45 protein-coding genes and 2 pseudogenes (1 of these 47 only partly in view) are annotated in these 57,671 nt (G+C 70.8%); 18 read left to right on the top strand and 29 right to left on the bottom strand.

From position 1 onward, the window contains the following. Positions 1–1,003, top strand: the 3' portion of a protein-coding gene (locus tag ACZ63F_RS06155; protein WP_469709133.1) for an MFS transporter. It extends 194 nt beyond the left edge of the window; only the last 1,003 of its 1,197 coding nucleotides appear in the window; its start codon lies beyond the left edge, outside the window; the stop codon is at positions 1,001–1,003. Between the two features lie 350 nt (positions 1,004–1,353). Beyond that, positions 1,354–2,796, top strand: a complete 1,443-nt coding sequence (locus ACZ63F_RS06150) for a glutamate decarboxylase (RefSeq protein WP_469709131.1) — start codon at positions 1,354–1,356, stop codon at positions 2,794–2,796. Between the two features lie 38 nt (positions 2,797–2,834). Here ACZ63F_RS06150 and ACZ63F_RS06145 read toward each other — a convergent pair whose 3' ends face one another. From ACZ63F_RS06145 to ACZ63F_RS06135, 3 genes are all read right to left on the bottom strand, one after another. Then, the gene (locus ACZ63F_RS06145; protein WP_469709130.1) at positions 2,835–4,265 is read right to left on the bottom strand and encodes an MFS transporter; all 1,431 of its coding nucleotides are present in this window, start codon (positions 4,263–4,265) and stop codon (positions 2,835–2,837) included. A 158-nt stretch (positions 4,266–4,423) separates the two neighbouring features. Then, positions 4,424–5,257, bottom strand: a complete 834-nt coding sequence (locus ACZ63F_RS06140; RefSeq protein ID WP_469709129.1) for a hypothetical protein — start codon at positions 5,255–5,257, stop codon at positions 4,424–4,426. Between the two features lie 196 nt (positions 5,258–5,453). Further along, complete coding sequence (locus ACZ63F_RS06135) at positions 5,454–6,155, bottom strand: hypothetical protein (protein WP_469709127.1); 702 nt, start codon at positions 6,153–6,155, stop codon at positions 5,454–5,456. A gap of 320 nt (positions 6,156–6,475) precedes the next feature. On the opposite strand from ACZ63F_RS06135, the gene ACZ63F_RS06130 reads away from it, so the two are divergent. After that, positions 6,476–7,903, top strand: a complete 1,428-nt coding sequence (locus tag ACZ63F_RS06130; protein WP_469709125.1) for a ricin-type beta-trefoil lectin domain protein — start codon at positions 6,476–6,478, stop codon at positions 7,901–7,903. 211 nt (positions 7,904–8,114) lie between these two features. Here the strand turns inward: ACZ63F_RS06130 and ACZ63F_RS06125 are convergent, their stop codons facing one another. The 7 genes from ACZ63F_RS06125 to ACZ63F_RS06095 all read right to left on the bottom strand — a co-directional run bounded on the left by ACZ63F_RS06125 (position 8,115) and on the right by ACZ63F_RS06095 (position 16,251). Then, the gene (locus tag ACZ63F_RS06125; protein WP_469709123.1) at positions 8,115–8,660 is read right to left on the bottom strand and encodes a DUF6882 domain-containing protein; all 546 of its coding nucleotides are present in this window, start codon (positions 8,658–8,660) and stop codon (positions 8,115–8,117) included. 55 nt (positions 8,661–8,715) lie between these two features. Beyond that, positions 8,716–9,441: a transporter substrate-binding domain-containing protein gene (locus ACZ63F_RS06120; protein WP_469709122.1), complete on the bottom strand. Its 726-nt coding sequence runs from the start codon at positions 9,439–9,441 to the stop codon at positions 8,716–8,718. A 182-nt stretch (positions 9,442–9,623) separates the two neighbouring features. After that, positions 9,624–10,571, bottom strand: coding sequence for an ROK family protein (locus ACZ63F_RS06115; protein ID WP_469709347.1), 948 nt, complete (start codon positions 10,569–10,571; stop codon positions 9,624–9,626). A gap of 41 nt (positions 10,572–10,612) precedes the next feature. After that, entirely contained in the window at positions 10,613–12,427 is a 1,815-nt protein-coding gene (locus ACZ63F_RS06110; protein WP_469709121.1) for a dipeptide ABC transporter ATP-binding protein, read from the bottom strand. Next, positions 12,424–13,323: an ABC transporter permease gene (locus ACZ63F_RS06105; RefSeq protein ID WP_457735958.1), complete on the bottom strand. Its 900-nt coding sequence runs from the start codon at positions 13,321–13,323 to the stop codon at positions 12,424–12,426. Before ACZ63F_RS06105 ends, ACZ63F_RS06110 begins: the two co-directional genes overlap by 4 nt. Beyond that, positions 13,320–14,279, bottom strand: coding sequence for an ABC transporter permease (locus tag ACZ63F_RS06100; RefSeq protein ID WP_469709119.1), 960 nt, complete (start codon positions 14,277–14,279; stop codon positions 13,320–13,322). Before ACZ63F_RS06100 ends, ACZ63F_RS06105 begins: the two co-directional genes overlap by 4 nt. Positions 14,280–14,436: 157 nt before the next feature. Beyond that, positions 14,437–16,251 carry a peptide ABC transporter substrate-binding protein gene (locus ACZ63F_RS06095; RefSeq protein ID WP_469709117.1) on the bottom strand — a complete coding sequence of 605 codons (1,815 nt, stop codon included), beginning with the start codon at positions 16,249–16,251 and terminating at the stop codon, positions 14,437–14,439. A gap of 318 nt (positions 16,252–16,569) precedes the next feature. Between ACZ63F_RS06095 and ACZ63F_RS06090 the strand changes: the two genes are divergently transcribed. From ACZ63F_RS06090 to ACZ63F_RS06075, 4 genes and pseudogenes are all read left to right on the top strand, one after another. Beyond that, the gene (locus tag ACZ63F_RS06090) at positions 16,570–17,811 is read left to right on the top strand and encodes an ROK family transcriptional regulator (protein ID WP_469709115.1); all 1,242 of its coding nucleotides are present in this window, start codon (positions 16,570–16,572) and stop codon (positions 17,809–17,811) included. A 62-nt stretch (positions 17,812–17,873) separates the two neighbouring features. Further along, complete coding sequence (locus ACZ63F_RS06085; protein WP_469709113.1) at positions 17,874–19,397, top strand: M81 family metallopeptidase; 1,524 nt, start codon at positions 17,874–17,876, stop codon at positions 19,395–19,397. Then, positions 19,394–20,173 carry a copper homeostasis protein CutC gene (locus tag ACZ63F_RS06080; RefSeq protein ID WP_469709111.1) on the top strand — a complete coding sequence of 260 codons (780 nt, stop codon included), beginning with the start codon at positions 19,394–19,396 and terminating at the stop codon, positions 20,171–20,173. The genes ACZ63F_RS06085 and ACZ63F_RS06080 overlap by 4 nt, the downstream gene beginning before the upstream one ends. 129 nt (positions 20,174–20,302) lie before the next feature. Further along, positions 20,303–20,578 (top strand): annotated as a pseudogene (locus tag ACZ63F_RS06075) (TopoII/MutL transducer domain-containing protein); the annotation flags it as partial. Positions 20,579–20,673: 95 nt separating this feature from the next. Here ACZ63F_RS06075 and ACZ63F_RS06070 read toward each other — a convergent pair. After that, a complete protein-coding gene (locus ACZ63F_RS06070; RefSeq protein ID WP_469709109.1) occupies positions 20,674–22,746 on the bottom strand; it encodes a glycosyl hydrolase family 28-related protein in 2,073 nt (690 codons plus the stop codon). 597 nt (positions 22,747–23,343) lie between these two features. Here ACZ63F_RS06070 and ACZ63F_RS06065 point away from each other — a divergent pair. Then, positions 23,344–23,505, top strand: coding sequence for a hypothetical protein (locus ACZ63F_RS06065; protein ID WP_352357353.1), 162 nt, complete (start codon positions 23,344–23,346; stop codon positions 23,503–23,505). 113 nt (positions 23,506–23,618) lie between these two features. Here the strand turns inward: ACZ63F_RS06065 and ACZ63F_RS06060 are convergent, their stop codons facing one another. Together ACZ63F_RS06060 and ACZ63F_RS06055 are read right to left on the bottom strand one after the other, a co-directional pair. Beyond that, a complete protein-coding gene (locus tag ACZ63F_RS06060) occupies positions 23,619–24,689 on the bottom strand; it encodes an MBL fold metallo-hydrolase (RefSeq protein WP_469709107.1) in 1,071 nt (356 codons plus the stop codon). Between the two features lie 111 nt (positions 24,690–24,800). Continuing rightward, complete coding sequence (locus tag ACZ63F_RS06055; protein WP_469709104.1) at positions 24,801–25,331, bottom strand: carbonic anhydrase; 531 nt, start codon at positions 25,329–25,331, stop codon at positions 24,801–24,803. 270 nt (positions 25,332–25,601) lie between these two features. Between ACZ63F_RS06055 and ACZ63F_RS06050 the strand changes: the two genes are divergently transcribed. After that, a complete protein-coding gene (locus tag ACZ63F_RS06050; protein ID WP_469709103.1) occupies positions 25,602–26,132 on the top strand; it encodes a hypothetical protein in 531 nt (176 codons plus the stop codon). Positions 26,133–26,180: 48 nt separating this feature from the next. Here the strand turns inward: ACZ63F_RS06050 and ACZ63F_RS06045 are convergent, their stop codons facing one another. Together ACZ63F_RS06045 and ACZ63F_RS06040 are read right to left on the bottom strand one after the other, a co-directional pair. After that, positions 26,181–26,621: a VOC family protein gene (locus ACZ63F_RS06045; RefSeq protein WP_469709101.1), complete on the bottom strand. Its 441-nt coding sequence runs from the start codon at positions 26,619–26,621 to the stop codon at positions 26,181–26,183. Between the two features lie 188 nt (positions 26,622–26,809). Then, positions 26,810–26,996: pseudogene (locus tag ACZ63F_RS06040) on the bottom strand (hypothetical protein); the annotation flags it as partial. Positions 26,997–27,325: 329 nt separating this feature from the next. Here ACZ63F_RS06040 and ACZ63F_RS06035 point away from each other — a divergent pair. Continuing rightward, positions 27,326–28,225, top strand: coding sequence for an NAD-dependent protein deacetylase (locus ACZ63F_RS06035; protein ID WP_469709099.1), 900 nt, complete (start codon positions 27,326–27,328; stop codon positions 28,223–28,225). A gap of 123 nt (positions 28,226–28,348) precedes the next feature. After that, the gene (locus ACZ63F_RS06030; protein ID WP_469709098.1) at positions 28,349–29,704 is read left to right on the top strand and encodes a mycothione reductase; all 1,356 of its coding nucleotides are present in this window, start codon (positions 28,349–28,351) and stop codon (positions 29,702–29,704) included. A gap of 74 nt (positions 29,705–29,778) precedes the next feature. On the opposite strand, the gene ACZ63F_RS06025 is transcribed toward ACZ63F_RS06030, so the two are convergent. Continuing rightward, positions 29,779–30,798 carry an alcohol dehydrogenase catalytic domain-containing protein gene (locus ACZ63F_RS06025; RefSeq protein ID WP_469709096.1) on the bottom strand — a complete coding sequence of 340 codons (1,020 nt, stop codon included), beginning with the start codon at positions 30,796–30,798 and terminating at the stop codon, positions 29,779–29,781. A gap of 183 nt (positions 30,799–30,981) precedes the next feature. Between ACZ63F_RS06025 and ACZ63F_RS06020 the strand changes: the two genes are divergently transcribed. Next, positions 30,982–31,554 carry a TetR/AcrR family transcriptional regulator gene (locus ACZ63F_RS06020; RefSeq protein WP_469709094.1) on the top strand — a complete coding sequence of 191 codons (573 nt, stop codon included), beginning with the start codon at positions 30,982–30,984 and terminating at the stop codon, positions 31,552–31,554. A 92-nt stretch (positions 31,555–31,646) separates the two neighbouring features. On the opposite strand, the gene ACZ63F_RS06015 is transcribed toward ACZ63F_RS06020, so the two are convergent. Further along, complete coding sequence (locus ACZ63F_RS06015) at positions 31,647–31,904, bottom strand: hypothetical protein (protein WP_469709091.1); 258 nt, start codon at positions 31,902–31,904, stop codon at positions 31,647–31,649. Between the two features lie 581 nt (positions 31,905–32,485). Between ACZ63F_RS06015 and ACZ63F_RS06010 the strand changes: the two genes are divergently transcribed. Then, positions 32,486–33,241 carry a hypothetical protein gene (locus ACZ63F_RS06010; RefSeq protein ID WP_469709089.1) on the top strand — a complete coding sequence of 252 codons (756 nt, stop codon included), beginning with the start codon at positions 32,486–32,488 and terminating at the stop codon, positions 33,239–33,241. After that, positions 33,217–34,500 (top strand): epoxide hydrolase family protein, encoded by a 1,284-nt coding sequence (locus ACZ63F_RS06005; protein ID WP_469709344.1) that lies wholly within the window; start codon positions 33,217–33,219, stop codon positions 34,498–34,500. The genes ACZ63F_RS06010 and ACZ63F_RS06005 overlap by 25 nt, the downstream gene beginning before the upstream one ends. Here ACZ63F_RS06005 and ACZ63F_RS06000 read toward each other — a convergent pair. Both ACZ63F_RS06000 and ACZ63F_RS05995 read right to left on the bottom strand, forming a co-directional pair. Then, positions 34,436–35,401, bottom strand: coding sequence for an ISL3 family transposase (locus ACZ63F_RS06000; RefSeq protein ID WP_469709087.1), 966 nt, complete (start codon positions 35,399–35,401; stop codon positions 34,436–34,438). The genes ACZ63F_RS06005 and ACZ63F_RS06000 overlap by 65 nt on opposite strands. After that, complete coding sequence (locus ACZ63F_RS05995; RefSeq protein ID WP_469709085.1) at positions 35,335–35,697, bottom strand: transposase family protein; 363 nt, start codon at positions 35,695–35,697, stop codon at positions 35,335–35,337. The genes ACZ63F_RS06000 and ACZ63F_RS05995 overlap by 67 nt, the downstream gene beginning before the upstream one ends. 30 nt (positions 35,698–35,727) lie before the next feature. Here ACZ63F_RS05995 and ACZ63F_RS05990 point away from each other — a divergent pair, with 30 nt between their 5' ends. After that, complete coding sequence (locus ACZ63F_RS05990; protein WP_469709083.1) at positions 35,728–36,336, top strand: YdeI/OmpD-associated family protein; 609 nt, start codon at positions 35,728–35,730, stop codon at positions 36,334–36,336. 564 nt (positions 36,337–36,900) lie between these two features. Here the strand turns inward: ACZ63F_RS05990 and ACZ63F_RS05985 are convergent. From ACZ63F_RS05985 to ACZ63F_RS05970, 4 genes are all read right to left on the bottom strand, one after another. After that, positions 36,901–37,767 carry a carbohydrate ABC transporter permease gene (locus ACZ63F_RS05985; protein ID WP_469709081.1) on the bottom strand — a complete coding sequence of 289 codons (867 nt, stop codon included), beginning with the start codon at positions 37,765–37,767 and terminating at the stop codon, positions 36,901–36,903. Positions 37,768–37,778: 11 nt separating this feature from the next. Further along, the gene (locus tag ACZ63F_RS05980) at positions 37,779–38,726 is read right to left on the bottom strand and encodes a carbohydrate ABC transporter permease (RefSeq protein ID WP_469709079.1); all 948 of its coding nucleotides are present in this window, start codon (positions 38,724–38,726) and stop codon (positions 37,779–37,781) included. A 12-nt stretch (positions 38,727–38,738) separates the two neighbouring features. After that, on the bottom strand, positions 38,739–40,082 hold the full coding sequence (locus ACZ63F_RS05975; RefSeq protein ID WP_469709077.1) for an extracellular solute-binding protein: 1,344 nt from the start codon (positions 40,080–40,082) through the stop codon (positions 38,739–38,741). Between the two features lie 120 nt (positions 40,083–40,202). Continuing rightward, positions 40,203–41,267 carry a LacI family DNA-binding transcriptional regulator gene (locus tag ACZ63F_RS05970; protein ID WP_469709075.1) on the bottom strand — a complete coding sequence of 355 codons (1,065 nt, stop codon included), beginning with the start codon at positions 41,265–41,267 and terminating at the stop codon, positions 40,203–40,205. A gap of 216 nt (positions 41,268–41,483) precedes the next feature. On the opposite strand from ACZ63F_RS05970, the gene ACZ63F_RS05965 reads away from it, so the two are divergent. Next, positions 41,484–43,343: a glycoside hydrolase family 2 protein gene (locus ACZ63F_RS05965; protein ID WP_469709073.1), complete on the top strand. Its 1,860-nt coding sequence runs from the start codon at positions 41,484–41,486 to the stop codon at positions 43,341–43,343. Positions 43,344–43,412: 69 nt separating this feature from the next. Here ACZ63F_RS05965 and ACZ63F_RS05960 read toward each other — a convergent pair whose 3' ends face one another. The 6 genes from ACZ63F_RS05960 to ACZ63F_RS05935 all read right to left on the bottom strand — a co-directional run bounded on the left by ACZ63F_RS05960 (position 43,413) and on the right by ACZ63F_RS05935 (position 52,453). Then, on the bottom strand, positions 43,413–46,640 hold the full coding sequence (locus tag ACZ63F_RS05960) for a TIM-barrel domain-containing protein (RefSeq protein WP_469709343.1): 3,228 nt from the start codon (positions 46,638–46,640) through the stop codon (positions 43,413–43,415). Positions 46,641–46,696: 56 nt separating this feature from the next. Beyond that, a complete protein-coding gene (locus ACZ63F_RS05955; RefSeq protein WP_469709071.1) occupies positions 46,697–47,728 on the bottom strand; it encodes an ABC transporter permease in 1,032 nt (343 codons plus the stop codon). Further along, entirely contained in the window at positions 47,725–48,687 is a 963-nt protein-coding gene (locus ACZ63F_RS05950) for an ABC transporter permease (RefSeq protein ID WP_469709069.1), read from the bottom strand. The genes ACZ63F_RS05955 and ACZ63F_RS05950 overlap by 4 nt, the downstream gene beginning before the upstream one ends. Next, a complete protein-coding gene (locus ACZ63F_RS05945) occupies positions 48,680–50,197 on the bottom strand; it encodes a sugar ABC transporter ATP-binding protein (RefSeq protein ID WP_469709067.1) in 1,518 nt (505 codons plus the stop codon). The genes ACZ63F_RS05950 and ACZ63F_RS05945 overlap by 8 nt, the downstream gene beginning before the upstream one ends. Before the next feature lies 1 nt (position 50,198). Further along, entirely contained in the window at positions 50,199–51,296 is a 1,098-nt protein-coding gene (locus ACZ63F_RS05940; RefSeq protein ID WP_469709065.1) for an ABC transporter substrate-binding protein, read from the bottom strand. 143 nt (positions 51,297–51,439) lie between these two features. Continuing rightward, a complete protein-coding gene (locus ACZ63F_RS05935) occupies positions 51,440–52,453 on the bottom strand; it encodes a LacI family DNA-binding transcriptional regulator (protein ID WP_469709062.1) in 1,014 nt (337 codons plus the stop codon). A gap of 156 nt (positions 52,454–52,609) precedes the next feature. Between ACZ63F_RS05935 and ACZ63F_RS05930 the strand changes: the two genes are divergently transcribed. Both ACZ63F_RS05930 and ACZ63F_RS05925 read left to right on the top strand, forming a co-directional pair. Continuing rightward, positions 52,610–55,225 carry a PA14 domain-containing protein gene (locus ACZ63F_RS05930; RefSeq protein ID WP_469709060.1) on the top strand — a complete coding sequence of 872 codons (2,616 nt, stop codon included), beginning with the start codon at positions 52,610–52,612 and terminating at the stop codon, positions 55,223–55,225. 260 nt (positions 55,226–55,485) lie between these two features. Next, positions 55,486–57,671 (top strand): beta-L-arabinofuranosidase domain-containing protein (locus ACZ63F_RS05925; RefSeq protein ID WP_469709058.1); only part of this gene is annotated, 2,186 nt, incomplete at its 3' end.

Raw genomic sequence — 57,671 nt, 5'->3', positions numbered from 1 at the left:
CGTGGCCCGCTGGGGTGCCCGGCTCGTCATCCTGGCCGGCACGTCGGTCGTCGCCGCCGGTGCCGTGGTGGTCGGGGCGGGGGCCGCCGCCGGATCGGGGCCCTGTGTCGCGCTGGGCCTCGGGCTGTTCGGTCTCGGCATGGGCGGCGGCGAGGTGGCCCTCAACGTCGAGGGCGCCGAGGTGGAGCGGCTGCTGGGCCGCTCCACGCTGCCCGCCATGCACGGCTTCTTCAGTCTGGGCACCGTACTCGGGGCGGTCGCCGGGATGTGCCTGACGGCGGTCGGCTTCCCGGTCCTGGTCCATCTGCTCGTCGTGGCCGCGGTGGTGCTGGGCGCGCTCGCCCTGGTCATCCGGCGGGTCCCGGCCGAGGTGGGCCGGGAGGCCTCCGCCGGACGCCGTGCGACGCGCGCGCCGCGCCCCGCGGTGTGGAGGGACCCCGCGCTGCTGCTCATCGGCTGTGTCATCCTCGCGCTCGCCATGGCCGAGGGCACCGCCAACGACTGGCTGCCGCTGGTCATGGTGGACGGTCACGGCTTCGACGCCGCGCTGGGCTCGGCGGTGTACGCGGTCTTCGCGGCCGCGATGACCGTGGGGCGCTTCGCGGGCGGACGGTTCGTCGACCGGTTCGGGCGGGCGGCGGCGCTGTGCGGGAGCGCGCTCGTCGGGGCCGCCGGACTGGCCCTCGTGATCTTCGTCGACAACCAGGCGGTCGCGGCTGCCGCCGCCGTCCTGTGGGGCCTCGGGGCGTCGCTCGGGTTCCCCGTCGCGCTCTCCGCGGCGGGCGACTCCGGTCCCGGCTCCGCCGCCCGCGTCGCGCTCGCGGCGACCGTCGGCTACGTCGCCTTCCTGGTGGGGCCGCCCTCCCTCGGCTACCTCGGTGAGCACTTCGGGCTGCGGCACGCCCTGATCCTGGTGCTCGTCCTGGTGGTCGCGGCCGCCTTCGCCACACCGGCAGCCCGTGCGCGCCGGGAAGTGGGCGAGCCGGAACCGGCGGGTACCTGAGAACGGGGCCCGCCGGTCGGTCGGACGGACAGGCACCCCGGGTGGGCCGGACGCGAAGGCATCCCGCCCCGAGGTGGGTGACGGCTCGCGGCTGTCCTGGTGGGGTTTCGGGGCCGCCGCCTCGGCGGCACGCGCCGCGCTTGCGGAGAGAGTGGCGTCCCGGACCCCGTATCTCACCCCCTTGGGCCGACCCCGGCCACCGTCCGCCCGTATACGCAAGGGAAAATTCAGTTCATCGGTCCGCAAACCGGTCGCTGGATCGGTGTAATCGGCACAGATGCCGCACCGCTCGGCGATCTAGCGTCGGAAGTGCACGGGGGCCACACGGACCAGAAAGCACCGAGGCGCACATGCCCATCCCGGATACCGACGTCATCTCCGCGACCGACTTCCGCACCGACACAGAGACCGACACCCGCATCCACACCCTCGTACCGCCCGCCGCCGCCCAGCTCCCCGGGCCCGCCGACGAACTGCCGGCCGCGGCGTCCCCGCCGGACCTCGTGCTGCAGCAGGTGCGCGACGAACTCGCGCTCGACGGCAGCGCGCAGCGCAACCTGGCCACCTTCGTGACCACCTGGATGGAACCGCAGGCACGGCAACTGATGGCCGAGACCGCGGAGAAGAACCTCGCGGACCGCGCCGAGTACCCGCAGATCACCGCCATGGAAGAACGCTGTGTGCGGATGCTCGCCCGGCTGTGGCACGCTCCGCACCCGGAACAGGTCCGGGGCTGCTCCACCACCGGCTCCAGTGAGGCGGCGATGCTGGGCGGTCTCGCGCTCAAGCGCCGCTGGCAGCAGCGCCGGCGCGCGCAGGGGAAGGACACCGCCCGGCCCAACGTGGTGATGGGTGCGAACGTCCAGGTGTGCTGGAAGAAGTTCGCCAACTACTTCGAGGTCGAGCCGCGTTACGTCCCGATGGAGCCCGGCCGCTACCACCTCACGCCGGACACCCTCACCGCCTACTGCGACGACAACACCATCGGCGTCGTCACCGTCCTCGGCTCCACCTACGACGGGTCCTACGAGCCCGTCGCCGACATCTGCATGGCCCTGGACGGCTACCAGGCCGCGACCGGCACCGACATCCCCGTACACGTCGACGGCGCCTCCGGCGCGATGGTGGCCCCGTTCCTCGACCCGGGTCTGATGTGGGACTTCCAGCTCGAACGCGTGGCGTCCATCAACACCTCGGGGCACAAGTACGGGCACGTCTTCCCCGGTCTCGGCTGGGCCCTCTGGCGCGACGCCGAGGCTCTCCCGGACGACCTGGTCTTCGAGGTGGACTACCTCGGCGGCCGCTCCCCCAGCTTCACCCTCAACTTCTCCCGCCCGGGCGCCCACGTCGTCGCGCAGTACTACAGCTTCCTGCGCTACGGCTTCGAGGGGCTGCGCCGCCTCGCGGCCGAGAACCGTACGACGGCCCGGGCCCTCGCGACGCGCATCCGGGCCGTCGGCCCCTACGAGATGGTCACCGACGGATCCGAACTCCCGGCGCTCGCCTTCCGTCTCGCGCACGGCACCCACGGCTTCACCGTCTTCGACGTCTCGCGCGCCATGCACGCACGCGGCTGGCAGCTGCCCGCCTACGCCTTCCCCGCTCCCTGCCAGGACGTCTCCGTCCTGCGCCTCGTCGTCCGTACCGGGTTCACCGCCGAGCTCGCGGGCACGTTCATCGCGGACCTGACGGAGGTCACGCGGCAGCTCCGTCTCCGCCGGTCCATGCCCGCACCGGCCGTGAAGCCCCTCGCCGTGGCGGCAGAGCCGGCGCACGCCAACACCTCCGCGTAGGCCCGGGACTTCCGCGCCTACGGCTCCGCACGGCGTTCTCAAGCAGTCATGGGTTTCTTCGGCACCGCCGGTACACACAACCAGGCCAGGCCCGCGGCGGTCAGGTAGGCCAGCGCGCCGACGGCCATGCTGACGCGCAGGCCCGTGGTGTAGTCGGTGGCGGTGGCCAGCAGACTGCCGCCGAGCGCGACGCCGGTGGCGCTGCCGATCTGGCGGGTGGTGTTGAACAGGGCGGAGGCGGCGCCCGCGTAGGCGGCGGGCGCGGCCCCCATCACCGTGGCGGTCGTGCCGGTGAGGGCGAAGGAGGTGCCGAATCCCGCGGCCATCATCGGGGCGACGAGCACCGGGTAGGCGGGGTCGGCGCCCGCGGCGGCCCACCCGGCCAGTCCGAGGGCGGCCAGGAGCATGCCGGAGATCACCAGTGGGCGGTCTCCGGTACGGCGGGCCAGGCGACCGGACAGGACGGAGGCGAACATGGTCATCGCCACCGCCGGGAACAGCGCCACCCCGGTGCCCAGGGCGCTGAAGTGGCGCTGGTGCTGGAATTCGAGGCTGGCGGTGAACACCATGCCGTAGAAGCCGAAGTTGAACAGCAGGCCGATGACGGCTCCCCCGCTCATCGCCCGGGAGCGCAACAGGCTCGGTGGCAGGACGGGCGAGCGGGCGAGTCGCTCGCGCACCGCGAACGCCGCGGCGGCCAGGACGGCCAGGCCGAGCCCCGCGAGTACGGCCGGGTCGGACCAGCCCCGGCGTCCGGCCTCGTTGAGCGCGGCGGTCAGCAGGGCGGCCGTCGCCATCACCGCGCACTGCGCCGGCCAGTCCAGGGCCCGGTCGGCGCGGCGGAGCGAGCGTGTCACGTGCCGCAGCGTCAGTACCAAGCAGGCCGCTCCGACGGGCAGGTTGACGAGGAACACCCAGCGCCAGCCGAGGGTGGAGACGAGCAGCCCGCCCAGCAGCGGACCGGCGGCGGCCGCGATGCCCGCCATCGAACCCCACAGTCCGAAGGCCCGGGAGCGTGCGGCCGTCCCCGGGTAGGCCTGTTGGAGCAGGGCCAGCGAGCCGGGCACGATCAGGGCCGCGCCGAGCCCCTCAACCAGCCGGGCCGCGACCAGGAGGGGGGCGCTCGTCGCCAGCGCGCACGCGGCCGAGGCGAGCGTGAACACCGCTACGCCCACGCAGAAGACCCGCCGGTTGCCCAGCCGGTCCCCCAAGGCGCCGCCGGTGAGCAGGAGTCCGGCGAAGACCAGGGTGTATCCGTCGGTGATCCACTGGATGCCGGTGAGCGAGGCCGACAGTTCCCGGCCGATCACCGGCACGGCGACGTTGATGGCCGTCACGTCCAGGATCACCATGAAGTACCCGGCGCACACCGCGAGCAGCGGAGCCCAGGACCGGTGCCCGGGCTCCGGAGCCTTGTCCGGAGAAGCCTTCGCCCCACCCTCACCGGCCGACGACTCCGAGAACGCCACGGCCCCAACTCCATTTCATCGACCGAGACACGACAGCGAAAGCCACAATAAGGGACATACCGGGGTTCAGGAGATCGCGCGGACGCCCATGGTCACGCGCCGTCGCCGAGGCGGACTCAAGGACATGCGGCCACGCCGGTCTCGCCGACGGTCCGAGTTCAGTCAGCAGCCGCTCGGGCCGAGCGGAGTTGGGCACGCAGGGCAGGCAGTCGAGCGCAGTCTTCCGCTTCAGCCAGGCCCTCCCCCAGGGCCAGGAACGACAGGAGTTGCACCGGCCGACGGGCCGTGGCCGCCGCCTCCAGTTTGTGGTGGCCGTCGAGGAGGAAGTGCGTCAGGCCCCAGTGCCGGTAATGGTCGGTCGGCATGCCGACGGCGGGTTCGCACACGTCCAGGGTGGAGACCGCCACGGCGGTCGGGACCGTTCCCTGCCCCATGGATTCGACGTACGCCTCGACACGCGACCTCTCGTTCCAGGTCGGGGGAACCATGGGCACGACGAACTCGTAGAGATGAGCGGACGCGTCGACCGCGGTCTCGAAGGTCCGGTAGTACGGCGTGCGCGGATGCTCCGGTAGACCCCAGAACTGATCCAGACCCCACGTGGCAACCTGCTCGCCGCTGAAATAGTCGCCTTCCTGGCCAGGGACGACCAGACGAGGTTCCACGCGCAGGAGCAGTGGAAGGTATGCGCCCCGTGGGAGCAGTCTTCCGAAGGCGTCGCTCAGGCCTTCGTCATCCGGATAGGCCAGGGTTCCGGTGAGCTGGTCCCGCACACGTTCCAACGACAGCTTCTGGGTCGCGGTCTCCAGTCGGCGGAACAGCAAAGGGCATGTTCCGCACCAGAAGCTGAGCTCGAAGGCGGGCTCCGCATCGACCACGAGCAGCCTGCGCCCTGGGCCGCCGCCGCTCCCTGCCTGCTCCGCCTCGAAGCGCAGCCGCGCCTCGGGGGCGGGGACACCGAGCACCTGCCGCTCGCCGTATGTGATCAACACGAAACCGACCGTACGGGGTTCCGTGGACCGACACCACCGGCTTTGGAGCGTACGCAGGGCCTGGGCCCGGCGGGAGATTGCCACCAAGAGGTAGGGCGGGGGCGGCCTGCTGAGTGGTCTCGGTGTCGGCGTACGCGCGGGGCCGGTGCCCGGGAGATGTGGCATCGCCGACGGTGCGCGGCCCGCCTCCTGTCATCTACTCCGGAACTAGGACGGTGAGCCACTCCGCTTCGCGTGGCCGGTACCCGTAGCGGTTCCACAGGCCTGAGACGATCGCCGGGACGTGGCCGGCGCCGTAGACGACGGCCACCCGGATCGGCTCGGCGCCGCGTTCGGTGTAGATCTCTCCGAGTGCGTCGAGCAACCGCTGGTCACGCCGGTCGGTCATCGCGTGCTCGACCGGGTTGTCGGCCATCATCTCCGCTCGGTGTGTCGACGGCAGGTCCTCGACGACCTGGTCCTCGTCGAGGAAGGCGCGGGGGCCGCGCACCGCGAACACCAGGCCCATCACCGGGGCCGCGAGCATGAGCAGGAGGTACATCCACCGGGGCAGTGTCTTCAGGTCGGCGACCGCTTCGCCCGCGGTCACATCGGGGTTGACCACCGGCACGCCTTCGGGAAGCACCCGTGCGTCGCTCTGCTCCTGCAGGCCGTTGCGCCGCCGGCGCGGGGCGAACCGGTAGGCCAGCGTGAGGGCGGTCACCCCGGCCGATCTCCCCCGGATTCCCTCGACGACTATGAGATCGCATTCCCTGAGCCGGAGGCGGACCTGGGAGTAGAACGTCGGCGATGCCACATGCAGCATCGGGAAGATCACGAATTCGAGCGGCGTCTGCGTCCGTCTCATGGTGATCACAGCAGACCGGACGGCATACCCGGTCACCTCGATGATCTGCATGGTCCCCTCCTGCACGCGCTCCCGGGTTCGCCGCACGCCCGCTGCAGGACACGAGGCCGCCGGGGTCCGTGGTTCCCGGCCGGGGAGAGGCGCCGGCCGTCGGTGGCGGCCTTCCGGCCGCAGGGGAGACGACCGCCCGAACTGCCGCCGGTGCACGGGGTATTGACGCACAGCTGGTCTAGTCCATACCGTCTTCAACCACCGATGGTTCAGCAGTGAAGTCATCGTTCAAGTGTGTGAACCCCTCCTGCCCTCAGCTCTCGAGGCTCCACCACGACACCACCTCTTTCACTTGTTGCGTCCATGACAGGAGTCGTCCCGTGAACAGATCCGCTGCCAGAGCCCTCACGGCCGTTCCCGCGCTCCTCGCGACGGCTGCCACCGTCCTCGTCGCCGCCGGCGGTTCCGCCAGCGCCGCGACCAATCCCGGCCCCGGCTTCCCCGCCCATTACGCCGCGCCGTACGTCGAGACGTGGAACTCGCCCTCGGCCATGACCAACGCCCGCAACGCCACCGGCCTGAAGTACTTCACTCTCGCCTTCGTCATCGACGGCGGCGGCTGCAACGCCATGTTCAACGGCGACACGCCCGTCACCGACGCCGGCTGGACCTCGGCGATCAACTCCCTGCGCGCCGCGGGCGGCGACGTCATCGCCTCCTTCGGCGGTGCCAGCGGCACCGAGGAGGCCCAGGCCTGTACCACCGTGGCCTCGCTCAAGGCCCAGTACAAGAAGGTCATCGACACCCTCGACCTCACTCGGGTCGACTTCGACATCGAGGGCAGCGCGATCGCCGACACCGCCGCCAACGACCGCCGGAACAAGGCCCTCGCCCAGCTCCAGCAGGAGTACGCCGCCGCCGGGCGAAAGCTGGACGTCCAGTACACCCTGCCGTCCATGCCGAACGGTCTCGACGGCAACGGCACGAACCTGCTGTCGAACGCCAAGAGCAACGGGCTCACGGTCAATCTCGTCAACATCATGACGATGGACTACTACGACGGCACCCGCGACATGGGCAAGGCGGCCACCGACGCCGCCACCGCCCTGCGCAGCCAGCTCGGCTCCATCTGGCCGGAGAAGTCCGACGCCCAGCTGTGGGCGATGGAGGGCAACACCCCGATGATCGGGGTCAACGACGACACCAGCGAGATCTTCACCACCGGCAACGCCACCACGCTCGCCGGCTTCGCCAAGTCCAAGGGCATCCAGGAACTCGCCTTCTGGGCCCTCGGCCGCGACAAGGCGTGCGCCACCAACGGCCAGCTCTCCGACTCCTGCAGCGGCACCCCGCAGAGCGCCTGGCAGTTCTCCAGCACCTTCAACACCGTGACCGGCGGTACGACCACCCCGCCGCCCACCGGCTCCACCGGCCAGATCACCGGCCTCGGCGGCAAGTGCGTGGACGTCGCGGGGGCGAACAGCGCCAACGGCACCGCCGTTCAGATGTATGACTGCAACGGCACCGCGGCCCAGCAGTGGACCGTCGGGTCCGACAACACCGTCCGCAGTCTCGGCAAGTGCATGGATCTCACCGCCGCCGGCACCGCCAACGGCACGAAGGTCCAGTTGTACGACTGCAACGGCACCGGTGCTCAGGTCTGGCAGCAGGGCAGCGGCGACACCCTGGTGAACCCCGCGTCGGGCAAGTGCCTCGATGTCACGGACAAGTCGACGGCCAACGGAGCCCGGCTGCAGATCTGGACCTGCGCCGGCGGCACCAACCAGCAGTTCCACCTGCCGGCCTGACACCGCAGAACGCCCGCCGCGGCCCGGAGGAAACGGGCAGCGGTTGTGGCGCATCTCGGCTCGGTGCGCCAGGCGCTCGGCGCCCTCGGGGCGCTGACGCGTACCCAAGCGCCCCCGGAATCCCGCCGACAAGGGCGGGCCGGCTGCCTCACAGGGCGGCCGACCGCACGAGGGGCGGTGTCCGGCCAGGGACCGGAGCGCCGGCCCGACGCTAGTCGACGTTGATGTTGAAGGTGGAGACGCTGCCGTCCGCGCTCGTCAGGGTGACAGGCCCGAAGGTGATGACGACGTAGGAGGAGTTGCCGCCGGGACCCCTGTAGTAACCGGTCGCCCCGGTGATCCGGAAAGCCAGGGCGGCAAGCGTCGAAGCCATCTGCTCGTCGGCGTCGATCTTGGGTTGAGCCAGCCCGGGATGCCCGTTGGCCTCCGCCCAGTCGCAGAAGCTGCGGGAGTCGCGGCTCATGTCGGGAAGGAGGCTCGGGTTGGCCCAGGCCCACAGCCATGAACCCGCTCCTGGAGCGAAGCTGCCGAGGATCTGAGCCGACGCTGTCGCGGTCTTGTCGGGGAAGGTCCAGGTGATGATGCCGCTCGTCTGGTCCAGGTCCCAGCGGTCCGCCGAGCCCAGGCCCCAGGACATGTGAGCCCGACCCACCTGCTCGATCATGTCTTCGCCCTGCAGCAGAAGCACGCTCAGGTCGGCCCCCTCCCCCGCCTGACCCGCACTGTCCGCCTTGTTGGACCGCTTGAACATTCCCATGCCCGCGGAGTCTGCCAGACACCTCCGACGGGTCGACGATGACCCCGCGGCGACGCTACGCCGGCGGCGCAACGAGCGTGCGGGACTGGTGCGAGCGGCCGAGGGCGTCGGCCACGAACCCCTCCGCCTTCAGTTCCTCGACCACCGTGCGCAGGAAACGTACGGTCTCAGGAGCGGACTTCCGGGGAACCCCGACGGCCTGTCGGATCTCCATGAAGCGGTCCTCGATCAGCCGGACCTGATCCGCGTGTTCTGCGACGAAAGCAGACATCGGCTGCCGGACGCCCGCTGCGGCCTCCAGCCCCTGCGCCAGGAAGACGTCCACGCCCTCGTCTCCCCGTACCAGGGTTGCGCGCTGAAGAGTACGGCTCAGATACAGGTCGTACGCGGAGCCCTGTTTGACGCCGACGCGGACGCCCGGCCGGTCGACGTCGGCGGCGGACCGGAGATCCGATTCCACGGGCACCGCGTACACGCCCTCGATCACCACGTACGGGGAGGTGAAGGCGACCTCTGCCTCCCGAGCCGGTTCGACAGCGAGGAAGCAGAGATCCGCTCGGCCCGAAGTCATGGCTGCGAACGACTTTCGCGCGGCGTCGAAGCAGACGAGTTCCACCGGCACTGCCAGACGCCGGCCGATCTCACGGGCGATGTCCACCGTGACGCCGGCGGGACGTGCCGGGGTGCCCTGCGCGAGGACGGGGTTGCCCAGGTTGATCGAAACCCTCAACACACCTGTCGGAGCGAGGTCTTCCACAACGTTTGCAGCAACGGTCCCCATGGGGGTGGAGTATAGGACGGCCGCAGGCGCCTGGCGCAGCTGCCTCGGCCGTCGTCCGTGCCTCGTCGGGCACCGTCCGCCGGGCCCGGACGAGTTGTCCGGGCAGCTCGTCCTCCCAGCCGGTCGCCGGGTCCGGGCGGACCTCGACGAGCGAACGGCTCCCTGATCCGTTCGCTCCCTCGCTACGCCGTGGTCGCCGCCGGATTCGTGGCCAGTTCGCCTCGTACGCGGGCGGCGGCACCGACCGGGACGGCGTCGGAGGCCAGCGCGGCCCGGACCAGGCGCACGGGGTGACCGCTGACCGGCGGGTCGGCGGCGAGCGCGGACTGGATGAACGGTTCCAGCAGGGGCCAGGCCCGGCTGACGCCGCCCCCGACGACCGCCGTCGTGATGTCGGCGACGCCCGCCGTGATCACGATCGCGCGGGCGATGCCCGCCCCGGCGGCGCGGTACACCGCGCGGGCGTCCTCGTCTCCGCCCGCCGCCGCCTCGGCCACCTCGCGCGCGGTGCGCCGCAGGCCGGTGCGGTCGGCGTAGCGGGCCGCGATGGAGCGGCCGGAGGCCAGCGTCTCCAGGTGCCCGCGGCCGCCGCACGAGCAGGGCAGGTCTCCGAAGCCGGGGATGTGCCCGATCTCGCCGGCCGCGCCGTGCGGGCCGGCGTACAGGGCGCCGTTGGTCCACAGGGCGCCGCCGACGCCGGTCCCCAGGGTCATGCCGAGCACGTCGGACTCGCCGTGCACCGCCCCGCGGTGCACCTCTCCGTACAGGAAGGCGTTGACGTCGTTGTCCAGGTAGGCGGGCACACCGAGGGCTTCCTCGACGGCGGCGGTGACGGTGAAGCCCGCCCAGCCCTGGAAGGAGTCGCTGGCGACCAGAATGCGGCCGCCGGCGGAGTCCACCACCCCGGCCGCGCCGATGCCCACGCCCACCAGACGGCCCGGCGTACGGGCCAGCAGCGGGGCGAGGGTGTCGAGCGCGGCGCCGATCATGGCCTCGCCGCCCTCCCGCGCCGGGGTGGCCGTCTCCGCCCGGTCGAGGACCGTCAGGTCGTCCGAGCAGAGCACCACCTGGGTGGTGGTGCCGCCGATGTCGATACCGGCGAACAGCGGCCGGAGGGAGGGGGTGTGCATCGCGAGGTCCTGCGGGGTGTGGGGGGAGCGAAGGGGTCCGGTCACGCCTGGGCCTCCGTACGGCCGGCCGCGAGGGCGGCCAGCCGCTCGGCCCTGCGGCCCCGCTGCACCACCGGGTCGGGTACCGGCACGGCGGCCAGCAGCCGGCGGGTGTAGTCGGTCTCCGGATGCAGCAGGGTCGTCCCGGTGGAGCCCTGCTCCTCGATCCGGCCGGCGCGCATCACGACGACGTACTGGGCGAAGTGCTGCACGACGGCGAGGTCGTGGGAGACGAACAGGCAGGCGAAGCCCAGTTCTCGCTGGAGTTCGGTGATCACTTCCAGGACCGCTTCCTGCACGCTCACGTCGAGCGCGCTGGTGGGTTCGTCCGCGACCAGCAGCCGGGGTTCGAGCACCAGGGCGCGGGCCAGGCTGACCCGCTGGCGCTGTCCGCCGGAGAGTTCGCGGGGTGCGCGGCGGGCGACCTCGCGGGGCAGCCGTACCTGGTCGAGGACGTCGGCGATCCTGGCCTGGCGGTCCTTGGCGGTGAGGTCGCGGCGGTGGATCCGCAGCGGCTCGGCGATGCACTCGCCGATGGTCATGCGGGCGTCGAGGGAGGCCACCGGGTCCTGGAGGACGACACCGATGCCGGCCCGCAGCGTGCGACGGGCCCGGGCGCGGGTGCGGCCCAGGTCGGTGCCGAACAGGGAGACGGTTCCGGAGGTGGGCGTGACCAGGCCGAGCGCGACCCGGGCGGCGGTCGACTTGCCCGAGCCGGACTCGCCGACAAGGCCGAGGGTCTGTCCCTGGCCGACCCGGAGGGACACCCCGTCGAGGGCGCGCACGGCGGTCTTGCCGCGGCCGAACACCACGCTGATGTCACGCAGTTCGACGACGGGTTCGCCGGACTCGGTGGATGTGTCCGCCGGTTGGGCTTCCGGACCGCGCACGGCGACCGGCTCGGACACCGGGTGGGCGCCCGGCTCGGACACCGGGTGGGCGCCCGGCTCGGACACCGGGTGGGCGCCCGTCCCGGCTCCCGGCTCCGCGACCGACAGCCGCGGCACGGCGGCCAGCAGGCGCCGGGTGTAGTCGTGGGTGGGCCGCAGCAGGACGTCCTCGACCGCCCCGGTCTCCACGATCTCCCCCCGGTACATGACGGCGACCCGGTCCGCGAAGTCCGCGACGACGCCCATGTTGTGGGTGACGAGCAGCACGCCGGTGCCGGTCTCGGCGGCGAGCCGGCGCAGCAGGTCGAGGATCTCGGCCTGCACGGTCACGTCGAGGGCGGTGGTCGGCTCGTCCGCGATGAGCAGTCTGGGTTCGTTGGCGATGGCCATGGCGATGACGACGCGCTGACGCTGTCCGCCGGAGAGCTGGAACGGGTAGGCGCGGGCCCGCCGCTCCGGCTCCGGGATGCCGACCCGGCGCAGCAGGTCGACGGCTTCGGCGGCCGCGTCCTTGGCGCTCACCTCGCGGTGGTTGCGGATCACTTCGGCGATCTGCTTCCCGATGCGGGTGAGCGGGTCGAGCGCGGTGGCCGGCTCCTGGAACACCATGGAGGCGGTCTTGCCGCGCAGTGCGGCGAGGCCGTTCTCCGGGGCGCCGACGATCTGGGTGCCGGCGACGACGGCGCTGCCGGTGGCACGGGCGTTCCCGGTGAGCAGGCCCATCGCGGCGAGCGCGACGGTCGACTTGCCGGAGCCGGACTCGCCGACGAGGGCGAGTGTCTCGCCCGGCCGGACCTGGAGGGACACGTGCTGGACCGCGGGCACGTCGCCGGTCTCGGTGGTGAAGACGACGCCCAGGCCGTCGAGTTCGAGGATCGGCTCGGCCGCCGCGGTGCGGGCGGTGGAGCCGTCGGTGGTGGCGGTCATCCGCGTCCCCTCACGTCGAAAGCGTCGCGGAGTCCGTCCCCGATCGCGTTGAACGCCCACACCACCAGGATGATGGCCAGGCCGGGCGGCAGGATCAGCCACCAGTAGCCGGAGTAGGCGGCGGTGAGGCCGGCGGAGAGCATGCCGCCCCAGTCGGTCTGCGGTGGCCGTACTCCCATGCCCAGGTAGGAGACGTAGGCGACCAGCAGGATGGCGTCGGCGACCTGGAAGGTGGCGGCGACGATGACGGTGGACACCGAGTTGGGCAGGATGTGCCGCAGGATCGCCCGGGCGTGCGTGCCGCCGATGGCGCGCAGGGTCAGGACGTAGTCCCGGTTCTTCAGGGTCAGGGTCTCGGCCCGGACCAGCCGGGAGGGCACCAGCCAGGACACCAGGCCGAGGATGAGGACGAGTCCGCCGAGACCCGGTGTGGTGATGGCGGAGACCACCAGCAGGATGAACAGGGCGGGGATCGCGATGCCGGCGTCGACGATCCGCATCATCAGGGCGTCGATCCAGCCGCCCGCGTAGCCTGCGGCGGCGCCCCACAGTGTGCCGATGCAGGTGGCCAGCACGCCCGCGGCGAGGCCGACGATCAGCGAGACCTTGCCGCCGTACATGAGCCGGCCCAGCTCGTCGTGGCCGACGGCGTCGGTGCCGAGCCAGTGGGCTCCGCTGGGGGCGAGGTTGACCTGTTCGAGCACGGTGTGGGTCTGGTCGGTGGAGTACACCAGCGGGCCGACGAAGCAGAACAGGAAGAAGAGGACCACGACGGCGAGTCCGACGACGGCCAGTCTGTTGCGCAGGAAGCGGCGGACGGCCAGGCGGGTGCCGGTGGCCTCGCGCGGGGCGGCGGCCTTCGTCGGGACCGCGTCCGGCTGGATGACGGCGCTCATGCCCGGCCTGCCTTCACTCGGGGGTCGATGATCCGCTGGACGATGTCGGCGAGCAGCGTGCCGGTGACGGTGGCGACGGCGATCACCAGGACGCAGCCCAGCAGGACCGGGTAGTCGGAGGACTGTGCCGCCGTCCAGAACAGCAGCCCCATGCCGGGGTAGTTGAACAGCTGCTCGACGACGAGCGCGCCGCCGAAGAGCACGGGGATGTAGTAGCCGAGCATGGCCACCACGGGGGTCAGCGAGTTGCGGAACACGTGCCGCGCGAGGATGGCGCGGGGGCGGGAGCCACCCGCCCTGGCGGTGCGGACGTAGTCCTCGGAGAGGTTCTCCAGGGTGGCCGCCCGCATGTAGCGGCTGAACACGGCGATCATGGAGGCGGCGCCCGCGAACACCGGCAGGACCAGTCCCTGCGGGTCGGAGAACACCTGCCCCACGGTCTCCCCCTGCGGGGCCTGCGAGGGGAACCACGCCAGCTCCTGGCTGAAGACCAGCACCAGGATCAGCCCGAGGAAGTACACGGGCGTGGAGTAGGCGATGAAGCTGAGCGTGGTGATGACGTAGTCCGTGGCCTTGTTGCGGCGCACGGCCTGCCACATGCCCAGCGGGATCGCGAGGACGAGGCCCACGAGAGCCGACAGCAGGGTCAGCACCAGGGTCTTGGGCAGCCGTTCGCCGATGAGCTGGGAGACCGGCTCGTTGAGGGTGTAGGAGGTCCCGAGGTCACCGTGCAGCAGCCTGCCGAGGTAGTGGAAGTACTGCACGGGCAGGGACTTGTCGAGGCCCTGTTCGTGGTTGAAGCTCGCGATCTGCTGGGCGGTGGCCTGGGGGCCGAGGATCCCGCGCGCGGGGCCTCCGGGGAGCGCGTGCAGCAGGCCGAAGACGACGACGGTCACGATGACGATCACCGCGACGGCCTGGAGGACGCGTCTGGTCAGGTACGAGGAAGTGCTCATGTGTTTTCCGGTCGCTTCGTCTCTGTGGCGCGCGGGGGCGTCACCTGGACAGGGGCGGCACCGCGACGTGGACGGCGGTGCGGCGCGGGTGCGCGCGGGCTTCGGGGGGCCGGCCGTGGGGCCGGCCGCCGTCGGCCCGCGCGGGCACCGTCCGGGCCTACTTGGTCCACTTCCACATGGCGGGGTGGAAGTTGGCGAGCGAGTCCTGGGCGAAGCCGCCGAGGCCGTCGCGGACCACGGAGATCTGGTAGTCGGGCTCCGGCAGCCAGATCACGGGGAGGTCCTTGGCGAGGGCGGCGCTGTAGTTCTGCACCGCCACGTCGGAGGAGGACGTGGTGGTCTGGGTGATCAGCTTGTCGACGGCGGGGTTGGAGTAGCTGCCGAAGTTGGAGCCGCCGCCGGTGGCGAAGAGCGAGTCACCGCTCGGGTAGGCGGGGAAGTACCAGCTGCCCGCGGTGCCGAAGAAGGACAGCTGCCACGAGCAGCTCGACTCGCCGGGCTTGCACTGGCCGGCCTGCGACAGCACGGAGTTGACCGGGGCGGTCCTGATGCCGAACTTGATGCCGGTCTTCGCGAACGACGACTGGAGCGCGCTCATCATGTTGTCGGTCACGGTCGAGCCGGACTGGGACAGCACCTGCATCTCGAACTTGGTGCCCTTGTCGACGCCCGTGCCGCACTGGTGCGCACCGGTGCCGGGGGCGTTGCACACCATGGTGCCGCCCTGCTCGGTCCAGCCGTGGTCGGTGAGCAGCTTCCTGGCCTTGGTGGTGTCGAAGGGGTACGGGTTGTTCTTCTGGTCGGCCGAGACGAAGGACGACTCCTGGCCCTGCGGGATCGGACCGTAGGTGGAGACGGCACTGCCGTTGAAGACCACCTTGGAGAGGGTGGCCTGGTCGACCGACATCTGGATGGCCTGGCGGGCGTACAGCTGCTTGAACACCGCCCCCATGGCGGGGTTGTTGAAGTTGTACGGCATGTAGGTGATCGCCCAGCCGCTCCACGGCTTCACCGAGTAGCCCTTGGCCTTGAAGGCGGCCTCCTGGTTCAGGTCGGAGGCGTTGATGTAGCCGTAGTCGACGGTGCCGGCGCGGAGCGCGTTCTCCTCGGCCTCGGTGGTGGTGAACGGCAGCAGGTTGACGTTCTTGATGTTGGCCTTGCCGCCGCCGTCGTACTTGGCGTTGGCGGTGAGTTCGACCCGGCCCGCGGTGGAGAACGACTTGATGGTGTACGGGCCGCTGACCGTCTTCCACAGCGGGTCGGTCGCGTAGCCGGATATCTTCTTGGCGGCGTTGTTGAGGTACGTCCAGACCTGCTTGGCGCCGGCGGCGGTGCGGTCGAGGTCGGAGACTGCGCCCGCGTCGCTGGTCTTGTCCCAGGCGTGCTGCGGGATCGTGCGGATCATGCTCAGCTCGTTGGCGAGCATCCACTGCTGGTTGTAGGCCTTGTCGAAGGTGATCGTGAAGTGCGTGTCGTCGACCGTCTTGAAGGACGTCCAGTTGTCCGGGGCCTTGCCCGGGCTGTAGCTGGCCCAGTCGGCCTTGTCCGCCTTGACGAGGTTGAACCAGAACTCGACGTCGCGCGAGGTGATCGGCTTGCCGTCGCTCCAGTGGCGCTGCCCGAGGGTGATCGTCACGCTCCTGCCGTCGGCGGCGAACTGCGCGTCGGTGGCCAGCGAGTTGTCCTTGTTCCAGCCGACCTTGCCGGTGGAGCCGTCGTACGCGATCAGCGGCTCCCAGACGGCCTGGGAGATGGAGGAGTTGTTGGTGTTGAGGTGCGCGGCGGTGCCGATCGGGAGGATCCAGTTCGGCGTGAAGTTCGCCGGGAGCGCGTAGTTGACGGTGTCCGACGACGCCGGGCCTGACGACGAGGTGCCGCCGCCGGAACAGCCGGTGACCAGCGTGCCGGTGAGGACGGCGGCACCCGCGACGAGGGCCCAGCGGCGGCCGGCGGCCGTGGGAGCAAGGAACATGGCTCTCCTCAGAGTGGAAGGACCCGCAAACGTCATGGGAGGACCCAAACCGGCGCCGCGGGGTCGGCGCTGCGTATGGCGACAGTCAACGACGGACGTGTCGAACAAACAAACAAGAATGAATAACAACTAAGTTACTGCGATTTCGAAAAAAGGCAGAACCCGCTATCGCGGGTGCAACTGGCGTTGCATTTATGGTGTTTTGCGGGCCTTCACGGTCCATCAGTGCTCGCGATCGTCTTCATGGAACCGTTCCCCATGTGCCGGATCGGGCGTACTGTCTCCGGCACACCCATTACTGCGGAAGTTACTTCGTACATGACCGAAATAAGTGCACGGGACCGCAAGAGCAACAAGGGCGTGAATCCGAAGGGCGCCGCCCTCGCCACCCGGGTCCTCGAACTCGTCGCGTCGGGGCAGGCGTCGTCCCGCGCCGAACTCGCGCAGCTCCTCGGCACGGCTCCCTCCACCATCTCGCTCACGGTGGCCGAGCTGGTCGAGCGCGGGCTCATCGCGGAGGAGGGCACCCAGTCCTCGACCGGGGGCCGCCCCCGCAGGATGCTCAGGGCCGGCAGCGCCGACGAGTACGCCGTGGCCGCGGACGTCGGCGGCCGGCATGCCCGGATCGGTGTCGTGCTGCCGGGCAACGGCGTCCGCGACGTCGCCAACGTGCCCTTCGAGATCGCGGACGGTCCCGAGGTGGCGCTGCCGAGGCTCGCCGAGCACCTGGAGTCCCTCGCCCAGCAGCGGGGGCGCGACCGGCTCCGGGGCGTCGGGCTCTCCCTGCCCGGACCGGTGGACGTGGCCGCCGGCGCCGTCGTCCTGCCGTCCCGGATGCCCGGCTGGAACCGCTTCCCGGTGGCCGCCTGGCTCGAGGAGCGCTTCGGCGTCCCGGCCGTCGTGGACAACGACGCCAACTGCATGGCGGTCGGCGAGCAGAGCGTCCGGCCCGCCGAGCACCGCCGGACGATCACGGTGAAGATCGGTACCGCGATCGGCGCCGGCGTCATCATCGACGGGAACCTCTACCGGGGCGCGACCGGGGCGGCCGGCGACATCACCCACATCCGTATCGAGGGCGGCGCCGACATCCCCTGCTCCTGCGGCAACACCGGCTGCCTGGAGACGGTTGCGTCCGGCGCCGCGCTCGTCCGCATCCTGCACGAACGCGGGGTGGCCGTGGCCAGCACCGAGGACGTGGTCCAGCTCGCCACCGACGCAGACCCGGAGGCCACCCGCGCCGTCCGCCGGGCCGGCGACCACCTCGGCCGGGTGCTCGCCGCCAACGTCAACTTCTTCAACCCGGACGCCGTCTACCTCGGCGGCATCCTCTCCACCCTGGAGCCGTTCGTCGCCGCGGTGCGCAGCCAGCTCTACGAGAGCTGCCACCCGCTGGCCACCGAGCACCTCACCATCGAGCGGGCCAGCCTCGGCGCCGACGCCGGCCTCGTCGGCGTCGGGTTGTTCGCCCTCCAGCGCGCCCTGGCCCGCGCCCTGGGCGACGCCGGCGGCGACGCCACGAACCGGTTCCACACCGTCGCGGCCCCGAGGAAGGGCTGACACCGCGCAGAGACGTCCACCCCGCAGCACCGCCCACTCCGCACCACCCCGTACGAGGAGCCATGACGCACACCCGCACCGCCGTCGCCCGTCCCGTCATCGCCATAGCCGGCCTCGGCATCGAGTCCTCGACCTTCTCCCCCGCCCGCACCGAGGCACCCGCCTTCCATCCCGCGCGCGGCGCCGAGGTGTTCGACCGGTATCCCTTCCTCGCCTCGGGCCAGGAGCTGCGCGAGGCCGCCGAATGGCACGGCGCGCTGGTCGGCAAGTCACTGCCGGGCGGCACCGTCACCGCCGCCGCCTGGACGGCGCTCACCGACGAACTGATCGAACGCCTCGCCGCACTCCCCCGGCTGGACGGCCTCTGGTACGACATCCACGGCGCCATGACCGTCGAGGGGATCGACGACGCCGAGGCCGTGCTGCTGGAGCGCATCCGTGCCGTCGTCGGCCCGGACGTGACCGTCTCCACCTCGATGGACCTGCACGGCAACGTCTCCCGTGAACTCGCCCACCGCAGCGACCTGATCACCTGCTACCGGACGGCCCCGCACGAGGACCACCTGGAGACCAAGGAACGCGCCGTGCGCAACCTGGTCGACCTTCTCGTCTCCGGCGGTCCCCGCCCGGTCAAGGCGTGGGTGCCGGTCCCCGTACTGCTGGCCGGCGAGCAGACCTCCACCCGGATCGAACCCGCGAGGAGCGTGTACGCGGCGGTCGACGAGGTCGAGGCCACCGCGGGGGTGACGGACGCGGCGATCTGGGTGGGCTACGCGTGGGCGGACGAGCCCCGCAACCGTGCGGTGGTGGTCGTCACCGGCGACGACACGGCCGCGGTCACCGCCGGCGCCGAGCGGCTTGCCCGCGGCTTCTGGGACGCCCGCGACGAGTTCGGCTTCGTCGCCCCGACCGGCACCTACGACGAACTCCTCGACGAGGCCCTCGCCTCCGACCGGCGGCCGTACTTCATCAGCGACACCGGCGACAACCCGACGGCGGGCGGCGCCGGTGACGTCACGTGGGGGCTGACCCGGCTGCTGGAGCGGCCCGAGTTCCAGAAGGAGGACGGGCCGACCGTCATCTACGCCTCGGTGCCCGGGCCCGCCGCGATCGAGGCCGCCGTCGCCGCGGGCGTCGGGGCCACGGTCACCGTCACCGCCGGTGCCGAGGTCGACGCCCGGCACGCGGGCCCCGTCACCCTGACCGGGGTGGTGCACGCGATACGGCACGGCGACCGGGACGCCGAGACCGAGGTCGTCGTCCGGGTCGGCAGCGTGCACGCGATCCTCACCAGGCTGCGCAAGCCGTACCACCACGAGCACGACTTCACCGACCTCGGCCTCGACCCGCGCTCCGCCGACATCGTGATCGTCAAGATCGGCTATCTGGAGCCCGAGCTGTTCGACATGTCGGTCGGCTGGAAGATGGCCCTCACCCCCGGCGGTGTCGACCAGGATCTGCTGCGCCTCGGCCACCGCCGCATCCGCCGCCCGATGTTCCCCTTCGACCGCGACATGCCGGCGCCGGACCTGACGGCCCGGATCATCCCGGCCTCCGACCAGCCGCTCACCGGGGACGACGAGTGAACGCGCCCACCGTGCCCGCACTGGAGATCGCCGTCACCTCACCGGCCGGCGCCCGCGTCGCCCTGGACCACGGAGCCGATCGCGTCGAACTCTGCACCGGTCTGGAACTGGGCGGTCTGACCCCGTCGGCCGCCCTGGTCGAGGCGGTCGCCGCCGTGGGCCTGCCGGTCCAGGTACTGGTCCGGTGCCGGCCGGGCGACTTCGTCTACGACGCCGAGGAGATCGCGCTGATGGCCGCCGAGGTGCGGTCCGTGATCGCCTCCGGCGCCTCGGGTGTGGTCGTGGGCGCGCTCGCCGCCGACGGCACCCTCGACACCGAGGCCGTCACCCGCCTCGCCCGGGCGGCCCAGTGCGCGGGCCGTCGCGTCGAGGTGACGCTGCACCGCGCGGTCGACGTGTCCGTGGACCCCGTCGCCACGGCGGCGCTGCTGCCCGCGCTGGGGCTCACCCGGGTGCTCAGCTCGGGCGGCGCCGCGGCCGCCGGACAGGGGCTGGAGCGCCTGGCCGCCATGGTCGAGGCTGCACCCGGTGTGCAGGTGATGGCGGGCGGCGGCGTACGGCCGTCGGACATACCGGCGTTGACGTCCGCCGGGGTGGCCGCCGTCCACCTGTCGGCGAAGCGCCGAGCGGAGCCCTCGCGCGAAGTCGCGTGGGTTCCGCTCGGCGCCTCCGGTTCGGCGGCCGACCAGGACACGCACTTCGTCACCGACCCTGCGGTGGTCGCCGAGGCCAGGAGGATGCTGGCGACCCGGACGACGGTCTGCCCGTCCCGGTGAACGGCGGTCCGCCCCCCACCGCGGTGAGCGGCCCACAGCGCTCCGGCGGAAAGTGCGCCGGTCCGTCGACGGCGACCACGTCCACGCCGACGGACCGGTTGCCCAGGCCGGCGTGGAGGACGTGGACCCGTGTCCAGCCGGCACGGCCGAAGGTACGGAGGCCCGGACGGTGGAGGTGGCACGACGTCGACGAGCGCACCCGGAGGGCACATCCGCAGATTCGCCGACAACTCGCCCACCCCGCAGGACGGCACCCATGTCGCCGGCTTCCTCGACGGGGTGGCGGCGGCGGTCGACACCTTCGCGCGGGAGCGGCGGCTGCCGACGCCAGGAGGTCCCCATGTCGGCCCCGACCGGATCGGCGCACACCTGACGGCGGTGGTCTCGGTGAGACTCGACCGTCCCGAGTCCGAGGGCAGCCACCCACAGCACGCTGGGCCTCCCACCGGTGGAGGCGGCCCGTCGTCCCGTGACGGCCTGGCTACGTCATCCGTCGCGCCTCACCAAGGTGCCGGGGCCGGTGGCGGGACCACCGTGGGCCGGTCGTCGCAGGTGATGGTGTTCGGCAGTTCCCAGGATGCCAGCCAGGGGCCGGTCGTGCCGCCGCCGTCGTTGCCGCCGAGGTCGTTCACCGTGAACTCGGAGCCGAAGACGGGGAAGTTGAAGGAACCGCAGTTGTTGATGCCGACCGCGCCGACGTTGCGGGCGTCCACGTTCTCGAAGGTCGCCGATCCCGCGGAGCGGGCGCTGAGCACGGAGGTGCCGGTGCCGTCCACGCGGATGTCCTGGAAGCGGACGCCCCGGATCGCGTACTTGTCCTTCACCGGGAAGTCGGAGACCAGCATGATCGCGTTGTAGGTGTTGTCGAGGAAGTGGTCGCCGGTGACCCGGATGTCGGCGTCGATGTCCCCTTCCAGGGCGTAGAACCAGATGGCTCCCAGGCCGATCTTCCAGTTGAGCTCGAACGGCCCCGAGCGGACGGTGGTGTTGTCCGAGATCTTCAGATAGCCGGTGAACGGCTCCGCGCCGAACCGGGAGCCGACCTGGATGGCGCTGCCCTCTCTGATCGGGTCGGCTATGAGGTTGCCGGTGACCGTGTTGTCCGTGCCGCCGTACAGGGCGATGCCGTTGGCGAGGACCGGGGTCTGCACGGTGTTGTGGGCGAAGACGTCGCGTGCGTCGCCCGTCTTCTCCGACCACATGGCCAGACCGTCGTCTCCGGTGTTGCGGACGAAGGTGTCCGAGACATTCGAATCCGTCACGCCGGTATGGAAGTTGAGGCCGTCGGCGATCTGGTCGGCGATCTGCGTGCGGGTGACCCGCAGACGGGTCATCGGGCCGTCGAACCACATGCCGACCTTGGTGTGGTGGAGGTAGAGGCCGTCGATCGTCGAGTCGCTGAGCGCGCCGCCGATGGCGTTGACCTGGTCGGTGTCGATGCGTTCGCGTACGTCGCCCTCGACGGCGAGGCCCGACAGGTGGACGTCGTGGCTGCCGCCGTCCGCGGCGTCCCTGCCGTAGAAGCCCACCCCGGTGTGGACCGAGCCGTCGGGGGCGGGGGTGTCGAGGGTGACCTGGTGGCCCTTGACGATCGTGTACCAGCTGCCGGCCCCGACGATCGTCACGTCGTCCACGACGATGTGACGGTTCACCTGGTACGTGCCCGGCGGCAGGTACACCTTGAGGTGCCGCTTCTTCGCGTAGGCGACGGCCCGGTCGAAGGCGTCGCCCGCGTCACGCCGGCCGGTGGGGTCGGCTCCGAAGGCGACGACGTTCGCGGCATGTGTCTCCACGTGGGGCGCGCGGACGAGTTGTGTGTCGAGCAGGTCGATGACGGTCCAGGCGGCAGTACTGTTCCTGGGCGCGGTGAGGCGGATGGTGTCGCCGGCCGCGAACCGCTTGCCGAGCAGCAGCCTCTGCTCGTCGTAGAAGTGGCTCGGCCGGAACGGCTTGTCGATGGTGGGCGCCGGGGTGGTGGCGGCGGGCACACAACCGCATTCGGTGATCCACCAGTCGGGGTGCAGCAGGTCGCCCTGGGGGTCGTTGCTGAACGGGTACTGGTTGTAGAGCCAGGAGTACTGCGAGGTGAGGGTCATCGTGGTGCGGTGGCGGCCGTCCACGGCGACGTCGAGGGGTGCGGTGATGCCGCCGCCTCCGGGAGCGTCGGGGATGCTGTACCGCACGGTGAGGGCGTTGGCCGCGTGGGGCAGGGTGAACTCGACGTACTGGCCCGGCTTCAGACGCACCGCCGTGCGGCCGGACGCCTCCGAGGGCAGTGTGTAGGCGGTGCGGTCGGGGCCGATGACGGTGCCGTCCGTCGCCGCGTTCTCCGCCTCCTGTTCGTCGAAGTCCACCGCGGCGCCGCGCCCCGCGACGAGGGCGGGGTCGAGTCCTGCCCGGGTGATCACCGGGGAGCCCGCACCGCCGGCGTGTCCCGACGCCGCCGGGGCCGGAGCGCCGAGGCCGAGCACGAGTCCGGCGGTGACCGCGGTCAGCGCCACCAGGGTCCGAACCGGTCTTCGCGCACGGCCTCTCAGCCGCTCCGAAGCCACGTGCTGGGTGTACCGCGCCATCGGGTTCTCGTTTCTCTAGGAGCTCTCTAGGAGCGGAGGTCACCGAGGGCAGCTCGGTGCGCGGCGAGCACGACGGGAACGGGCCGTGCCGCTGCGTACCGGGACATTAGGGCGCGACAAGACAGCCGGACAAGACAACGGACACTTCTTTCCATGCCCAAGTGGGATTCCTGCAAGAATTTGTCGATTCCTTGCAACGTCCAGGGGTCGCTGGTCACTGTTTCCCCCCGTCGGCAACAAAAGCAGCAGGTGGCCCCGGGACCATTGCTCATCACCCTGTGACCTGCGATGATCCAGCCACGATCCGTGATCATGGGGGGAAGACGAAGCATGGGACGCTTGAGACCGGGCAGTCACAGCATCGCGCCCCGCCGGAGTGTGAGACGACCGCGCGTCGCACTCCTGGCGGCATTGGGCATCACTGCCATCTTCGTTACGGGGTGCGGTAGTTCGAGTGACGATGAAGGACTCCCGGTGCGGTTGGTCAACGACTCGGCCTGGGACACTCACGTATTCGGCTGTACGTCATGCGGAAAGCACGGTCTCGGGGTCGTGGCGGGCAGCTACGGCGGGTGGACCGAAGAACGCGCATGGCCCGTGACGTACAAGGTGGTCGTCCGAGGAGCGGAATCGGTCTGCCCGGTCATCGACCCCAAGCCCGCCAAGGCGGCCGGCGAAGTCGGCACCCGGGACATCATCTACGTGGTGGACAAGACGGGGAAGTGTGTCGCAGGCCCCGCCAGCTTGGACGATCTCTGACGTTGGCATGTGCGGGGTCGGCCGTCTCGGTGTGCGCACGTCTCACGGTTCTCCGCAGGGTCGAGAGCCCGTCTCCGCAGAGACGGGAGCCGGTGGCGCCGCTGGACTGGGGATCAGGCGGCGCCCGCCTGTGGGGCGTTGAGAGTGTAGGTGGTGCCGACGCTGGTCTGCACCCATGCGTCGGGAAGGGCCGCCGCGAGGGTGTGCTGGGCGCGCCACCCGGTGCAGTGGCCGGGGACGATCAGCTCGGGTGCGAGTTCGGTGAGCGCTGCCACCGTCGGGCCGATGACCGGCTCGAAGGCGGGCCCGCTCAGGTGAAAGCCGCCGATGAGGGCCAGCAGTCTGCCGACGCCGGTCAGCCTCATGGCGTGCCGGACGATGTTGACCACTCCGGCGTGGCCGCACCCGGTGACGACGACAAGTCCCCGGCCGCGCACGTTGATGACGAGTGCCTGGTCGTCGATGACCAGGGGGTCGTGCCGCCAGCCGCTTCCGTCCCAGGCCTGGTGGGCCCGCGGCATGCCGCGCTCGAACTCGGTGACGCGGTCCACCTCGCCGGTGATCAGGACGCCGCCGGCCAGCAGCGACGGCTGCCGTCGCTCGATGACCTCGAACCCCTCGCGCTCCAGGGCACCGCGTGACAGCGTGGGCATCTCCAGGCGTTCGCCTGTGGGCAGTTCGAGGCGGCGGCGGGTCCAGACCGCGGGATGGAGGGTCAGCGGCAGACCGGAGCGCCCGCGCAACCGGGCCAGGCCGTCGAAGCCGCCCGCGTGGTCGAAGTGCCCGTGGCTGAGCACGACGCCCTGCAGGCCGCCGACATCGATGCCGAGTCGTTCGGCGTTCACCGCCAGCGCGTCCGGGGACGCGCCGGTGTCGAACAGCAGCGTGCTGCTCGCGTTCCCGCTGCGGACGGTGACCAGGGCGGAGAAGCCGTGCTCGGCTCGCAGCCCCGCGACCGCCCCGCCGCCGGCGAACTGCGGCGCGGCGGTCCGCCCGGTACCGACCGGCGCCCGGGTGACGCCTTCGGCAGAGGCCAGCAGGGCGTCGAAGGTGTTGTCGACCATCGTCGTGACCGTGACCTCGTCGACTTCCGGCAGCGTCACCGGGTCGACAGCCGGTCCCTCCGCGACGCGAGGCGCCGACCAGGCCGCCTCGGCCGCCGGGTGCCCGTGATCGTCACACATGCCGGAAAGCGCCTCCTCACCGGTACGACCGGCCGGGGCAGCAGATCCCGGTACCGGCCACAGGCCCTCGGCGATCGCGCCGACCTGAGCGGCCGCGCGCACCGCGCGGTGTCATACTTCCACTCGCACGGGCGGGACGACGACATCGACGAGCCCGGTCACCACGTCGTACACGAGCCCCGAGACGAAGACGCCGGCCGGAAGCTTCCGTTCGAGGATGTCGACGTCGACGCGGACGGCGGCGAACGGGTCGGTGACCGCCTTGGTGTCCAGGTCTCCGGCCGGAACCTCGAAGTAGTCGGCCAGCAGGTCGGGGAACGCGGCCAGGTCGGTGATCCCGCAGTCGGTGTGGTGCAGGACCGCGTAGTGGACACCGCCCGGGCGAGGGCCGTGTGTGCGGGCCTGGACGACCTTCGAGAGCATCCCCAGCGTCCGGAGCGTCGAGGGCGTGACCCGTCCTCCGACGTTGCGGATCACCGCTGCCTCGCCGATCTCGAGACCGAGCACGTCGGACGGGTCGACACGGGGATCGACGCATCCGATGACCGTCAGACCGCCGCTGGGCATGAGCCCCAGGCCGGCGAAGGATCCGCCGTCGGCGAACCCGGCATTGCGCCGGACCAGCTCATCCGTGTCGATCACTGTGACGACACCCCTCTGCACTACGAGCCCGAACCCCGGCGATGGCGACGGCACCGCCACACACCAACCACCCTGGACCGCCCCCGCCCCGCACGCCACCCGCCCGGGCGGTACCGGCGATCCGGTCGGTCCGGGCGCCGCGGCCGTGCGTTCCTGGGGTGCGGGCGAAGGTGACCGGTGGGATTCTGTACTTCCTGGAAGGCAGGGGGCGGCAGCGCGAACCCAGGCAAGCACCGGCAGTTGCCCGAGGTGGTCGAAGTGAAGGGCATCATGACAGCAAGACGTCGACGACGACGGCCTCTCACGCCGCTGGACGCCGTCGTCGACGGCGTCCTCGCGGGCGTCACCGGGACGGTGTGCATGGACGCCACGCGCTATCTGCGGTATCGCCGCGCAGGAGGCACCGCCAGCCCCAAGGACTGGGAGTTCGCGCCGGTCGAGAACTGGGAAGAGGCACCGGATCCGGGCAAGGTGGCGAAGCGGCTGCTGGAGGGGTTCACCCAGCACGAGGTCCCTGACCGGTGGGCGTGGCTCCTGAGCACCGCGATGCACTGGTTCTACGGCTCGGCCTGGGGTGCGCTGTACGGGATCGCCGCCGGGTCGGTCCGGCGCCCGAATCCGTTGCTCGGCCTTCCCTTCGGCGCGGCTGTTTGTGCCAGTGCGTATCTGGTCCTGCCGCAGGCCGGGCTCTACCAGCAGGTCTGGACATACAGCCCCAGGACATTGGCCGACGACCTGAGCGCCCACCTCGTGTTCGGGCTGGGAGCCGGCACCTGCTTCTGGCTCATCAGCAGACACTGATGAACGGCCGGTGAAGCAGGCCGCCTTGCACGGGCCGGTTCCTCCGTCTCAGCGCAGCTGCTCGGCCAGTCCGACGATGATGCCCTCCGGGCCGCGGAGGTAGCAGAGCAGGACGCTGTCCTCGAACCGGGCGATCTCGCCGACCAGTTCGGCACCGTGCGGACGCAGCCGGGCGACGGTGTCCTCGATGTCGTCGACGGCGAACATGACGCGGTGCGTGCCCAGAATGTTGTGCGGCCGGTTGCGCGGCCCTGCGCTGATCGCCGCGGGGCTGCGGTACTTCGCCAGTTCGAGCCGGCCGTGACCGTCCGGGGTCCGGACCATCGCGATGTCACAGCGGACGCCGTCGAGTCCGGTGCACTGGTCGGCGAAGCGGCCCTCGACCTCCGCCCTGCCCTCCAGCTCCATGCCGAGCTCCACGAAGAACGCGATGGCGGCGTCCATGTCCTCGACGACGATGCCGACGTTGTCCATCCGCTGAATCGCCATGCTGGTCTCTCCCTCTCCGCATGCGGCCGGTGGCAGCCGCCGTCATCCCTGGGACGGAGCCGGCGACACGTTCTCGACATCCGCGGACCGCCGGAGCTCCGGTCTCCACCGGACAGCAGGACAGCAGATCCCGGGCGGCTGGAGGAAATCGGCCCGGGGCCCCCGCGTGAGGTTGTCGAAGACGGCGTGTCGGCGCCCGCGTCCGGGGCGGGCCGTCCCGGCCGGCCAGGACGGCCCGCCGCCTCGGGGGCCCGCCGGCAGCAGGGCGTCGAGGGCGCGTCGGAACACGTCCGCGGTCAGACCGGCCGGGACCTGCACCGGCGGTCCTTGGGAGGCGACCAGCAGGTGGGCGAGCGCGTGGCCGGCCGCGGCCTCGCCCGGCTGGTTCGTGCCGGCCGCGGGGGGGCCGAGCGGTGACGGCTCTGCATGTGACGTCTCCGCCGCTCGGGGCGGGCGCTGGTGCTGCCCGCGTCCTGGGCGCCCCCACGTCACGGTACGGGCCCGGCTTGCCGCCGGAGAGAACCTGGACGGCCTGGACCAGGCCGGCTGAAGCCCGCCGAAGGCCGGGCTGCGCGGGAGCTGAGCCGTCGCCCGCTGGCATTGTTCCGATGCCGCGGCGGTCCGCAGGACGGCCTGGGGGCCTGCCCCGCCGGATTCCGGGCCGGAGCGGGCCGTCGGCGCCGCCGACTCCGTACCCTGGCGGCATGCGCATGCGCCCCACCCTGAGCTGGACCCCTGCCGCGGATCTGCCGCCGGGCACCACCGACCTGGAACCGGTCGTCCAGGCGCTGAGCACCGGCGGTGTGCTGGTGCTGAGCGGCGCGGGGCTCTCCACGGAGTCAGGCATCCCGGACTACCGGGGCAAGGGCGGGAGCCTGACGCGGCACACCCCGATGACCTACCAGGACTTCACCGGTAGCGCCCACGCGCGGCGCCGCTACTGGGCGCGCAGCCACCTCGGCTGGCGCACCTTCGGCCGCGCCGTCCCCAACGCCGGGCACCGGGCCGTGTCCGCCTTCGCACGGCACGCCCGTGTCTCGGGGGTGATCACCCAGAACGTGGACGGCCTGCACCAGGCCGCCGGCAGCGAGGGTGTGGTGGAACTCCACGGCAGCCTGGACCGGGTCGTCTGCCTCTCCTGCGGCGTCTTCAGCCCGCGCGGCGAACTCGCCCGGCGGCTGGAGGCCGAGAACCCGGGCTTCGACCCGGTGGCCGCCGGGATCAACCCGGACGGTGACGCCGACCTCACCGACGCGCAGGTCGGGGATTTCCGTGTCGTGCCCTGCGCCCGCTGCGGCGGCGTCCTCAAACCGGACGTGGTGTTCTTCGGCGAGGCGGTCCCGCCGCAGCGTGTCGAGCACTGCCGGGGGCTGGTCCGTGACGCGTCCTCGCTGCTGGTCCTGGGCTCCTCGCTGACGGTGATGTCCGGGCTCCGGTTCGTCCGCCAGGCGCACCAGGAGGGGAAGCCGGTGCTGATCGTCAACCAGGACCCCACCCGGGGCGACCCGCTCGCCCGCACCCGGGTCGCGCTCCCCCTCGGGCCGGCCCTGACCGCCGTGGCCCACAGGTTGGGCATCCCCGTGGACGGCGGGTCCGCGGGCTGACACGGCGCCCGGGTCCGGCGGTGGTGGAAAGCGGCGCATGCGAACAGAATTGTGATCCGTAGGACCGTCTTCTCACAGCCGCGCACCGCAAGGCCGGTGTCCCGCCGACGGAGGGTGGAAGACATGCGGCACTACGACCTCGTCATCCTGGGGGCGGGCAGCGGCAACATGCTGCTGACCGAGGAGTTCGAGCATCTGCGGATCGCCATCGTCGAGCCGGACCGTTTCGGCGGCACGTGCCTGAACCGGGGGTGCATTCCGAGCAAGATGTTCGTCGTCGCCGCGGACGCCGCCGAGGGAGCGCGGGAGGCGCGGCGCCTCGGTGTCCACGCGAGTGTCTCGCCCGTCGACTGGAAGTCCGTCCGGGACCGCGTGTTCGACCGCATCGACCCGCTGCACCAGAGCGCCGTGGACTACCGCAGGAGCCAGGGCGTCGACGTGTTCACTGAGGCGGCCCGCTTCGTGGCCCCGAAGGTGCTCGAGGTCGGGGCGGAGCGGATCACCGCCGAGACCTTCGTCGTCGCCGTCGGGTCACGGCCGGTGGTGCCGGACATCCCGGGGCTGGACACCGTGCCCTTCCACACCTCGGACACGATCATGCGGATCGACGACCTGCCCGGCTCCATGCTGGTGCTCGGCGGCGGGTTCATCGCGGCCGAGTTCGGCCACGTGTTCGCTTCGTTCGGCGTGGCCGTCACCATCGTGCAGCGCGGGCCGCGCCTGCTCATGGGGGAGGACGAACAGGTGTCGCGCCGCTTCACCGAACTCGCCGCGCAGCGGCACCGTGTGCTGCTCGGCTCCGAGGCCGTCTCCTTCGCACCGAAGGGAGACGGTGTCGTGGCGCGGGTGGCGGGTCCGGACGGTGAGCACGCAGTGGAGGCCGACATGCTGCTGGTGGCCGTCGGCCGCAGGCCCAACACCGACCGGCTGCGGGCCGTCGACGGCGGGCTGGAGCTGGACGAGCACGGCCACGTCGTCAGCGACGGCGCCTACCGCACGTCCGTGCCCGGGGTGTGGGCACTCGGCGACGCGGTGAACCACTTCCAGCTCAAGCACGTGGCGAACGCCGAATCGCGGGTGGTGCGGCACAACATCCTCCATCCGCAGGAGGTGCGGACGCTGCCGAACGCGGTGGCGCCGCACGCGGTGTTCACCCACCCGCAGATCGCCGGTGTCGGCCTCACGGAGCAGGAGGCGCGGCGGCGCGGCATCGACTGCCTGGTGAGTGTCCGCGACTACGCCGACACCGCCTACGGCTGGGCCCTCGAGGACACCACCAGTTTCGTGAAGCTCCTCGCGAACCCCGCCGACCGCCTGCTCCTGGGCGCGCACATCATCGGGCCCCAGGCCGCCACCCTCATCCAGCCCCTGATCCAGGCCATGTCCCTGGGACTGACGGTGGACCGGATCGGGCACGACGTGCTGTACATCCACCCGGCCCTGACGGAGGCCGTCGAGCAGGCCCTGCTCGAGCTGTAGTCGGGCGCGGCGGGCGGTGCCGGCGCGGCCGATCAGGCGGTGACGATCAGGCGGTGACGATCAGATGGTGCCGATCAGGCGTTGACCTCGAGGACGACGCGGAAGCGTGCCTTGCCGGAGAGCATGTGCTCGTAGGCGTCCATGGCCCGCTCGAAGGGCATCCTCTCGATGGCGGGGCGGATGCCGTGGGCCAGGCTGAAGCCGAGGTTGTCCTCGTTCTCGATCGACGAGCCGGTCAGGCTGCCGACGATGCTCCGGGTACCGAAGATCAGGTCGGCGGTGGACACCGACAGCGGGTCGGGGGCGGCACCCACGACGACGAGCTTCCCGCCCGGCGCCAGACCGCGCAGCAGCGGGGTCATGGACGCGCCGCTCGACGCGGTGGCGACGACGAGCGAGGCGCCGCCCAGGCCGGCCAGTGCCTCCCCGGGGTCGGTCTCCGAGCTGTCGATGTACTCGTGAGCGCCCAGCTCACGGGCGAGTGGCTCCTTTTCCTTGCCGCGGGCGACTGCGGCGACCCGGTGACCGAGGCTGCGCGCGTACTGGAGGGCGAGGTGTCCCAGCCCGCCGATGCCCTGCACGGCCACCAGGCTGCCTGCCCTGACGGAGTCCTGCTGGAGGGCGGAGAAGGTGGTCAGACCGGCGCACAGCAGCGGGGCGGCCTCGGCCGCGGACATGCCGTCGGGGATGCGGACCAGACCGCTGGCGCGTGCGTAGGTCACCTCGGCGTAGCCGCCGTCGACGTTCGTGCCGGTCTGCCCCTGGTCGAGGCAGTTGACGAAGTCGCCCCGGCGGCACGGCTCGCACTCCCCGCAGTGCCCGTTCAGGAAGCCGACGCCGACGCGGTCGCCGGGGTGCCAGGCGGTGACGCCCGGCCCTACGGCGTCGATGACGCCCACGATCTCGTGGCCGGGCACGATCGGACTCGACGGGTCGGCGCGCAGGCCCTCCACGGCGAGGACGTCGGAGTGGCAGACCCCGCAGGTCTCCACCCGGAGGCGGACGTGTCCGGGCGCCGGATCGACCTGCTCGCGCTCGACCAGCCGCAGGTTGTGGACTCCGGTGGCCTCGAAGGCTCGGTAGGTGGTGGACATGGAGGCTCCTTGGTACCGCCCGCCGGAGGGGGTCCGGCGGGGCTCGGTGTGGGCGATGCCCTTTCAATATGACCGGTCGTCTTAGACGGCGTCAAGCCGCACCGCCCAAGGGTGCACGGCTGCCGCGTTCGGGGATTGACAGCAACCAAGACGACCGGACATATTGATAGGGAGGTGATCCGAATGGCACGTGCGTCCAAGCGCGAGGAGATCGCGCAGGCGGCACTGGAGCAGTTCCGCACCCGGGGGTTCAACGCCACCGGCATCAGCGACATCACCTCGGCCGCCGGCGCCCCGAAGGGTTCTTTCTACAACCACTTCGCGAGCAAGGAGGCCAGCGCCCTGGAGGCGCTGGACCGCTATGCCGCCGGCCTGCGCTTCGACATGCTCGACACGGCCGGGCGCCCCCCGCTGGAACGCCTCAGGGCGCACTTCGAGTTCATGGGCTCCGACACCCTGGACAGCGGTTTCGTCCGCGGCTGCCTGGTCGGCAACTTCGGCGCCGAGGTCGCCGACCACTCCGAGGAGATACGCTCGGCGGTCCAGCGCGGCTTCCGGCAGTGGGCCTCGCACATCGAGCGCGTCCTCACCGAAGCCCAGGAGTCGGGCGCGGTGAGCGCCTCGCTCGACGTGCCGGCGACGGCGCTGTTCATCCTCAGCGCATGGGAGGGCGCCCTGATCGCGGCCCGCGCCGACAAGTCGTCCGCCCCCGTCGACGCGTTCTTCCACATGGTCTTCGACGTCGTGCTGCGCTGAGCCCGCCCGTCACGGGGGAACCGCCCTGCGAGTAGCGCTCCGATGCCGTGCCGTGGTGGGGCGCTACTCGTCGTGGCTTTCTCGCTTCCCTCCTACGGCTGCGGGCGACTGCTCCAGATGACGCTGCGGTCCTCGCTTTCGAGATCGGATGCGACCGGGTCTTCTCCGCCGCGCTCAGCGGTGACGCTTCGGCACAGCACGAACCCCGATCCGCTTCCGGACCGGAGGACGACGGGCAGATGGAGCTCACTGCGCGACGGGGTGATTCCGGAGAATCCGAGAATCTCCTCGGCTTCGGTGCTGCTCGCGGCGCGGAGTTCGATCGACTTGTACTGCTGGACCAGCTGCATGGCGCTCACCCCTTCGAAACGCAGGTCCAGGCATACGGTGTCCACGCTGTCGGGAACGGCTCGAAGAAGCAGCTGGGAATGACCGACACCGTATCGCCAGACCCTGAAGGTCCGATCGGATCTGAACATCACAGCCGAACTCACGGCCGCGATCGGGCCGCTATTTGAAGGGGTTGGCATCTACGTCACCTCCCTTGTACCAGGTGATCCTGTCCCACGCTTCCGGAGACTGACTGATCTTGCAGAGCTCCCAGTTCGTCAGTTTCGCGAAGCCGCTCGGATCGACCGCCTTCCCCGCGCGGGCCGTGGCAACGGGGTCCCTGATTCCGTCCAAGTTGAACGAGATCTTCGTCGTGGATTCCGAAGAAAGGTACGCCTCGAACTTCTTGTACCACGGGCCATTGCCGGGCCAGTCGTGCTAGGTCAACGCCGCTCGACGTGCCCGAAATCGCCGCCGGTGGCGGCTCCGCGCTGCGGCAGTGGCGTCTCCCCGACCCCCCGTTGGTCCGTGAGGCGTCGGAGGACGACTACATCCCGTTGATCACGACGGCGCCCTCGCCGTACACACCGAATCGCGGCTGGTGCGGCACAACATCCTCCATCCGCAGCACGTGCGGACGCTGCCGAACGCGGTGGCACCGCACGCGGTGTTCACCCACCCGCAGATCGCCGGTGTCGGCCTCACGGAGCAGGAGGCGCGGCGGCGCGGCATCGACTGCCTGGTGAGTGTCCGCGACTACGCCGACACCGCCTACGGCTGGGCCCTCGAGGACACCACCAGTTTCGTGAAGCTCCTCGCGAACCCCGCCGACCGCCTGCTCCTGGGCGCGCACATCATCGGGCCCCAGGCCGCCACCCTCATCCAGCCCGGCGTACTCGCCGAAGCCCGGGAGTCCGGCGCGGTGAGCGCCTTGCTCGACGTGCCGGCGACCGCGCTGTTCATCCTCAGCGCCGGGGGGCGCCCTGATCGCGGCCCGCGCCGACAAGTCGTCCGCCCCCGTCGACGCGTTCTTCCACATGGTCTTCGACGTCGTGCTGCGCCGAGCCGCGCTGATCACCGGAGCTGCGCCGAAACGACGCATGCTGTCACTCTCGCGAGTTGCACGGTCACACACGGACAGATAGCGTTACTTGCAGTGAAGTACCGCGATCTGCGGTTCTCGACATGCGCGCACTCCCTCTCCGTGCCGACGAGTCGACTTATTGAAGCCACACTCCCTCCGCACAATCCGCGACTGCGGACCCACCCAGGAATTCTTCAGGGAGATCCACCGTGCCCGAGTTTCCTCGTTCGTACTCCCGCAGGAATTTCATGGCCGCGTCGGCGACCGCGGTGACCACCGCGACAGGGGCTTTGGGTCTCCGGGCCTGGCGCGATTCCGGAGAACCTGAATCGCCGAGTGAGCGGCAGAGTGTCCGCCCCTTTCACGTGAACGTCCCGGAGCAGGAACTGGATGACCTCCGTCGGCGCATCAAGGCGACGCGATGGCCCGACCGCGAGACCGTCCGCGACCAGTCCCAGGGTGTCCAACTGGCCACGATGAAGGAGCTCGCCCACTACTGGGCAACGGCATACGACTGGCGGAAGATCGAGACGAAGCTCAACTCCCTGCCGATGTACATGACGCAGATCGACGGACTCGACATCCAGTTCATCCACGTCCGCTCTCGCCACGCCGAGGCCCTCCCGGTCGTCCTGACCCATGGCTGGCCGGGCTCCATCCTGGAGTTCCTGAAGGTCATCGGACCGCTCAGCGACCCCACCGCCCACGGAGGCCGCGCCGAGGACGCCTTTCACCTCGTCATACCGTCGATGCCCGGATACGGCTTCTCGGAACGGCCGACCGCCACCGGCTGGAATCCCGACCGCATCGCGCGTGCGTGGACCGTGCTGATGGAACGTCTGGGCTACCGGCACTACGTCTCCCAGGGCGGGGACTGGGGCGCGGTGATCTCCGACAAGATGGCCGTGCAGAAGCCCTCCGGACTGCTCGGAATCCACGTGAACTTCCCGGCCACCATCCCGCCGGACATCGCGAAGAAGCTCGCTTGCGGTGACCCGGCACCCGCCGGTCTCAGCCCGGACGAGAAGGCGGCCTACGGCCAGATGGCCGCCCTCTACAAGACGGGATCCGGCTACTCGGCCATGATGGTCACCCGCCCGCAGACCGAGGGATACGGGCTGACGGACTCGCCCGTCGGACTGGCCGCCTGGATGTACGACAAATTCGCGGCATGGACATACAGCGGCGGCCACCCCGAGCGCGTACTCACCAAGGACGAGATGCTCGACGACATCACCCTCTACTGGGTGACGAACACCGCGGTCTCCTCGTCACGCCTCTACTGGGAGAACAACGCCAACAACTTCAACGCCGTGTCCGTGTCGATCCCGGCCGCCATCACGGTGTTCCCCGGCGAGATCTACCAGGCCCCGCGCAGCTGGGCGTCACGCGCCTACCACGACCTCTTCTACTACCACCGTGCCCGCAGCGGGGGCCACTTCGCGGCCTGGGAGGTCCCGGGCATCTTCACGGACGAACTCCGCGGCGCGTTCGCACCGCTGCGCGGCTCCCGGCAGTCCGCCGGCAAGTAGACGCTCCGCGGACAACTGTCTGGCGCCTGGCGAGCTGGTGGACTTCGGGGATGTCGGAGTCCGCGCACCAGGTGAGGAACTTCCAGCGGGCGTGGCCGACTTGGTGGCGGCCGGCTCCGGTGCGGGCCAGGGCGAGGAGGGTGCGCAGGTCCTCCTCGGCGATCCAGGCCGTCAGCAGCGTCTGCCCGATCTTTCCCTCGCCCAGGAGCGTGTTCCACGTGGTGGCGAACTGCTCGTCGGTGAGGTCCTCGCGGTTGCGCAGAAGCCGCCGTCTGGCCTTCCACTCCGGGTCGCTCGCCCGTCCGCGCCGGCCGCGGGTCTCGGCGGTGGTACGGCGTCTGAGCATGGACAGCATCTTGTTGGCGAGCTGGACCACGTGGAAGTGGTCGACCACGACGGTGACGTGCGGCAGGCCGATGCGGATCGCGGCGCGGTAGGTGGCCGACATGTCGATGGCGACGTAGCCGATGCTCTTTCTCCAGTCCAGGTCGGTGGTGGCGAGCCAGGCCAGGACGTCGGCGGCGGTGCGGCCCTCGACCTGTCCGAGCAGCCCGCGGTGGCCGAGGGCGTCGACGAAGCCGGTGTGCCACCGATCCCGGGTCAGGCGCCACTTGCCGGTATCCGCATCCTGTTCCCAGCGGGGCTGTCCGCGCCGGATCTCGTCGATGCCCAGGACTGCGACTTGCGGCAGAGGTGCCTCGGTGACGTCGCGGGCCTGCGTGCGGAAGGCTTCCATCGCGGTCGGCCAGGACAGATGCAGATCCCGCGCGGCCTGGATGACCGTGCAGCCGGCATTCCGTATGCGGCGCCCGGCCGCACCCCGCAGCCGGGCGGTCAGCCTGGCACCGGCCGGGATCTGCTCGGTGAAGGACCGGCGAGGCAGTCGGCCTCGCGGCACCACCGGCGGCGCTTGTGCCAGCGGAACTCCAGTCCGCTCTCGCCGTAAGGGAGATCGCGCGGCCGGGTCACCGCCGAGCCTTTCACCCGGGTGGCGAACACACCGCAGGCCGGGCAGGTTAGCCGTCTCGTCGGCCGTGACCAGGTGGCCCCTGCGCCCCCCGTCAGCCAGGCGCTCGACCCGCATGACGGACACCCCGTCCAGATCGAGCAGCAACGTCGTCTCGTTGACCAAGCCGGTGGCTCCTGCGTGATTGCTCTGCGTCGAGAACGGAAATGATCACGCAGGCCCCCGGGCATCCTGCATCCGGGGCCGTGCCCGAATGCGTCATGGCAATCGGCCGGGTGTGGTTCCCTGCTGGGGTGACTCAGGACTTGGAGATCGTCGCATTCGAATCCGCCGAGGCATTCCAGGCATGGCTCGGCGAGAACCACGCCGTCTCGTCCGGCGTCTGGCTCAAGCTTCGCAGGAAGGCCCCCGGAATCGTCGCGCTGGACTACGCCCAGGCGCTCGACGTGGCACTCTGCTACGGCTGGATCGACGGCCAGAAGGCCAAGTTCGACGACCAGTGGTGGCTCCAGCGGTTCACCCCGCGCAAGCCGCGTAGCAAGTGGTCCAAGGGCAACCGGGACAAGGCGGCCGCCCTGATCGAGCAGGGCCGGATGCATCCCCCGGGGCAGGCCGAAGTCGACCGCGCCAAGGCGGACGGCCGCTGGGAGGCAGCCTACGACGGTGCGAAGACCGCCACGGTGCCGGACGACCTCGCGGCGGCCCTGACCGCCGACCCGGCCGCGGCGGAGTTCTTCGAGACACTGGACCGGCAGAACCGCTACGCGATCCTGTACAGGGTCCAAGACGCCAAGAAGCCCGAGACCCGGGCGCGCCGGATAGAGAAGTACGTGGTGATGCTGGCGAAGGGCGAGAAGCTGTACCCCTAGTCCCGGACAGGGACCGCAGCCGGGTAGTGCCCCAGGAGTCCGGCGCGCCTGCGGCCCCGGCAGGAGCCACACATTCCCTCACTGAGCGTAACGAAACGTCAGGGACCTGAGCAGGGGCACCGCTCAAGATCGAAGACCCGGAAAAGTTCGGCCGGGACCCAGAGTTGGCGAGATGTTCGCGAAACGGGTGGAACGCCCACCGGGATGGTCACCCGGCACACCCTGGACGGATACCTGCGGTCTGCCGGGCAGGTGTGCGGTGGTCGTTGCGCGCCGGGAGCACCGGCGCGTACGACTGCAAGGACAGAACCCACATGACACGTCGCGAGAGGAGAACGGCAGTCTGCAGTCCTCGGACCCGTTCCAGTGGCCCGCGGGCGCCCAGTACCCCTGGCTCAGAGGGTCACTCCACCACGGTGGCGAAAGGCGGCATCCCGCAGTTCACCTTCGCCGACCGGCATCAAACCCGTCCACCGGAGCGCTCACCGCCCACCGCACCGGCACCGTCTCGGTGACCTCCGGCGGCGTCACGGGCAGCGCGCAGGCACCCCCTCACCGGGTAGGTCACTTGATGCCCGTCGTGGCGATTCCCTGGACGATCTGGCGCTGGAAGACCAGGAAGACGGCGATGAGCGGGATGAAACCGAGGACCGAGGAGGCCATGATCTCCGCATACTGGGGGCTGGTGGCGTCCACCAGTGAGGCGAGGCCGACCGGGATGGTCTGGGACCTGGTCTGGCTGAGGACCAGCAGCGGCCACAGGAAGGAGTTCCAGGAGCCGATGAAGGTGAGGATCGCGACGGTGGACACCGCCGGGCGGCAGATCGGCATGCAGACCGTGGCGTAGACGCGCCACCAGCTCGCGCCGTCGATGCGGGCCGCCTCGATCAGTGCCGTGGGGATGCCGCGGAAGAAGGAGTGGAAGACGAACACCGAGATCGGTGCCGCGACCGACGGCAGGACCAGCGCCCAGAACGTGCCGAGCAGGTGGAACGACCGGTACTCGATGAACTGGGGCAGCACCAGCGCCTCGGTCGGCAGCATCAGACCGGCGGTGACGACGGCCATCACCAGCGCCCGGCCGCGGAAGCGCAGGAAGGCCAGGGCGAATCCGGCCATCGAGCAGAACGCCACCGTGAAGATCACGGCGAGTACCGAGATCACCAGGCTGTTGAGGTACCAGGTGCCGATCGGGTGGTTGTCCCAGGCGGTGGAGTAGGCGTCCAGCGACCAGCCGCCGGCGAAGATCGACGTGGGGCTCTGGGTGATGGCGGCGTCGTCGCGCAGCGAGGTGATCAGTGCCCAGGCGAAGGGCACCAGCCAGATCAGGGCGAACAGGGTCAGGCACGTGGCGCAGAGCCGGTTGAAGAGCTTGGCCCCGTTGACCGCGCCCTTCGGGTCGGCGGTCCGCGGCTGGATGATGGTGGTCATGAGTCCTCCGCTCAGGCCGCGCTGCCGGCCGCGCGACGGCGCCGCAGCCCGTACCAGGCCGCCGAGATCGCGACGATGATGACGAAATACACCATGGTGGCGGCAGCGCCGTAGCCACCCCGGTAGGCGGTGAAGCCGGTGTCGTAGATGTACTCGATGACCGGCCGGGTGGACTGGTTGGGTCCGCCGCCGAGCAGCTGGTAGATCTGGTCGAACACCTTCAGCGAGGCGAGGATCTGCAGGATCAGCACCAGGCTGGTGGTCCGGCCGAGCAGCGGCACCGTGATGTGGCGGATCTGCTGCCAGGGGCCGGCGCCGTCGATCGCCGCCGCCTCGTAGACGTCCGCGGGGACGTCCTGGATCGCGGCGGTGTAGAGGACGAAGTTGAAGCCGAACGTCCACCACACGGTCATCAGCACGACGGCGGTCCAGCCGCCCGAGGTGCTGCCGATGAAGTCCGGTACCGGCAGTCCGACGGCGTCGAGGACCTTCGGCAGGAGGCCGATCTGCGGGGTGTACATCCACAGGAAGACCAGGGTGACCACCGAGGACGGCACGACGTACGGCACGAAGAAGGCGATGCGGTAGAAGAGCCGGCCGCGGCGGATGCGCGAGGCCAGGACGGCGACGCCGAGCGCGAGGATCACCAGCGGGGGCGTGGTCAGCAGCGTGAAGAGCACCGAGTGCCACATGCTCTCCCAGAAGAGGGAGTCGGTGAGCACCTCGTGATAGTTCGACAGGCCGACGAAGTCCCCGAGACCGCTCTTGACGGTGGTGGTGTTGAAGAAGCTCAGCACCACGCCGACGAGCAGCGGGCCGACCAGGAACAGCAGGTAGATCACGAGGAAGGGGGCGGTCAGCAGCCCGCCCGCCCGGCGTTCGGAACGGGTGGGCCGGTCGGTGGTGAGCTCTGCCGGGGAAAGGGCTCGTACCGGTCGCGTCGGGACGACGGTCGTCATGGTGACTGCCTCCTACTTCATCGTGACCGGCGGTCGGGACGTGGTGTACCGCTTCAGGGCGGAGCGCATCGCGGCCGCCATGCCCCCCGGCGTGATCCGCCCGGCGAGCGCCTCGATGACCGTGCCGCCGATCACGCCCTGGAAGTCCGAGCCCGCGCCGGTGTACCAGGCCACCGGGTCGTACTGGGCGTTGAACGCGGCCCCGACGTAGTTGCGTTGCGGCGACTGGTCGAGGAACGCCTTGCTGCGCTGCGTCGGCAGCCAGGCGGGGATGTGGCCGCCCTCGGCCCACACCGCGCTGCTGTCCAGGAGGCTCCTGACGAACTTCGCCGCGTTGCGGGTGCGGGTCTCGTCGCCGCGGTCGTTGCGCGGCAGGACCAGCGCGTGCGAGTCGGCGTACGCCACCGGCTTCGGGCCGAGCAGCGCGGGGAACGGCACGACGTTGAACCTGAGGCTCTTGACCTGCCGGTAGGTGGGGATCTGCCACTCGCCGTCGAAGAGGAAACCGGCCTTGCCGGTGCTGAAGAGGGCGTTGGCGCCGGCGCCGGTGAGGTTCTTCGGCATCAGGTCCGGGCCGGTCAGGCTCTGCATGAAGGCGACCGTCTCCCGCATCGCCTCCTCGTCGATGGCGATCTTCGTGCCGGAGTCGGTGACGATCGGGCCGGCGAGGCCGGAGTACACCATGCTGAAGAAGCGCCAGGCCGTGGACGGGTCGGCGGTGATCGACATGACCGCGCCGTACTGGGCGCCGCCCGCGTCCTTCATCGCCTTCACCGCCGCGACGAAGTCCTCCTTGCCCTTGAGGGGCACGAGATCGTCGCCCGCGGAGTTCAGCAGGCCGGCCTTGCGGGCGATGGCCACGTTGTAATAGAGGACGAAGGGGTGCGTGTCGAGCGGGACCGCGTACACGGTGCCGTCCACCGTGGCCTTCTTCCAGGCCGCCGGGGTGAACTTGTCCTGGGTGACACCCAGTTCCCCGAGAGGGGTCCGCTCGATCGGCTCCAGCAGGCCGGCGGCGGCCAGCAGCGGAAGCCGCGAGAGGTGGGTGATGCCCACGTCCGGCGGCGTGCCGCTCGCGATGGCCAGTGCCAGCTTCGTGTAGTACGGATTGCCCCACCCGAGGACGGTCGCCTCGACCGTCGTTCCCGGGTCGGCCTTCTCGAACGCCTTCTCCATCAGCACCATGTTGGCGCCGTCACCGCCGGTGAAGAGGTTCCAGAAGACGACGTCCGCCGTGTTCGGCTGCGAGCCCGTCAGGCCGGCCGCGAGCGGGGAGGAGCACGCAGCGAGCCCTCCGGTCAGGGCAAGGCCACCGCCGAGGGCAAGAAACCGTCGGCGCGCCATCGCTCCGCTCATGGGGGTATTCACCTCGTTAATTCGATGTGAACTCGATGGCGCAGACCCTCGCACACGTTTTGCAACGATGCAATAGATCGCCGGGAAGAAGTCTCCCCCGGCCGCCGACGCGGCCCGGGGTCACTCCTGCGCGGGCACCCGGCGCGAGGACTCGCGGACGACCAGCCGGTACGGCGTGGCCTCCTGGGGGGCCGCCACCACCGCCCCCGCCTGCGCTTCCTCGCCCGGCGCGGCCTCATCGGCCTCCTCGGGGGCCTGCATCTGCTCCTCCAGCAGGGTCAGCGAACGCTCGGCGATGGCGTCGAGGTCGGGGGCGATGGAGGTGAGCGGCGGGTGGGTGTAGGCGGACTCCTGGACGGCGTCGATGCCGACGACGGCGACGTCCTCGGGCACCCGCACCCCGGAGGCGTCCAGGGCCCGCAGCGCGCCGACGGCGAGCGCGTCGTTGAAGGCGAAGATGGCGTCGGGCAGCGGGCCGTCGCCCTCCAGCAGCGCGCGCACGGCCGCGTAACCCTGCTCCCTGGTCCAGTCCTCGACCGGTACGACCAGCCAGTTCACCCGCCGCACCCGGGCCGCCGACATCGCCTGCTCGTACCCCTCGGTGCGCTGGCGGCCGTTCTCGCTGCCGTTGCGGCCGAGCGCGACGATCCAGCGGCAGCCCTGCTCCAGCAGGTGCTCGACGGCCGTGCGCGCGGCCGCCACGTTGTCGATGCCGACCCTCGGGAACTGGTCGCCGACACTGTGCTCACCCAGCATGACCAGCGGAAAGTCCGGCTTCTTGACGCCGATGTCGCTGGCCGGCAGCGTCAGGGCGCTCAGCAGTACGCCGTCGGCGACGTTCGTCAGACCGCCCTCGATGATCCGCCGCTCCACCTCGCTGTCGCCCGCGGTCGACTCGACGAGCACCGTGATGCCGCGCCGGCCCGCGGCCCGGATCACGGCCTGGGCGAGCTCGGCGAAGTAGGGCTCGGCGAGGAACGGCACCGCCAGGGCGATGAAGCCGGTGCGCCCCGAACGCAGGCCGCGCGCCAGGTAGTCCATGCGGTAGCCCAGCTCGTCGAGCGAGCGCTGCACCTTGGCCCGGGTGTCGGGGCTGACGTGCGAGTAGCCGTTGACCACGTTCGACACCGTGCGCACCGACACCCCGGCGTGCTCGGCCACGTCCCGCATCCGCACCTTGGCCACTGGGGCCTCCTTCCCGTCGTGTCGGCGCCCGGAGCCCGCCGGCCGGCCTCGATCGGCGCCGGACCGGCCCTCAGAGTCTGCCGCACCGGGGAGCCCCGCCTCATCGTCGCATCTCACTGAGGTATTGCATCGATGCAAACGATCACTCATGATGGCAGGGCTTCGATCGTGGAAACGCCTATGCCGGGAATTCCGGAAAAGGCAGGAGGAGGGTTCGTGAAGGCGAGCGAGCAGGACGGGACGTATCCGAGGCCGATCCTGCGGCGGGAGCGGTGGCACAGCCTCGACGGCGTCTGGGAGTTCGGGTACGACGACGCCCGGGAGGGCGAGCGCGACGGGTGGTTCTTCGGTCCGGCGGCGGGTGCGTTCGACCGGGAGATCACCGTCCCGTACCCGCCCGAGGCCCCCGCCTCCGGCATCGGCGAGACCGCCGCGCACGCGGTGGTCTGGTACCGCCGCCGCATCCCCCACGAGGTCCTCGCCGTCGGCGGCGGCGACCGGGCCCTGGTGCACTTCGGAGCCGTCGACCACCGCGCGAAGGTCTGGCTGGACGGCCGCCTGGTCGCCGAACACGTCGGAGGCCAGACGCCGTTCACCGCCGACGTCACCGACGCGCTGCGCTCCGGCGCCGAGGAGCACGTGCTCGTCGTCCGCGCCGAGGACGACCCGGCCGACCTGGCACAGCCGCGCGGCAAGCAGGACTGGCAGGACCGCCCGCACGCGGTCTGGTACGAGCGGACCACCGGCATCTGGCAGACCGTGTGGGCCGAGACCGTCTCCGCGCAGCACCTCACCGACCTGGCCTGGATCCCCGATCCGAGGCGCGGCGTCGTGGCCGAGATCGCCCTGTCCGCGGTGCCCGCCGCGCCGGTGAGCGTGGAGATCGTGCTGCGTCACGACGGTGAGGTGCTCGCCGAGGCCGTCACCGCCGTCCGCACCCCGCGCGGCCGCGTCGACCTCGTCGTCCCCGCCCTGCGCAACGGGATCGACCGCGAGGACCTGCTGTGGAGCCCCGAGCGGCCCACGCTGATCGACGCGCGGGTGACCGTCCGCGACGCCGCCACCTCCGAGGTGCTCGACACCGTCGACAGCTACGTCGGCCTGCGCAGCGCCGGTGTCGGCCGGGGCGCCTTCCTGCTCAACGACCGTCCCTACTACGTACGTTCGGTCCTCAACCAGGGCTATCGCCCCGACACCCTGATCGCGAACTCCGGCACCGCGGAACTGCGCCGCGAGGTGGAGCTGATCAAGACCATGGGGTTCAACGCGGTCCGCGTCCACCAGAAGGCCGAGGACCCCCGTTTCCTGTACTGGGCCGACCGGCTCGGCCTGCTGGTGTGGGGCGAGACCGGGGCCGCGTACGAGTACGGCACCGAGGCGGTGGAGCTGCTCACCCGGGAATGGCTGGACATGGTGCGGCGGGACCGCAGCCACCCCTCGATCGTCACCTGGGTGCCGGTCAACGAGAGCTGGGGCTGCTCCGACGTCGCGAACGACCCGGCACAGCGGGCCTACACGGTCGCGCTCGCGAACCTCACCCGCGCGCTGGACCCGACCCGTCCGGTCATGTCCAACGAGGGCTGGGAGCACACCGACAGCGACATCATGGGCGTGCACGACTACTCCTCCGACCCCGATCTGCTCACCCGCCGCTACGGCGACGCCGCCGGGTTCGAGGCGCTGCTGGCCTCGCCGGGCCCGGCCGGGCGGACCCTCTCCCTGGACGCACGGCAGACGGAGCGCTGCCGCGCCGGTGACGTCCCGCTGATGGTCACCGAGTTCGGCGGGCTGTCCGTGGGCGCCGAGGAGGACGAGTTCTCCTACACGCGGACCAGCTCGGACACGCAGTACGCCGCACTCCTCGACGACGTCTTCGGGGTGCTGCACAGGAGCCCGATCGTCGCGGGCTTCTGCTACACGCAGTTCATGGACACCGCCCAGGAGGCCAACGGCCTGCTGTACGCGGACGGTTCGCCGAAGCTGCCGCTGGAGACGATCCGCCGAATCGTCACCGGGGGCGAGTCCGCCCCCGAGGAGAAGCCGGAGTCACCGGCCCCGGCCGACGAGGCGCGGTGACCCGCGGCAGACCTCGGCGCGCCGACCACGCCGAGGTCTGCCAGTCCCTGTCCTGTCACCTGTTACCTGTTATTTGTACGAGACGGCCGTGGCGGCACGGATGCTCTGCGGGGGCAGGGTGATCCGCAGTACGTGGGCGCCGGCGTCCCAGTGCCAGGCCGAGGTCGCCAACCGGGCACCGTCCGCGGCTACCTGGTTCGGTGGCTTGTCGACCCCGAGGAAGGACACCGTCCAGGTGCGGCGGCCTGCCTGTCCGGGGAAGGTTCCCCTGGCGGGTGCGATCCTCAGCAGGTGGGTGTCCTTGTGCTCGGTGTAGCGGATCCTGGTGGTTGCCGTACGAAGCGGTTGCGGGGTGGTGCCGTCGTCCTCGTAGAGGGAGAAGGCGCCGGATGATCCCGTGGCCACGGTGACGCTGACCTTGTCGAGCGGGTTCCGGGCGTCGCCGGCCACGTTGTCGGACCGGGTGGTGACGATGCCGCCCGCCCGGACGAAGACCGGCATGGTGTCCAGGGTGGTCGCGATGTCGTACGTGGCTCCACCGGCGGCTGCGGTGTAGGTGCGGCCGGTGAAGTAGTCCGTCCACCGGCCCGGCGGGAACCACACCGGCGTGGTCGTGCCGGTGCCGGGGGTGGTGACCGGGGCGACCAGCATGTCGGGGCCGTAGAGGTACTCGCTGTCCGCGCGGGTGTAGGCGTTCTCCTCCTCCGGGTACTGGAGGTACAGCGGGCGGACGATCGGGGTGCCGGTGGTGTTGGCCTGCTGCGCCAGGGTGTACGTGTACGGCACGAGCGCCTCGCGCAGCCGGAGGAACTTCTCCGCGGACTTCCGTGCTTCGGCGCCGTACTGCCACGGCAGGCGGTCGCTGTGGTTGCTGTGCAGCCGGTCGACGGGCTGGAAGGTGCCGAACTGGACCCAGCGTGCGTACAGGTCGTCGGGCAGTTTGGTGGTGCGGTGGGTCTGGCCGTTCGAGGTGTACGTCTCGGCTCCGGGGATGCCGTAGCCGTCGTTGTGACCGCCGATGTCGTGGCTGACGGCGGCGAGGCCGGTGGCGGCCGACTCCCCCGGCGTGTAGCCGACCTCGGCGCGCAGGGTGCCCCAGTTCGAGGTGGTGTCACCGGTGAAGTGAAGGGTGCTGCGCTTGTCGGCCCAGGGCCCGGTGGGCAGGCCGACGCCGCCGCTGTAGCCGCCGGCCTGCAGGGAGCCGTAGGCGCGGGACAGGACGAAGCCGCGGTCGCCGGTCTCGGAGGAGGTGAGGTCGGCGTACTGCTGGTTGATCCACGCGTCCGGGGTGACACCGGACCGGGAGGAGCGGGAGGCATCGCAGCACCAGTCGAGCCACCAGAAGTCGTTGCCGGCCTGGTCCATCGGCCGGTGCAGGTCGAGGTAGGCCTTGAGCTGGTCGGGGTCGCCGAAGTCGAAGGTGTAGCAGTCCGAGCCCGCGCTGCCCGCGCAACCACCCTTGCGCAGCCTGCCCTTGGCCGTGGCCTGGGCCTTCGCGAACTGCGGGTCGGTGCCGAGGATGCTCGGGTGCACGTTCAGGGTGTTGTGCAGTCCCTGGCCGGTGGACCAGTCGAAGAAGCCCTTGGGGTCGGGGAACTTGGCCGGGTCGAAGTTCCAGCCGCTCCAGGTGTTGGGCGACTTGAAGTCGGTGTCCGTCACCAGCACGTCCAGGGGGACGTCCGCGGCGCGGAAGGCGGGCAGGATGGTGTTCTCGTAGTCGCTCGCGGTGCGGTCGATGTATTCGGAGTACCAGACGCCGTAGGCCCAGCGGGGCAGCAGCTGTGACGGGCCGGTCAGGGTGGCGAGGTCGGACAGGCCCTGCTGGTAGTCGTGGCCGAAGCCGAAGAGGTAGCCGTCCTGGTAGGGGCGGCCGTCATGGGCGGGACGTGCCGAGGCCTTCTCGGTGGCGGTGTCGTAGATCGCGGACGAGGTGTCGTCGAGCAGGTACCAGCCGTCGCGGTGCAGCAGGCCGGGTGTGGTCCAGGGAGCGGGGTCGTTGTCGCCGTCGAGTCCGTCGAGGCTGCGGCGGTAGCCGCCCAGCGCGAGGTGGGGTGCGGGGGCCGCCTCGCCCTGACGGCTCAGCGCGAGGGTGTCGATGTTGACGTGGCAGCCGGCTGCCTCCGGGCAGCTCAGGGCGACCTCGTCGGTGCCCGCCTTCAACCGGACGGGGATGGCGGCCGATTGCCAGGTGTCCCAGTTGTCGGTGACCGGGAGCGTGAGGGTCTGGGAGGCACCGCTGCCGGTGGCGACGTCGATCGTGCGGGCCTGGTGCAGGCCGTCGCCGCCCGTCCCGTTGGCGTAGCGCAGGTTCAGCACGTACGTGCCGTCCTCGGGTACGCCCGTGACACGGTCCGACACCCGCGATCCCTGGTTGAGTTCGGCGATGAATCCGTAGCCGGCGTGGTTCCTGTGGTCGGTCGCGACGGTCGCGGTGCCCGCCAGGAGGGCGTCCTCGGCCTCACAACTGGTCCCGAACCGGCAGCCGTTGACAGCGCTCCGCGCTCGGGAGGGGTAGTCCGCTCCGGAGGTGAGCAGGGCGAGGCTGTCGATGTTGACGCTTCCGGAGTCGGCGGCGGTGCGGTGCAGTCGCACGGTGTGCGGGCCGGCGCCGAGCGTCAGCGGCAGCCGGGCCACGCCCCAGGTGTTCCAGTCCGGCGTCGCGGGCAACGTGAACGTCCTGTCGGCGCCGCCGTCCACGCTGAGGCTGAGGGTGCGGGCCTCGTGCCGGCCGTCGCCGCCGACGGCGTTGGCGTAACGCACGGCGAGGTCGTAGGTGCCGGAGTCCGGTGAACTCATGTCCGCGGAAAGAGAGTTGTTGTCGACCTCGAATCCGGCGAGGAAGCCCTTGCCGGTGAACCCGCCGTGGTCGGCGGCGAGGCCCGGACCGTCGTACTGCTGGTCCTCGGCCTCGCACAGGGCGTCGACGGCGCACACGTCGTGGTGCCAGGGCGCCGCCAGCACCGGCGTCCGGCCGGCCTGGAGGGACGTGGTCAGGTTGTCCGCGTCGAACGGGCCGGAGCCGACCCGGTAGCGCAGGGTCATGGCGCTGGTGGTGATGGTCAGGACGCCGTCGCTCACGGACGAGGTGTAGTGCGGCGGGGTGAAGGAGTCCCGGCCGATCGCGTTGAAGGTGGCACGGTCCTCGAAGTGGCCGTCTCCGGAGTACTCGGTCCGGATCAACGTCGGTGAAAGGACCTCGAATCGGGCGTTGTCCACGCGCACCGTGGCGGTGCGGGCCCTGGCGGGCGCGGAGCCCGCCGCCGCGACGCCCGGCGTGATCAGGCAGAGCCCGGCCAACGCGCCGGCCGCCACCGCGGCGACCGGCGTGCGGCGGGATGTCGACGAGAAAAGTTTCACAGCATCCTCCGTCTCCGGCCCAGCCAGGTCTGGGCCACCACCACCACGGCCAGGAACGCTCCGCTGACGACCTGCTGGTAGGCGGAGTCGAGCGAGCCGATCTGGTTGATCACGTTCTGGATGACCTTCAGCAGCAGCACGCCGACCAGGGAGCCGCTGATGAAGCCGGAACCGCCGCTGAGCAGCGTGCCGCCGATGACCACGGCCGAGATGGCCTCCAGTTCCATGCCGTTGCCGAGGATCGTCACGCCGGACAGCAGCCAGGCCGCGTTGAGCGCGCCGGCGAGCCCGGCGCACAGACCGGAGAGGGTGTAGACGGAGATCTTCGTACGGGCCACCGGCGCGCCCATCAGGGCTCCCGCGTCCTCGTTGCCGCCGACCGCGTAGACGTACTGCCCGAATCTGGTCCGGCGCAGCACGACGGCGCCGAGCACGAACAGCGCCACGGTGATCCAGACGGGCACGCCGATGCCGGCCAGGGAGCTCTGACCCAGGGTGGCGAAGAAGGAGTCCTTGTCGACGAGATACGTCGTCGAGCCCTCGTCGGTGACGGCCAGCAGGATGCCCCGGGCGCCCAGCATCGCCGCCAGGGTGACGATGAACGGCGCGAGCCTGACCCGTGCGATGAGGACTCCGTTGACCAGGCCGATCAGTCCGCAGACGGCGAGCGGCAGCAGCAGGGCCACCGCCGTTCCGTACCGCGAGCCCCAGGCGGCGAGGACGCCACCGAGCGCGAACAGCGAGCCCACCGACAGGTCGATGCCGCCGGTGACGATCACGAACGTCATGCCGAGGGCGACCACGGCGAGGAACGCCGAGGACAGCGCCATGTTCTCCAGGTTGTCGGCCGTCAAAAAGGTGTCGAAGCTCAGCGACGCCACGGCCATGGCGATCACGAGGGTGACCAGGGCGCCGTGCTGCTGCGCGAGTCCGCTCAGCCGCTCGGAGCGGTTCGTGGGCCCGGCAGCGGCGCCCTTGCGGCTCGCGGTGTCGGCCGGCATTCCGGCCTCTTCGGTCTGCGTGGTCATCGCCTGCCTCGTTCCCGGGCCGCGCAGACGGCGAGGACGATCACCACGGCCTGGGCGATCTGGGTCCACGACGGCGGCAGATCGTGCTTGATGAGGGTGGTGGTGAGCAACTGGATGAGCACGGCACCGGCGACGGTGCCGCCGATGCGCACCCGTCCGCCGCTCAGCGGGGTGCCGCCGACGACCACGGCGGTGATGGCGGACAGTTCCATCAGGGTGCCGAGGGAGGTGGGGTCGCTCGCGGCGAGGCGGGCGGTGGCGAGCACGCCCGCGACCGCGGCGAGGGCACCGGAGCAGACGTAGACCACGACCAGGACCCGGCGTACCGGGAGGCCGGCGAGCCGGGCGGCGGCCCGGCTGTCGCCGATGGCCAGGACCTGCCGTCCGAAGGTGGTGCGGCGCATCACGAAGGCGACCAGCAGGGCGAGCGCCGCGGCGATGAGGACCAGGTAGGGCACGCCCGACAGGTCGCCGGAGCCGAGTGCCGCGAGGCCCGGGTCGTGTACGTCCTTGAGCTGAGGCAGCAGGACCAGGGCCAGGCCGCGTCCGGCGACCATCAGGGCGAGGGTGGCGACGATGGGCTGGACGCCGACGAAGGCGATCAGCGCGCCGTTCGCGACCCCGACCACGGCACCGGCGACCACCGCGACCAACGTGGCGGTCCAGGGCCCGTAGCCGAGGTAGAGCGAGAGCAGCGAGGTGGCCAGGGCCATCACCGAGCCCACCGACAGGTCGACGCCCTCGGTACCGATCGCCAGCGCCATGCCCAGGGCGACGACGAGGACGGGGGCGACCTGGACGGCCTGGGTGCGGAAGTTCTCCGCGGAGGCGAAATGGGGGGTGAAGGCGAAGTTGAACAGCAGCAGCACGAGGACGCCGGTGTACACGCCGTAGTCCTGGAGCAGGCGCAGCAGCCGGGCGCGGTCCGGCATGCCGCGTACGAGGGTGAGGTCAGTCATCGCTCCCTCCAGCTGGTACGGCGGCGATGGCGCGCATCAGCTCGCCCTCGGTCACGGCCTCACCGGTCAGCTCGCGGACCACGGCGCCGTCCTTGAGGACCACCACCCGGTCGCTGCCCTCGATCAGTTCCTCGGTGTCGGAGGAGATCAGCAGCACGGCGAGGCCGTCGTCGGCGAGTTCGTCGATGAACGCCTGCACCTCGGCCTTGGCACCGACGTCGATACCGCGGGTCGGCTCGTCCAGGAGCAGGACCTTCGGGTGCATCGCGAGCCAGCGGGCCAGCAGCACCTTCTGCTGGTTGCCGCCGGAGAGTTCACCGACCGTCTGATGCGGGCCCGCGGCCTTGATGCGGAGGCGTTTCATGAACGTCTCCACGATCCGGTCGACCCGGGCGTCGTCGACGAGGCCGAAGCGGGACAGGCCGGGAAGTGCGGCGAGCGCGATGTTCTCGCGGACCGACAGGCCCGGCAGGATGCCCTCGCTCTTGCGGTCCTCCGGCAGCAGGCTGATGCCGGCGCGGATCGCGGCGGCGGTCGAGCCCGGCCGAACCGGGACGCCGGCGACGGAGACCCGGCCGGTGTCGGTGGGCAGGGCGCCGGCGATGGCCTTCGCGGTCTCGCTGCGGCCGGAGCCGAGCAGTCCGCCCAGGCCGACGACCTCGCCGGGGCGGACCGACAGCGACACGTTCCGCAGCTGGTGCCGGGCCGTCAGGTCCGTTGCGGTCAGGACCGGTTCGGCTTCGGTGTCGTGCGAGCCGGAGAACTTGGTCATGCCCTCCGCGCGTACCTCGCCGATCTCCCGGCCGAGCATCAGGGCCACCAGCCGCAGCCGGTCGAGGCCGGCGAGCGGGCCGGTGTGCACGACGCGGCCGTCACGCAGGACGGTGATCGTGTCGCAGAGTTCGTACAGCTCGTCCAGGCGGTGGCTGACGTAGACGACCGCGACGCCGCGCTCGCGCAGCATGCGGATCACCTCGAACAAGGTCTGCACCTCGCGTGGTTCGAGGGAGGACGTCGGCTCGTCCATGATGACCACGCGGGCGTCGACGGCGACGGCGCGGGCGAGCGCGACCATCTGCTGTGCGCCGACGCCGAGTTCGCGCAGGGGCCGGTGGACGTCGACCCGGATGCCGAGTCCGCGCAGTGCCTCGTCGGCCTCCCGGTGCATGCGCCGGAAGTCGATCAGGCCCAGCCGGTTCAGCGGCTCGCGGCCGAGGAACAGGTTGCGGGCCACGCTCATCAGCGGGACGAGGTTGACCTCCTGGTAGATGGTGGAGATGCCCGCCTGCTGGGCCTGCAGCGGGGTGGTGAAGCGGACCGGCTTCCCGGCGTAGGTCACCTCGCCGTGGTCGGGCCGGTGGACACCGGTGAGCACCTTGATGAGCGTCGACTTGCCGGCGCCGTTCTCGCCGACGAGCGCGTGCACGTGTCCGGCACGCGCGGTGAAGTCGACGTCGGACAGCGCGCGCACGCCGGGGAAGGTCTTGGACAGCCCGGTGACCGAGAGCATGTCAGTAGGCCTTGCCGAGGTCCGCCCGGGCGTTGCTCCGGTCGTAGGCGCTGTCCTTGATGACGATGTCCTGCCCGACCTTCCCGCCCTGGGTGAAGGTGCCGAGGGTCTGGAAGGCGAGTGGCCCGAAGCGCGGGTTGGACTCGATGACCGCGTAGATCCAGCCGTCCACGATCCCCTGTACGGCGTTGCGGGTGCCGTCGATCGTCACGATCTTGACGTCGCCGGGCTTCTTGCCGGCGCCCTTGAGGGCGTTGACGGCGCCGAGGCCCATCTCGTCGTTCTCGGCGTAGATCCCGGTGATGCCGGGCTTGGACTGGATGAGGTTCTCGGTGACCGACTGGCCCTTCTCGCGGGCGAAATCGCCGGTCTGGCGGAACACGACCTTCAGGCCGGGTGCCTTCTCCTTGATGCGGTCCTCGAAGCCCTTGGTCCGCTCGGTGGTCACGTTGTTGCCGGCCGAGCCGAGGAGGACGGCGATCTCGCCCTTGCCGCCGGTCGCCGCGATCATCTGGTCCGCGGCCCGCTTGCCCTGCTCGGTGAAGTCGGAGCCGATGAAGCTCACGTAGTCCTTGCAGGCCGTCGCGTTGATCTTGCGGTCGATGGTCACGATCGGAATGTGCCGCGCTGCCGCGGTGCGCAGCACCGGCTCCCAGCCGTCGGAGTTGAGCGGGGCGATGACCAGGAGGTTTGCGCCCTTGGCGATGAGGTCCTGAACGTCGCTGATCTGCTTGGAGAACTGCGACTGGGCGTTGGCGGTGAGCAGTCTGACGCCCTGTGCCTTGGCTTCGGCCTTGATGGAGGCGGTCTCCGCGATGCGGAAGGGGTTGGCCTCCTTCTCCGACTGGGAGAAGCCGACGGTGGCGGTCTTCAGGTCGAGTTTGCGGCCGCCGTAGGCGTCGACGGTGCAGGTCGGGCCGGAGGCGCTGCCGGGCGAGGCGACCGCCTGGCCGGCGTCGTCCTGCTGAGCGGCAGAGGATTTGGTGTCCGAGTCGTCCTCGGACTTGGTGCAGCCGGTCGCGAGGGCGAGGCTCGTCACCAGGCCGGCGGCGAGAAGTGTTCGAGCGGAGGTGCGACGGGCAAGTGCGGTGGGCTTCATGAGTGTCCCCAAACGGCACGGCCCCGGAGCTGAGAGCGCTCTCGGGGGAGACTTGCTCTTGCGTCAACTCGGCGTGCTCGTCGTTCAGGGGAGGTTTTTACATCGTTGGAAGGGCCGTGTAAAGCCTTCCGTCCGAAATCTCGTCAGCGTCGGCCCAGGGTGCTCTCCCGCTCCACCAGCTCGAATGCGGCGGTCAGTTCGCGGCCGCCGGGCTCCGCGCGGCCCGACAGGCTGCGCAGCAGCGAGGCCACGGCCATCTTCGCGATGGCCTGCTTGTCCGGTGAGACCGTCGTCAGGGTGACGGCACCGAAGCGCCCCTCCGCGATGTCGTCGAAACCCACCACCGCCACGTCCCAGGGCACCCGCAGGCCCCGCTCGTGCAGCACCCGCATCGCACCGATCGCGATCAGGTCGTTGAAGGCGAAGACGGCGTCCGGACGCACGCCCGAGTCCAGCAACTCGGCCATGGCCCGCGCCCCGTCGTCCCGGTCCCAGCCGCCGACCGGCACCACCAGGCTGTCCGGCGCGGGCACCCCGGCCGCCGCCAGCTCCGCGCGCCAGCCGTCCAGGCGCAGGTGGGCGGGCCGGTTCACGGAGTCGGTGCGCACGCCGAGGTAGGCGATCCGGGTCCGGCCGCGGCCCAGCAGATGGCGCACCGCGCACCGGGCCGCCGCCACGTTGTCGATCGCGATGTGGTCGAAGGGCAGGCCGTACTCGCGTTCCCCGAGCAGCACCAGCGGCACGTCGCCCGGCCGGCCCCGCAGGTCCTCGGCCTCCAGGGTCAGCGGGCTGAGGATCAGCCCGTCGATCACCCCGCCCCGGAAGCCCTGGCTGACCAGGACCTCCTGCTCGCGCTCGCCCCGCGTGTGGTCGAGCAGAACGGTGAACTCGTGCTCCGCGGCCGCGTCGATCACCGCGCCGGCCAGCTCCGCGAAGTACGGGTTGCCGAGCTCGGGAACGGCGAGCGCGATGATCCCCGTCCGGCCCTTGCGCAGATGCCGCGCCGTCAGGTTGGGCCGGTAGCCGAGCTCGTCGATCGCCGCCTGCACCCGGGCGCGCATGGCGGGTGTGACGTGCGGATAGTTGTTCACCACGTTGGACACGGTCTTGATCGAAACGCCCGCGCGTTCCGCCACGTCCCTCAGGCTGACCCGCAAGGGATCTCCTCAGCGTCGATGGGTGCCCCGCGCCCTGGGATTGTCATGTCCCTGGACACAGGCCGAGAGCCGTGCTCTCATGCCAACTGCCGTTCCTTCCAACGTTGTACAGACAGAAGCAACGAGCCGCCACCCTTCCTCACCCAAGGAGGATTCGTGCGCATCAGACCTCTCGGACAACGCCTCGCCCTGCTGCTCGCCGCGGCACTGGGCCTGGCCGGCCTCACCGCTCCACCCGCCGCCACCGCGGCCTCCGCGGCCGACGATCCCGTCGAAGTCCACGGCCTCAGGGGCGACTACTACACCCAGTCCGCCCCCGGCGCCTTCGACTTCCACGAACTCAAGGCCACCGGGTTCGACCCGAACCTCGACTTCGACACCCTGGAGCCGCGCCTGGACTTCGCCACCGGCCAGTCGGACGACGTCAGCGTCCGCTGGACCGGCAAGATCGTCCCGGAGAGGACCGGCCCCACCACCTTCTCCATCATCGGCGACAACGGCTTCCGGCTGTGGGTGGACGGCCGGCTGGTCATCGACCACTGGGTGGACGACTGGGACATCGAACAGACGGCCCCGCCTGTCGAGTTGACCGCGGGCACGGCCTATGACATCAAGGTCGAGTACTTCGAGCACTACGGCGGCTCCAACCTCCACCTGCGCTGGACCCCGCCCGGCGGCACCAAGACAGCCGTACCGCAGTCCGCGTTCCGGCTGCCCGACGGCTTCGACTACGACGGCGCCGTCTCCACCGCCGTCCAGGCGAGCGGCCGTACCCTCGCCCTGGAGTTCGCACAGCCCCTCGGCAGGCCGCCGAGCGGACTCGGCGACCACCTGGACGCCGTGATCGGGGGCGCCAGGTGGCCCCTGGGCGACGCCCGGCTGGACTCCGCCGACCCCCGGAAGCTGCTGATCGCGCTCAAGGAGCCCGTCGTCGGCAACAAGACCGGCACCGCGTCCGGCCTCGCCGACGTGCGCTACGACGGTCAGGGCGGACTGGCCGGCACGAATGGCAACGTTGTCGGCGCCTTCTGGAGCAGCGGTCCCAACACGTCGACCTACGAGCTGCGCACCAAGTGGGCCGGCCAGGTCGGGCCGGGCAACGCCCACCCCGAGTACCCGAGGCCCCAGCTCACGCGCCGTGACTGGCAGAACCTCAACGGCACCTGGCAGTTCGCCGCGGCCACGGCGGGCGAGCAGCCGCCGGTGGGCAGGAAGCTCGGCGAGAAGATCCTCGTCCCCTACCCCGTCGAGTCCCAGCTGTCCGGGCTCGAACGGCACGAGGACCGCATGTGGTACCGGCGCACCTTCACCGTCCCGGCCGGCTGGAAGATCGGCTCCGGCAGGCGGCTGCAGCTGAACTTCGGCGCCGTCGACTGGCGGGCTGAGGTGTACGTCAACGGCACCAAGGTGGCCGAACACCAGGGCGGCTACGACAAGTTCAGCGCCGACATCACCGACGCGCTGAAGCCCGGCCGCACCCAGGAGCTGATCGTCGGCGTCTACGACCCCACCGATGCTGCCGACGGCGAGAACCCGCCGGTCGGCAAGCAGCGCCTGGACCCGAGCGGCATCTGGTACACGCCGACCTCCGGGATCTGGCAGACGGTGTGGATGGAGCCGGTGGCCGCCGACCACGTCGACCAGCTCAAGCTCACCCCCGACGTCGGCGCGGGCACCCTCACCGTCGAGCCGCAGGGCGTCCGCGACGGCCTGCCGGTGACCGCGACCGCCTACGAGGGCAGGCGCAAGGTGGCCACGGTCGCCGGCCGCAGCGGCACACCGCTGACCCTGCGCCTGCACAACCCCCGCCTGTGGTCCCCCGACGACCCGTTCCTCTACGACCTGAAGGTGACCGTCGGCGCCGACCGCGTCGGCAGCTACTTCGGAATGCGGTCGGTCGAGGTCGCGAAGGTGAACGGCGTCCCGCGCACCCTGCTCAACGGCAAGCCGGTCTTCATGATGGCGACCCTCGACCAGGGCTTCTGGCCTGACGGCCTGTACACCGCCCCGACGGACGAGGCACTCGCCTACGACCTGAAGATGCACAAGAGCATGGGCTTCAACGCGGTGCGCAAGCACATCAAGGTCGAGCCGGACCGCTGGTTCTACTGGGCCGACCGGCTCGGACTGATGGTGTGGCAGGACATGCCCGCGATGACGGCCGGCGTGAACCCGTCCGCGCAGGCGCGCGCCGAGTACGAGCGCGAGATGAAGCAGATGATCGACGAGTACTACAGCAGCCCGTCGGTCGTCATGTGGGTCACCTTCAACGAGGGCTGGGGCCAGTACGACATGGCCCGCATCGCCGACCAGGCCAAGTCCTGGGACCCGACCCGGCTGGTCAACTCCATGTCCGGGCTGAACCTCGGCGAGGACGGCGGCACCGGCGACATCATGGACGAGCACGGCTATCCCAGTCCGGCCCTGCCACCGCATCCCGACGGCCGACGCGCCCTGGTCAGCGGCGAGTACGGCGGCCTCGGCCTCGCCGTACCGGGGCACGCCTGGTCGGTGCAGCAGTCGTACGTGGACGTCGATCCGGCGAGCTACACCGACGACTACCTGGCCAAGCTCGCCGAGGTCCACGCGCTCGCCTGCCAGGGCGGCAACGGCGCGGTCTACACCCAGATCTCGGACGTCGAGGGCGAGCTCAACGGCCTGCTGACGTACGACCGCAAGGTGGTCAAGCCAGACGTCCGACGGCTCAGGGCGGCCCAGCAGGCGCTGATCTCCGACGCCTCACGGGCCACGCCGGCCGGGTGCACCGCCTGACGCCCGCCCGGAACCGGCGCACGCCTCCCCGCGCCGCGCCGAGTGTCCTGAACCATCCCTGAAAGGAGTGCGGTCCGCCGCCGCCCGAACGGCGGCGGACCGCCCCGTTGCTCCTGCGCACCCCCTGGACACGGCCCCCGGTCCGTGCTGTCATGCCGATTGGTCTCTACCTTCCAACGTTGAAATGCCCCAGGCGCCTCAGCGACAAGCTCGCAGGGCCCTGGTCCCGCACGTCCCGGATCGTGCCAGGAGGCTCCCCCATGCCCCTGAACCGCAGACACTTCGTCGCCGGCGCGCTCACCGCGGCCGGGGCGAGTGCCGTCCCCCTCGCCGTGGCCGGCCCCGCCCGGGCGGCGCGCGGTACCCGCACCGCACCCAGCGCGGCGTCGGCGCGCGTGGCGCCTGCCCCCGGCGGGCTCTACTCCCCCAACGCGGCACCCCTCTCCCCCACCGCCTTCCTGCGCCTGCCGCCCGGCGCGGTCACCGCGCGCGGCTGGCTCGACAACCGGCTGCGTCAGCAACTCGACGGGCTGTGCGGCCAGTACGCCGCGATCTCGCACTTCCTGGTGATGTCCGACTCGGGCTGGGTGCACCCCGAGCGCACCGGCTGGGAGGAAGTCCCGTACTGGCTGCGCGGATACGTCGATTTGGCGATCCTCACGAAGGACGCCACCGCACTGGCCGCCGTCCGCCAGTGGATCGACGCGATCGTGGCCACCCGGCAGTCCGACGGCTGGTTCGGTCCGACCGCGCTGCGCACGTCGCTCGGCGGCGGCCCGGACTTCTGGCCCTTCCTGCCGCTCACCTGGGCACTGCGCAACTGGCAGGAGTACAGCGGGGACAGCCGGATCATCCCCCTGCTCACCGGCTTCTTCCGCTTCATGGACGCGCAGGGTCCCTCCGCGTTCAACCAGAGCTGGGTGTCGGTGCGCTGGGGCGACGGCCTGGACAGCGTGTTCTGGCTCTACAACCGCACGGGCGACTCGTTCCTGCTCGCCCTCGCGGACAAGATCCACGCCAACGGCGCCGACTGGGTCGACAACCTGCCGTCGCTGCACAACGTCAACATCGCGCAGGGGTTCCGCGAGCCCGCCCAGTACGCGCTGCGCTCGCCGTCGGCCGCGCTCACCCGGGCGGCGTACCAGAACTACACGTCGGTGATGACCTCGTACGGCCGGTTCCCGGGCGGCGGATTCGCGGGCGACGAGAACGCGCGGCCCGGGTTCGGCGACCCCCGGCAGGGCTTCGAGACCTGCGGCATCGTCGAGTTCATGGCCAGCCACCAGCTGCTGACCCGGATCACCGGCGACGCGGTGTGGGCCGACCGCTGCGAGGACCTGGCCTTCAACTCGCTTCCCGCGGCGCTCGATCCGTCCGGCAAGGCCGTCCACTACATCACCAGCGCCAACAGCGTCGACCTCGACAACACCCCCAAGTCCCAGGGCCAGTTCCAGAACGGCTTCGCCATGCAGGCGTTCATGCCGGGCGTCGACCAGTACCGCTGCTGCCCGCACAACTACGGGATGGGCTGGCCCTACTTCACCGAGGAGCTGTGGCTCGCCACTCCCGACAGGGGACTGGCGGCCGCGATGTACGCGCCCAGCCGGGTCACCGCGAAGGTCGCCGACGGCACCGCGGTGACCGTCACCGAGACCACCGACTATCCCTTCGGCGACACGGTCGCCCTGACCGTCTCCACCCCGAGACCGCTCGCCTTCCCGCTGTATCTGCGGATCCCCGGCTGGTGCGGATCGCCGCAGGTCACCGTCGCCGACGCCGCCGTCTCCGCGGCGGCCGGGCCGTCCTGGACCGTGATCCGGCGCACCTGGAACGACGGCGACACCGTCACGCTGCACTTTCCGCAGTCGACGGTGCTGCGCACCTGGACCGGCGGTCACGCGGTCACCGCGGTCGACCGGGGACCGCTCACGTACTCGCTCGGCATCGGCGAGAACTACGTGCGGTACGGCGGCACTTCCCAGTTCCCCGAGTACGAGGTGCACGCCACCACGGCGTGGAACTACGGACTCGCGCCGGACGACGGGAGCTGGACGTTCAGCCGCAGCGCCGGGCCGCTGCCGGACGATCCGTTCGGCAGCGGCGCGACGCCCGTCCGGATCACCGCGCCCGCGCGGAGGATCGCCGAATGGCAGGCGGACGAGCAGCACGTGGTGTCCCCCGTACAGGACTCGCCGGCACGCAGCACCGCTGCCGTCGAGACCGTGACGCTGATTCCGATGGGCGCCGCCCGGCTGCGGATCTCCGCGTTCCCCACCGCCTCACCGACGGGCCACCCGTGGCAGCCGGTCGCCGTGTACCGGCTGATCCGCAACAGGAACTCCGGCAAGGTGATGGGTGTCGACCTGATGTCCACCGCCGACAGCGCACACGTCGTCCAGTACGAGGACAACGGGACCGCCGACCACCTCTGGCAGCTCATCGACAA

The sequence above is a fragment of the Streptomyces sp. NPDC104761 genome (assembly GCF_055583445.1).
Note: the sequence above shows the minus strand (reverse complement) of the source record. Positions and strands in the feature narration are given on the sequence as shown.

What these genes read in the sequence shown, in the direction of transcription:
- ACZ63F_RS06150 (WP_469709131.1), top strand. Translation starts at nt 1,354, where the DNA reads ATGCCCATCCCGGATACCGACGTCATCTCCGCGACCGACTTCCGCACC.
- ACZ63F_RS06135 (WP_469709127.1), bottom strand. Translation starts at nt 6,155, where the DNA reads ATGCAGATCATCGAGGTGACCGGGTATGCCGTCCGGTCTGCTGTGATC.
- ACZ63F_RS06125 (WP_469709123.1), bottom strand. Translation starts at nt 8,660, where the DNA reads ATGGGAATGTTCAAGCGGTCCAACAAGGCGGACAGTGCGGGTCAGGCG.
- ACZ63F_RS06120 (WP_469709122.1), bottom strand. Translation starts at nt 9,441, where the DNA reads ATGGGGACCGTTGCTGCAAACGTTGTGGAAGACCTCGCTCCGACAGGT.
- ACZ63F_RS06115 (WP_469709347.1), bottom strand. Translation starts at nt 10,571, where the DNA reads ATGCACACCCCCTCCCTCCGGCCGCTGTTCGCCGGTATCGACATCGGC.
- ACZ63F_RS06110 (WP_469709121.1), bottom strand. Translation starts at nt 12,427, where the DNA reads ATGACCGCCACCACCGACGGCTCCACCGCCCGCACCGCGGCGGCCGAG.
- ACZ63F_RS06105 (WP_457735958.1), bottom strand. Translation starts at nt 13,323, where the DNA reads ATGAGCGCCGTCATCCAGCCGGACGCGGTCCCGACGAAGGCCGCCGCC.
- ACZ63F_RS06100 (WP_469709119.1), bottom strand. Translation starts at nt 14,279, where the DNA reads ATGAGCACTTCCTCGTACCTGACCAGACGCGTCCTCCAGGCCGTCGCG.
- ACZ63F_RS06095 (WP_469709117.1), bottom strand. Translation starts at nt 16,251, where the DNA reads ATGTTCCTTGCTCCCACGGCCGCCGGCCGCCGCTGGGCCCTCGTCGCG.
- ACZ63F_RS06090 (WP_469709115.1), top strand. Translation starts at nt 16,570, where the DNA reads ATGACCGAAATAAGTGCACGGGACCGCAAGAGCAACAAGGGCGTGAAT.
- ACZ63F_RS06085 (WP_469709113.1), top strand. Translation starts at nt 17,874, where the DNA reads ATGACGCACACCCGCACCGCCGTCGCCCGTCCCGTCATCGCCATAGCC.
- ACZ63F_RS06070 (WP_469709109.1), bottom strand. Translation starts at nt 22,746, where the DNA reads ATGGCGCGGTACACCCAGCACGTGGCTTCGGAGCGGCTGAGAGGCCGT.
- ACZ63F_RS06060 (WP_469709107.1), bottom strand. Translation starts at nt 24,689, where the DNA reads ATGTGTGACGATCACGGGCACCCGGCGGCCGAGGCGGCCTGGTCGGCG.
- ACZ63F_RS06050 (WP_469709103.1), top strand. Translation starts at nt 25,602, where the DNA reads ATGACAGCAAGACGTCGACGACGACGGCCTCTCACGCCGCTGGACGCC.
- ACZ63F_RS06045 (WP_469709101.1), bottom strand. Translation starts at nt 26,621, where the DNA reads ATGGCGATTCAGCGGATGGACAACGTCGGCATCGTCGTCGAGGACATG.
- ACZ63F_RS06035 (WP_469709099.1), top strand. Translation starts at nt 27,326, where the DNA reads ATGCGCATGCGCCCCACCCTGAGCTGGACCCCTGCCGCGGATCTGCCG.
- ACZ63F_RS06030 (WP_469709098.1), top strand. Translation starts at nt 28,349, where the DNA reads ATGCGGCACTACGACCTCGTCATCCTGGGGGCGGGCAGCGGCAACATG.
- ACZ63F_RS06025 (WP_469709096.1), bottom strand. Translation starts at nt 30,798, where the DNA reads ATGTCCACCACCTACCGAGCCTTCGAGGCCACCGGAGTCCACAACCTG.
- ACZ63F_RS06020 (WP_469709094.1), top strand. Translation starts at nt 30,982, where the DNA reads ATGGCACGTGCGTCCAAGCGCGAGGAGATCGCGCAGGCGGCACTGGAG.
- ACZ63F_RS06015 (WP_469709091.1), bottom strand. Translation starts at nt 31,904, where the DNA reads ATGCAGCTGGTCCAGCAGTACAAGTCGATCGAACTCCGCGCCGCGAGC.
- ACZ63F_RS06005 (WP_469709344.1), top strand. Translation starts at nt 33,217, where the DNA reads ATGGCCGCGTCGGCGACCGCGGTGACCACCGCGACAGGGGCTTTGGGT.
- ACZ63F_RS05995 (WP_469709085.1), bottom strand. Translation starts at nt 35,697, where the DNA reads ATGCCCGGGGGCCTGCGTGATCATTTCCGTTCTCGACGCAGAGCAATC.
- ACZ63F_RS05990 (WP_469709083.1), top strand. Translation starts at nt 35,728, where the DNA reads ATGGCAATCGGCCGGGTGTGGTTCCCTGCTGGGGTGACTCAGGACTTG.
- ACZ63F_RS05985 (WP_469709081.1), bottom strand. Translation starts at nt 37,767, where the DNA reads ATGACCACCATCATCCAGCCGCGGACCGCCGACCCGAAGGGCGCGGTC.
- ACZ63F_RS05980 (WP_469709079.1), bottom strand. Translation starts at nt 38,726, where the DNA reads ATGACGACCGTCGTCCCGACGCGACCGGTACGAGCCCTTTCCCCGGCA.
- ACZ63F_RS05975 (WP_469709077.1), bottom strand. Translation starts at nt 40,082, where the DNA reads ATGAGCGGAGCGATGGCGCGCCGACGGTTTCTTGCCCTCGGCGGTGGC.
- ACZ63F_RS05955 (WP_469709071.1), bottom strand. Translation starts at nt 47,728, where the DNA reads ATGACCACGCAGACCGAAGAGGCCGGAATGCCGGCCGACACCGCGAGC.
- ACZ63F_RS05950 (WP_469709069.1), bottom strand. Translation starts at nt 48,687, where the DNA reads ATGACTGACCTCACCCTCGTACGCGGCATGCCGGACCGCGCCCGGCTG.
- ACZ63F_RS05945 (WP_469709067.1), bottom strand. Translation starts at nt 50,197, where the DNA reads ATGCTCTCGGTCACCGGGCTGTCCAAGACCTTCCCCGGCGTGCGCGCG.
- ACZ63F_RS05940 (WP_469709065.1), bottom strand. Translation starts at nt 51,296, where the DNA reads ATGAAGCCCACCGCACTTGCCCGTCGCACCTCCGCTCGAACACTTCTC.